At 38.4% G+C, this 57,671-nt stretch carries 51 protein-coding genes and 1 other annotated feature; of the genes, 44 read left to right on the forward strand and 7 right to left on the reverse strand.

The genetic code is table 11. The features are described from left to right. The 14 genes from dnaA (at position 1) to IGK72_RS00070 (ending at position 17,269) form a co-directional block, all read left to right on the forward strand. On the forward strand, positions 1–1,344 hold the full coding sequence (dnaA, locus tag IGK72_RS00005; protein WP_002356013.1) for a chromosomal replication initiator protein DnaA: 1,344 nt from the start codon (positions 1–3) through the stop codon (positions 1,342–1,344). 201 nt (positions 1,345–1,545) lie between these two features. Then, on the forward strand, positions 1,546–2,676 hold the full coding sequence (gene dnaN / locus IGK72_RS00010; RefSeq protein ID WP_002356014.1) for a DNA polymerase III subunit beta: 1,131 nt from the start codon (positions 1,546–1,548) through the stop codon (positions 2,674–2,676). 578 nt (positions 2,677–3,254) lie between these two features. Continuing rightward, on the forward strand, positions 3,255–3,500 hold the full coding sequence (gene yaaA, locus IGK72_RS00015) for a S4 domain-containing protein YaaA (protein WP_002356015.1): 246 nt from the start codon (positions 3,255–3,257) through the stop codon (positions 3,498–3,500). Next, positions 3,487–4,614 carry a DNA replication/repair protein RecF gene (gene recF / locus IGK72_RS00020; RefSeq protein ID WP_002356016.1) on the forward strand — a complete coding sequence of 376 codons (1,128 nt, stop codon included), beginning with the start codon at positions 3,487–3,489 and terminating at the stop codon, positions 4,612–4,614. Before yaaA ends, recF begins: the two co-directional genes overlap by 14 nt. Continuing rightward, positions 4,611–6,560, forward strand: a complete 1,950-nt coding sequence (gene gyrB, locus IGK72_RS00025) for a DNA topoisomerase (ATP-hydrolyzing) subunit B (RefSeq protein ID WP_002359210.1) — start codon at positions 4,611–4,613, stop codon at positions 6,558–6,560. The genes recF and gyrB overlap by 4 nt, the downstream gene beginning before the upstream one ends. Positions 6,561–6,615: 55 nt before the next feature. Continuing rightward, positions 6,616–9,117 carry a DNA gyrase subunit A gene (gene gyrA / locus IGK72_RS00030; protein WP_002361457.1) on the forward strand — a complete coding sequence of 834 codons (2,502 nt, stop codon included), beginning with the start codon at positions 6,616–6,618 and terminating at the stop codon, positions 9,115–9,117. Between the two features lie 174 nt (positions 9,118–9,291). Beyond that, positions 9,292–9,594: a 30S ribosomal protein S6 gene (rpsF, locus tag IGK72_RS00035; protein ID WP_002356019.1), complete on the forward strand. Its 303-nt coding sequence runs from the start codon at positions 9,292–9,294 to the stop codon at positions 9,592–9,594. A gap of 44 nt (positions 9,595–9,638) precedes the next feature. Further along, positions 9,639–10,202 (forward strand): single-stranded DNA-binding protein, encoded by a 564-nt coding sequence (ssb, locus tag IGK72_RS00040; protein WP_002363544.1) that lies wholly within the window; start codon positions 9,639–9,641, stop codon positions 10,200–10,202. Positions 10,203–10,227: 25 nt separating this feature from the next. Then, positions 10,228–10,467, forward strand: a complete 240-nt coding sequence (gene rpsR / locus IGK72_RS00045; protein ID WP_002356021.1) for a 30S ribosomal protein S18 — start codon at positions 10,228–10,230, stop codon at positions 10,465–10,467. A gap of 156 nt (positions 10,468–10,623) precedes the next feature. Beyond that, positions 10,624–12,648 (forward strand): DHH family phosphoesterase, encoded by a 2,025-nt coding sequence (locus IGK72_RS00050; protein WP_002363542.1) that lies wholly within the window; start codon positions 10,624–10,626, stop codon positions 12,646–12,648. Positions 12,649–12,653: 5 nt separating this feature from the next. After that, complete coding sequence (rplI, locus tag IGK72_RS00055; RefSeq protein WP_002356023.1) at positions 12,654–13,106, forward strand: 50S ribosomal protein L9; 453 nt, start codon at positions 12,654–12,656, stop codon at positions 13,104–13,106. Between the two features lie 272 nt (positions 13,107–13,378). After that, positions 13,379–14,746: a replicative DNA helicase gene (gene dnaB / locus IGK72_RS00060; RefSeq protein ID WP_002381331.1), complete on the forward strand. Its 1,368-nt coding sequence runs from the start codon at positions 13,379–13,381 to the stop codon at positions 14,744–14,746. Between the two features lie 236 nt (positions 14,747–14,982). After that, a complete protein-coding gene (locus IGK72_RS00065) occupies positions 14,983–16,275 on the forward strand; it encodes an adenylosuccinate synthase (RefSeq protein WP_002359213.1) in 1,293 nt (430 codons plus the stop codon). A 124-nt stretch (positions 16,276–16,399) separates the two neighbouring features. Next, a complete protein-coding gene (locus IGK72_RS00070) occupies positions 16,400–17,269 on the forward strand; it encodes a DegV family protein (protein ID WP_002359214.1) in 870 nt (289 codons plus the stop codon). A 395-nt stretch (positions 17,270–17,664) separates the two neighbouring features. Here the strand turns inward: IGK72_RS00070 and IGK72_RS00075 are convergent, their stop codons facing one another. Beyond that, the gene (locus IGK72_RS00075) at positions 17,665–19,296 is read right to left on the reverse strand and encodes an ABC-F family ATP-binding cassette domain-containing protein (RefSeq protein WP_002356027.1); all 1,632 of its coding nucleotides are present in this window, start codon (positions 19,294–19,296) and stop codon (positions 17,665–17,667) included. 252 nt (positions 19,297–19,548) lie between these two features. Between IGK72_RS00075 and IGK72_RS00080 the strand changes: the two genes are divergently transcribed. The 7 genes from IGK72_RS00080 to IGK72_RS00110 all read left to right on the forward strand — a co-directional run bounded on the left by IGK72_RS00080 (position 19,549) and on the right by IGK72_RS00110 (position 27,460). Continuing rightward, entirely contained in the window at positions 19,549–22,434 is a 2,886-nt protein-coding gene (locus tag IGK72_RS00080) for a sigma 54-interacting transcriptional regulator (RefSeq protein WP_002387433.1), read from the forward strand. Positions 22,435–22,634: 200 nt separating this feature from the next. Further along, positions 22,635–23,147: a mannose/fructose/sorbose PTS transporter subunit IIB gene (locus IGK72_RS00085; RefSeq protein WP_002385473.1), complete on the forward strand. Its 513-nt coding sequence runs from the start codon at positions 22,635–22,637 to the stop codon at positions 23,145–23,147. 234 nt (positions 23,148–23,381) lie between these two features. Further along, the gene (locus tag IGK72_RS00090) at positions 23,382–24,374 is read left to right on the forward strand and encodes a mannose/fructose/sorbose PTS transporter subunit IIA (protein WP_002356030.1); all 993 of its coding nucleotides are present in this window, start codon (positions 23,382–23,384) and stop codon (positions 24,372–24,374) included. 34 nt (positions 24,375–24,408) lie between these two features. After that, positions 24,409–25,212, forward strand: a complete 804-nt coding sequence (locus tag IGK72_RS00095; protein WP_002356031.1) for a PTS mannose/fructose/sorbose transporter subunit IIC — start codon at positions 24,409–24,411, stop codon at positions 25,210–25,212. Positions 25,213–25,234: 22 nt separating this feature from the next. Continuing rightward, positions 25,235–26,146: a PTS system mannose/fructose/sorbose family transporter subunit IID gene (locus IGK72_RS00100; RefSeq protein WP_002356032.1), complete on the forward strand. Its 912-nt coding sequence runs from the start codon at positions 25,235–25,237 to the stop codon at positions 26,144–26,146. Positions 26,147–26,307: 161 nt separating this feature from the next. Then, positions 26,308–26,685: a DUF956 family protein gene (locus tag IGK72_RS00105; RefSeq protein WP_002356033.1), complete on the forward strand. Its 378-nt coding sequence runs from the start codon at positions 26,308–26,310 to the stop codon at positions 26,683–26,685. A 247-nt stretch (positions 26,686–26,932) separates the two neighbouring features. Then, positions 26,933–27,460 carry an HdeD family acid-resistance protein gene (locus tag IGK72_RS00110; RefSeq protein WP_002356034.1) on the forward strand — a complete coding sequence of 176 codons (528 nt, stop codon included), beginning with the start codon at positions 26,933–26,935 and terminating at the stop codon, positions 27,458–27,460. 46 nt (positions 27,461–27,506) lie between these two features. Here IGK72_RS00110 and IGK72_RS00115 read toward each other — a convergent pair whose 3' ends face one another. Then, positions 27,507–27,710 carry a hypothetical protein gene (locus tag IGK72_RS00115; protein WP_002383512.1) on the reverse strand — a complete coding sequence of 68 codons (204 nt, stop codon included), beginning with the start codon at positions 27,708–27,710 and terminating at the stop codon, positions 27,507–27,509. A gap of 197 nt (positions 27,711–27,907) precedes the next feature. On the opposite strand from IGK72_RS00115, the gene IGK72_RS00120 reads away from it, so the two are divergent. From IGK72_RS00120 to mprF, 5 genes are all read left to right on the forward strand, one after another. Then, positions 27,908–28,678 (forward strand): MurR/RpiR family transcriptional regulator, encoded by a 771-nt coding sequence (locus IGK72_RS00120; RefSeq protein WP_002387434.1) that lies wholly within the window; start codon positions 27,908–27,910, stop codon positions 28,676–28,678. 148 nt (positions 28,679–28,826) lie between these two features. Continuing rightward, a complete protein-coding gene (malX, locus tag IGK72_RS00125; RefSeq protein ID WP_002387436.1) occupies positions 28,827–30,395 on the forward strand; it encodes a maltose/glucose-specific PTS transporter subunit IIBC in 1,569 nt (522 codons plus the stop codon). 14 nt (positions 30,396–30,409) lie between these two features. Next, positions 30,410–31,624 (forward strand): MalY/PatB family protein, encoded by a 1,215-nt coding sequence (locus IGK72_RS00130; RefSeq protein ID WP_016635155.1) that lies wholly within the window; start codon positions 30,410–30,412, stop codon positions 31,622–31,624. Positions 31,625–31,723: 99 nt separating this feature from the next. Next, entirely contained in the window at positions 31,724–32,104 is a 381-nt protein-coding gene (locus IGK72_RS00135) for a RidA family protein (RefSeq protein WP_002356039.1), read from the forward strand. Positions 32,105–32,295: 191 nt separating this feature from the next. After that, positions 32,296–34,887, forward strand: a complete 2,592-nt coding sequence (gene mprF / locus IGK72_RS00140) for a bifunctional lysylphosphatidylglycerol flippase/synthetase MprF (protein WP_070415761.1) — start codon at positions 32,296–32,298, stop codon at positions 34,885–34,887. 36 nt (positions 34,888–34,923) lie between these two features. On the opposite strand, the gene IGK72_RS00145 is transcribed toward mprF, so the two are convergent. The 3 genes from IGK72_RS00145 to IGK72_RS00155 form a co-directional block, all read right to left on the reverse strand. Beyond that, the gene (locus IGK72_RS00145; protein ID WP_023895208.1) at positions 34,924–37,539 is read right to left on the reverse strand and encodes a YfhO family protein; all 2,616 of its coding nucleotides are present in this window, start codon (positions 37,537–37,539) and stop codon (positions 34,924–34,926) included. 544 nt (positions 37,540–38,083) lie between these two features. Beyond that, positions 38,084–38,593 (reverse strand): ClbS/DfsB family four-helix bundle protein, encoded by a 510-nt coding sequence (locus IGK72_RS00150; protein ID WP_002356044.1) that lies wholly within the window; start codon positions 38,591–38,593, stop codon positions 38,084–38,086. A gap of 7 nt (positions 38,594–38,600) precedes the next feature. Beyond that, on the reverse strand, positions 38,601–39,068 hold the full coding sequence (locus tag IGK72_RS00155) for a VOC family protein (protein ID WP_002370604.1): 468 nt from the start codon (positions 39,066–39,068) through the stop codon (positions 38,601–38,603). A 64-nt stretch (positions 39,069–39,132) separates the two neighbouring features. Between IGK72_RS00155 and IGK72_RS00160 the strand changes: the two genes are divergently transcribed. Beyond that, the gene (locus tag IGK72_RS00160; protein ID WP_002389777.1) at positions 39,133–40,080 is read left to right on the forward strand and encodes a helix-turn-helix transcriptional regulator; all 948 of its coding nucleotides are present in this window, start codon (positions 39,133–39,135) and stop codon (positions 40,078–40,080) included. Between the two features lie 91 nt (positions 40,081–40,171). Here IGK72_RS00160 and IGK72_RS00165 read toward each other — a convergent pair whose 3' ends face one another. Beyond that, entirely contained in the window at positions 40,172–41,425 is a 1,254-nt protein-coding gene (locus tag IGK72_RS00165; protein WP_016622167.1) for a glutamate-5-semialdehyde dehydrogenase, read from the reverse strand. Further along, on the reverse strand, positions 41,412–42,227 hold the full coding sequence (gene proB, locus IGK72_RS00170; protein ID WP_002389550.1) for a glutamate 5-kinase: 816 nt from the start codon (positions 42,225–42,227) through the stop codon (positions 41,412–41,414). The genes IGK72_RS00165 and proB overlap by 14 nt, the downstream gene beginning before the upstream one ends. Positions 42,228–42,546: 319 nt before the next feature. On the opposite strand from proB, the gene IGK72_RS00175 reads away from it, so the two are divergent. The 17 genes from IGK72_RS00175 (at position 42,547) to purR (ending at position 57,582) form a co-directional block, all read left to right on the forward strand. Further along, on the forward strand, positions 42,547–43,032 hold the full coding sequence (locus IGK72_RS00175; RefSeq protein WP_002361472.1) for a dUTP diphosphatase: 486 nt from the start codon (positions 42,547–42,549) through the stop codon (positions 43,030–43,032). 78 nt (positions 43,033–43,110) lie between these two features. After that, a complete protein-coding gene (gene radA, locus IGK72_RS00180) occupies positions 43,111–44,481 on the forward strand; it encodes a DNA repair protein RadA (protein ID WP_002356050.1) in 1,371 nt (456 codons plus the stop codon). Between the two features lie 103 nt (positions 44,482–44,584). Beyond that, positions 44,585–45,730, forward strand: a complete 1,146-nt coding sequence (locus IGK72_RS00185; protein ID WP_002368622.1) for a PIN/TRAM domain-containing protein — start codon at positions 44,585–44,587, stop codon at positions 45,728–45,730. An 18-nt stretch (positions 45,731–45,748) separates the two neighbouring features. Continuing rightward, complete coding sequence (gene ispF, locus IGK72_RS00190) at positions 45,749–46,222, forward strand: 2-C-methyl-D-erythritol 2,4-cyclodiphosphate synthase (RefSeq protein WP_002359233.1); 474 nt, start codon at positions 45,749–45,751, stop codon at positions 46,220–46,222. Positions 46,223–46,274: 52 nt separating this feature from the next. Then, on the forward strand, positions 46,275–47,732 hold the full coding sequence (gene gltX, locus IGK72_RS00195) for a glutamate--tRNA ligase (RefSeq protein WP_002381335.1): 1,458 nt from the start codon (positions 46,275–46,277) through the stop codon (positions 47,730–47,732). After that, positions 47,731–47,937, forward strand: a binding site (T-box leader). It overlaps the preceding gene by 2 nt. Before the next feature lie 64 nt (positions 47,938–48,001). Then, the gene (gene epsC, locus IGK72_RS00200; RefSeq protein WP_002356054.1) at positions 48,002–48,541 is read left to right on the forward strand and encodes a serine O-acetyltransferase EpsC; all 540 of its coding nucleotides are present in this window, start codon (positions 48,002–48,004) and stop codon (positions 48,539–48,541) included. After that, complete coding sequence (gene cysS / locus IGK72_RS00205) at positions 48,534–49,946, forward strand: cysteine--tRNA ligase (protein ID WP_002359235.1); 1,413 nt, start codon at positions 48,534–48,536, stop codon at positions 49,944–49,946. The genes epsC and cysS overlap by 8 nt, the downstream gene beginning before the upstream one ends. Then, the gene (locus tag IGK72_RS00210; RefSeq protein ID WP_002356056.1) at positions 49,943–50,341 is read left to right on the forward strand and encodes a Mini-ribonuclease 3; all 399 of its coding nucleotides are present in this window, start codon (positions 49,943–49,945) and stop codon (positions 50,339–50,341) included. The genes cysS and IGK72_RS00210 overlap by 4 nt, the downstream gene beginning before the upstream one ends. Next, the gene (gene rlmB / locus IGK72_RS00215; RefSeq protein ID WP_002378685.1) at positions 50,331–51,188 is read left to right on the forward strand and encodes a 23S rRNA (guanosine(2251)-2'-O)-methyltransferase RlmB; all 858 of its coding nucleotides are present in this window, start codon (positions 50,331–50,333) and stop codon (positions 51,186–51,188) included. Before IGK72_RS00210 ends, rlmB begins: the two co-directional genes overlap by 11 nt. Positions 51,189–51,202: 14 nt before the next feature. Further along, positions 51,203–51,733: an NYN domain-containing protein gene (locus tag IGK72_RS00220; protein WP_002356058.1), complete on the forward strand. Its 531-nt coding sequence runs from the start codon at positions 51,203–51,205 to the stop codon at positions 51,731–51,733. Between the two features lie 85 nt (positions 51,734–51,818). Next, positions 51,819–52,385: a sigma-70 family RNA polymerase sigma factor gene (locus tag IGK72_RS00225; RefSeq protein ID WP_002356059.1), complete on the forward strand. Its 567-nt coding sequence runs from the start codon at positions 51,819–51,821 to the stop codon at positions 52,383–52,385. A gap of 57 nt (positions 52,386–52,442) precedes the next feature. After that, positions 52,443–52,745: a Veg family protein gene (locus IGK72_RS00230; RefSeq protein WP_002383497.1), complete on the forward strand. Its 303-nt coding sequence runs from the start codon at positions 52,443–52,445 to the stop codon at positions 52,743–52,745. 180 nt (positions 52,746–52,925) lie between these two features. Further along, positions 52,926–53,777, forward strand: coding sequence for a 4-(cytidine 5'-diphospho)-2-C-methyl-D-erythritol kinase (gene ispE / locus IGK72_RS00235; protein WP_002356061.1), 852 nt, complete (start codon positions 52,926–52,928; stop codon positions 53,775–53,777). A gap of 166 nt (positions 53,778–53,943) precedes the next feature. Next, positions 53,944–54,897: a metal ABC transporter substrate-binding protein gene (locus IGK72_RS00240; RefSeq protein WP_023895205.1), complete on the forward strand. Its 954-nt coding sequence runs from the start codon at positions 53,944–53,946 to the stop codon at positions 54,895–54,897. Between the two features lie 25 nt (positions 54,898–54,922). Continuing rightward, positions 54,923–55,615, forward strand: coding sequence for a metal ABC transporter ATP-binding protein (locus IGK72_RS00245; RefSeq protein ID WP_010710960.1), 693 nt, complete (start codon positions 54,923–54,925; stop codon positions 55,613–55,615). Between the two features lie 162 nt (positions 55,616–55,777). Next, entirely contained in the window at positions 55,778–56,617 is an 840-nt protein-coding gene (locus IGK72_RS00250; RefSeq protein ID WP_002383493.1) for a metal ABC transporter permease, read from the forward strand. Between the two features lie 143 nt (positions 56,618–56,760). After that, positions 56,761–57,582: a pur operon repressor gene (purR, locus tag IGK72_RS00255; RefSeq protein ID WP_002381336.1), complete on the forward strand. Its 822-nt coding sequence runs from the start codon at positions 56,761–56,763 to the stop codon at positions 57,580–57,582. Positions 57,583–57,671 lie beyond the last annotated feature (89 nt).

Genomic DNA, 57,671 nt, shown 5'->3' on the forward strand with positions numbered 1-57,671 from the left:
ATGCCCGACGTGGAAAGTTTTTGGCATAGCCTTGAAGAAGCCTATCAAGCGATTTTGTCGGCGCCAAGTTTTGATGCTTGGATTAAAACCACACGCCCTTTGAAATTAGACAACAATCAATTGTGGCTAGAAGTCCCTTCTGCAGTTCATCGTGATTACTGGGAAAAAAATCTTTCGGCAAAAATTGTCGAAACTGGATTTAAATTGACCGGTGCAGAAGTGATGCCCCATTTTGTTGTTGCCGATGAAAAAGACGCAGCACTGGCACAAGAACTCGAAGAACCTGCCGAAGAAGAAGTTGTTTTTAGTGAACAAAGTAAAAAAGCGATGCTTAATCCTAAGTACACTTTCGACACCTTCGTTATTGGTAAAGGAAACCAAATGGCGCACGCTGCAGCGCTTGTTGTTGCCGAGGATCCTGGTTCGATTTACAATCCCCTTTTCTTCTATGGTGGTGTAGGGTTAGGGAAAACCCATTTGATGCATGCTATTGGTCATCAAATGTTAGTGAATCAACCAGATGCCAAAGTCAAATATGTTAGTAGCGAAACGTTTACGAATGAATTTATCAACTCAATTCAAACAAAGACATCCGAACAATTTCGGAAAGAATATCGCAATGTTGACTTATTATTAGTCGATGATATTCAATTTTTGGCGGAAAAAGAAGCAACATTGGAAGAATTTTTCCATACCTTCAACGATCTTTACAATGAAAATAAACAAATTGTTTTAACAAGTGATCGCCCGCCGAATGATATTCCAAAATTACCTGAACGATTAGTTTCTCGCTTTGCTTGGGGTTTGTCTGTCGATATCACCCCGCCTGATTTAGAAACACGGATTGCAATTTTGCGCAAAAAAGCAGATGCCGAGCGTTTAGAAATTCCGGATGATACACTAAGTTATATCGCTGGTCAAATCGATTCCAACATCCGTGAATTAGAGGGTGCTTTGGTCCGCGTTCAAGCCTTTGCAACTATTAATGGAGAAGATATTACCACTAGTTTAGCGGCGGACGCCTTGAAATCTCTAAAATCAGTTGGTAGTAAAAATCAATTGTCCATCTTACAAATTCAAGAAGAAGTATCCAAATATTATCATGTGCCTCTTAAAGATTTAAAAGGGAAAAAACGGGTGAAAACAATTGTGGTTCCTCGTCAAATCTCAATGTATCTTGCTAGAGAAATGACCGACAATTCCTTGCCAAAAATTGGTGCCGAATTTGGCGGCAAAGATCATACCACGGTGATTCATGCGCACGAAAAGATTCAGCAATTATTGGAAAAAGATCCAGCGATTCAAAAAGAAGTCAGTGAAATTAAAAATTTATTGAACTCTTAGGATGTGGAAAACTAAACAAAAAAGAACAAAGTTATCCACAACTTATACACAAGTGGATAACTTAGTAAAATCAATGCTCTTTTGACTTTTCCACAGAATCAACATGCCCTATTACTTTTATTATTTATTTATATATAATATACAAAACAGTGGCGTACAAAATTAGAACGTATTGAAAATACTTAAAAAGGAGTTTACATTATGAAATTAACGGTCAAACGAAGTGTCTTTTTACAAGAATTACAAACTGTTCAACGAGCAATTTCTTCTAAAACAACGATTCCAATCTTAACAGGTGTTAAAATTGTGTTATCAGAAGATGGCTTATCACTTACTGGGAGTAACGCGGATATTTCAATTGAAAGTTTTTTAAGTAAAGATGATGAAAAAGCTCAAATGACCATTGAACGCACAGGTAGCATCGTTTTACAATCTCGTTTCTTTGGCGAAATTATTCGTAAATTACCAGAAGATATGTTCACAATGGAAGTTCTAGATAACAATCAAGTTGCAATTACTTCAGGAAAAGCTGATTTTACGGTTAATGGATTAGATGCTGATAATTATCCGCACTTACCAGTAATTGATACTCAAAACCAAATGAAATTACCTGTTCATTTATTGACAAAAATTATTAGTGAAACAGGTTTTGCTGTATCGATGCACGAAAGTCGTCCAATTTTAACTGGGGTTCACTTTATTTTAGAAAATCAAAAATTACTTGCCGTTGCGACAGATTCACATCGTTTAAGTCAACGTGTGATCCCGACAGAACAAGCAGTAGAAGACTTTAACATTGTAATTCCAGGAAAAAGTTTAACTGAACTTTCTCGTTCATTAACCAATGAAGAAGAAATGGTTGAAATCAGCATTATGGAAAACCAAGTGCTATTTAAAACAGAAACAATGTACTTCTATTCTCGTTTGTTAGAAGGAAATTATCCTGATACCAACCGTTTAATTCCAACTAGCCATAACACGCAAATTGAATTTTATGTACCAGAATTGCTTTCAGCAATCGAACGTGCCTCTTTACTTTCTCATGAAGGACGTAACAATATTGTTCGCCTTTCAATTTCACCAGACTCTGTTGTTTTATATGGAAATTCACCTGAAATTGGAAAAGTCGAAGAAGCTTTAAACTATGAAAATGTTTCTGGTGAAGCGTTGGATATTTCTTTCAACCCAGATTATATGAAAGATGCGTTGCGAGCGTTTGGCGATATGAATATTACCGTGAAATTCCTTTCTCCAATTCGTCCGTTTACATTGGAGCCAACCGAAACAGAACTAGATTTCATTCAACTAATTACACCGGTTCGTACAAATTAATCATGTTTAAAAAAGACCTTCGGAAAATCACTATGATCGCCGAAGGTTCTTTTTTGTCGTCTGTTTAAAGACGATAAACGCTGCTAGATAAGCTTTTTATAACTAGAATAGCTTTTACGCTAATATAATTGTGAATGTTTGAACTATCGTTTGACGAATAAATTCTGCCTTTTTTTTCATGGATAAAGAAAAAAGCCCTTTAATTTTTCGTTTAAGGGCTGTTCATTTTTTATGAATATTTCCTAGTGAAAGAAGTTTACGTTGCTTAAAACGACGCTCAGACCTCTACAAGCTACTTTTCTTCATTGCGCGCCCTCTTCGTTTGTCTTTGAGTTACCCCTAATTGTTTTTTAGTTAAACGCTACTCGTCATTTCTGCCAAATCAGGCCCCTTTTTTCTCAAGAAAATATCAATTTCCGTTTTAAAATGCTTTTTAAGAGTTTTTTTATCCTAATAATATTTTCGGTCATTTAGAATTAAAATTGCTTAGAATGAAAATTAGACAGATAAATTTGTTTTCTCTTATGAAAAAGGGTATAATATATATGAGAACGTATTAGAAAAAAGAGGGATGCACATTGAAAAAAACGTTTGTTTTAGCAACTGAGTATATAACGCTTGGTCAGTTTCTTAAAGAAATCAACGTCATTGGTAGTGGCGGCCAAGCCAAATGGTATTTGGCAGATAATAGCGTGTTTGTTGATGGCGAGTTGGAAAATCGTCGCGGACGGAAACTTTATGCGGGCATGATGATTGAGATACCTGAAGAAGGTACTTTTTTTATGGTGAAAAACGGAAACGAGTCCGACGATGCGGCTGAATGAGCTGACACTTCAGCATTATCGTAATTATGAAACAGTCAGCTTAGATTTTCCAAAAACGTTAAATCTTTTTTTAGGCGAAAACGCCCAAGGAAAAACCAACTTGTTAGAAAGCATTTATGTTCTAGCAATGACACGAAGTCATCGAACCAGCAATGAAAAAGAATTAATTGGCTGGGAACAAGCAGCAGCTAAAATTAGCGGTGTGGTTGAAAAAAAGACAGGCACCGTGCCGTTGGAAATTTTAATTTCCAACAAAGGACGTAAAACCAAGGTTAATCACATTGAGCAAAAAAGGCTCAGTGCGTACATTGGGCAACTGAATGTTATTTTATTTGCCCCAGAAGATTTATCTTTGGTGAAAGGCTCACCTCAAGTCCGCCGGAAATTTATTGACATGGAACTCGGACAAGTGAGTCCTATTTATCTTTATGATCTTGTCCAATATCAGTCTGTTTTAAAGCAACGGAACCAATACCTAAAACAACTAGCTGAAAAAAAACAAACAGATACTGTTTATCTGGATATTTTGACAGAGCAGCTAGCTGAATTTGGCGGGAAAGTTCTATACGCTCGGTTAGGTTTTCTTAAAAAATTAGAACACTGGGCAAACTTACTCCATCAAAAAATTAGTCATGGACGCGAAACGCTCACCATTGACTACGCATCAAGCATCCCAATTGACAACACGGATCTTTCCTTAGAAGCACTTCAAAATCAATTGCTCCAACAATTAATGAACAATCGTAAGCGTGAATTGTTTAAAGCGAATACTTTTTTAGGCCCTCATCGTGACGATTTGCTATTTATTGTCAATGGTCAAAATGTTCAAACGTATGGCTCACAAGGTCAACAGCGAACGACAGCTTTAAGTATTAAATTGGCAGAGATTGATTTGATGCATTCAGAAACAGGAGAATATCCTGTGTTATTACTAGATGATGTCATGAGTGAATTAGATAATGAACGTCAAATTCACTTGTTAGAAACGATTGAAGGCAAAGTTCAAACGTTCTTAACGACAACTAGTTTAGATCACATAAAAGACAAGCTAACAGTTGAACCAGATATTTTTTATGTTCAACAAGGCAAGATAGAAAGGAATTCAGCGACATGACAGAAGAAGAAAAAAACATGAGAGAACGTGCGCAAGAATATGACGCTAGTCAGATTCAAGTTTTGGAGGGCTTAGAAGCTGTCCGGAAACGTCCTGGTATGTACATAGGTTCTACTAGTGGCGAAGGGTTACACCACTTAGTATGGGAAATCGTTGACAACTCTATCGACGAAGCCTTAGCAGGATTTGCTAAATCAATTCAAGTAATTATCGAACCAGACGATAGTATTACTGTTATCGATGATGGTCGTGGAATTCCAGTCGGGATTCAAGCCAAAACAGGTCGCCCAGCTGTGGAAACAGTGTTTACAGTGCTACATGCCGGCGGGAAATTTGGCGGTGGCGGCTATAAAGTATCAGGTGGCTTGCACGGTGTTGGTTCCTCTGTTGTTAATGCTTTATCGACCAGTTTAGATGTTCGTGTTTATAAAGATGGCAAAGTGTATTACCAAGAATATCGTCGTGGTGCGGTTGTTGATGACCTAAAAGTTATCGAAGAAACGGATCGTCACGGAACTACTGTTCACTTTATTCCAGATCCTGAAATTTTTACAGAAACAACCGTTTATGATTTTGATAAATTAGCAACACGGGTTCGTGAATTAGCCTTTTTAAATCGAGGCTTACACATTTCAATTGAAGACCGTCGTGAAGGACAAGAAGATAAAAAAGAGTATCACTATGAAGGCGGGATTAAGAGTTATGTTGAGCATTTAAATGCCAATAAAGACGTTATTTTCCCAGAGCCAATCTTCATTGAAGGAGAGCAACAAGATATTACAGTGGAAGTGTCAATGCAGTATACAGATGGCTACCACTCAAATATTTTAAGTTTTGCCAACAATATTCATACTTATGAAGGCGGAACGCATGAATCTGGTTTTAAAACTTCTTTAACACGTGTGATTAATGACTATGCACGTAAACAAAAATTGATGAAAGAAAACGATGAAAAATTAACTGGGGAAGATGTTCGTGAAGGTTTAACCGCAGTGGTTTCCATCAAACATCCAGATCCTCAATTTGAAGGACAAACCAAAACGAAATTAGGGAACTCAGAAGTACGGACCGTTACGGATCGTTTATTCTCAGAATACTTTACAAAATTCTTAATGGAAAATCCAACAGTCGGCAAACAAATTGTCGAAAAAGGTATGTTGGCCTCAAAAGCTCGTTTAGCCGCTAAAAGAGCCCGTGAAGTCACCCGTCGTAAAGGCGCGTTAGAAATTAGCAACTTGCCAGGGAAGCTGGCTGATTGCTCAAGTAAAGATCCGGAAAAATGCGAATTATTTATCGTCGAAGGAGACTCGGCCGGCGGTTCAGCAAAACAAGGACGTAGCCGTGAATTCCAAGCCATTTTACCAATTCGTGGGAAAATCTTGAATGTTGAGAAAGCCAGCATGGATAAAATTTTAGCCAATGAAGAAATTCGGTCATTATTTACAGCTATGGGAACAGGCTTCGGCGAAGATTTCGATGTTTCTAAAGCACGTTATCACAAACTAGTGATTATGACCGATGCCGATGTCGATGGTGCGCATATTCGAACGTTGTTATTAACCTTGTTCTATCGCTTCATGCGTCCAATTGTTGAAGCTGGTTATGTGTATATTGCCCAACCACCACTATATGGTGTGAAACAAGGGAAAAACATCACCTACGTTCAACCGGGCAAACATGCTGAAGAGGAACTAGCAAAAGTGTTAGAAGAATTACCTGCTTCACCAAAACCAAGTGTTCAACGTTACAAAGGTTTGGGTGAAATGGATGATCACCAACTTTGGGAAACAACAATGGACCCAGAAAAACGATTAATGGCGCGAGTGAGTGTCGATGATGCCATTGAAGCTGACCAAATTTTTGAAATGCTAATGGGCGATCGTGTGGAACCACGTCGTGCGTTTATCGAAGAAAATGCCCATTACGTGAAAAACTTGGATATTTAATGTGTCGCAACGTTGTAAGAGACGCTAGAACATATATTTAGAGGGGAAAAAATTCATGAGTGAAGAAATTAAAGAAAACATTCAAGACGTCAATCTGACCAGCGAAATGAAAGAATCTTTCATTGACTACGCAATGAGTGTTATCGTAGCCCGCGCGTTACCTGACGTTCGTGACGGTTTAAAACCTGTTCATCGCCGAATCTTATATGGAATGAACGAATTAGGGGTAACCCCTGATAAACCACACAAAAAATCAGCCCGGATTGTTGGGGATGTTATGGGTAAATATCACCCCCATGGGGACAGTGCGATTTACGAATCAATGGTGCGGATGGCACAACCTTTTAGTTATCGGGCTATGTTAGTTGACGGCCACGGAAACTTCGGTTCTGTCGATGGTGACGGCGCTGCCGCTATGCGTTATACCGAAGCACGTATGAGTAAAATTGCTTTAGAAATGCTACGAGATATTAACAAAAATACAGTCGATTTCCAAGGAAACTATGATGATTCAGAACAAGAACCAGTAGTCTTACCTGCTCGTTTTCCAAACTTACTAGTTAACGGAACAACGGGGATTGCGGTGGGGATGGCAACAAATATTCCACCACACAATTTAAGTGAAGTGATTGATGCAACAAGTTTATTGATGGACAATCCTGATGTAACGACGAATGAATTGATGGAAGTGTTACCTGGACCAGATTTTCCAACAGGCGGTTTAGTGATGGGGAAATCAGGGATTCGCCGAGCATATGAAACAGGGAAAGGTTCGATTACTGTTCGTGCAAAAGTTGAATTGACTGAAATGCCGAATGGAAAAGAACGTATTTTAGTAACTGAATTGCCTTATATGGTGAATAAAGCCAAATTAATCGAACGAATTTCTGAATTACACAGAGATAAACGAATTGAAGGAATTACTGATTTGCGGGATGAATCTTCTCGTGAAGGCATGCGGATCGTCATCGATGTTCGTCGAGATGTGAGTGCCTCTGTTGTGTTAAACAACTTGTACAAAATGACTGCCTTACAAACATCTTTTGGTTTTAACATGTTAGCCATCGAAAAAGGCGTACCGAAAATTTTAAGCTTGAAACGTATTTTAGAAAACTACGTCGAACACCAAAAAGAAGTCATTACTCGCCGGACGATTTTTGACAAAAACAAAGCAGAAGCACGGGCGCATATTTTAGAAGGTCTACGAATTGCCTTAGATCATATCGATGAAATCATTGCCATTATCCGTGGGTCACAATCAGATGACGAAGCAAAAGCAACGTTAATTGAACGCTTTGAATTTTCAGATCGTCAAGCGCAAGCGATTTTAGATATGCGTTTACGCCGTTTAACAGGCTTAGAACGCGACAAAATTGAAAATGAATATCAAGAGCTATTGAAATTCATTGCGGACTTAGAGGACATTTTAGCCCGCCCAGAACGTGTCATTGAAATCATTAAAACAGAGTTAAATGACGTTCGCACAAAATTTGGTGATGCACGACGCACAGAATTATTAGTAGGTGAAGTCCTAAGTCTTGAAGATGAAGATTTAATCGAAGAAGAAGAAGTCGTGATTACGTTAACCAATAACGGCTACATTAAGCGGATGGCAAACTCCGAATTCCGGGCGCAACGCCGTGGCGGACGTGGTGTCCAAGGGATGGGCGTTCACGATGATGATTTCGTGAAAAACCTAGTTTCTTGTTCAACACACGACACGTTATTATTCTTTACGAACACTGGGAAAGTTTACCGAGCAAAAGGTTACGAAATCCCTGAATACGGTAGAACAGCAAAAGGAATTCCAGTGATTAACTTACTGGGAATTGATTCTGCAGAAAAAATTCAAGCGATTATTTCTGTTGAGGGCAAAGCGGAAGCAGGTAAATACTTATTCTTCACAACCTTAAAAGGAACCGTCAAACGGACAGCCGTAACAGCCTTTTCTAATATCCGTAGTAATGGATTAATCGCCATTAGCTTAAAAGAAGATGATGAGTTAGTTAACGTGGTAACGACTAATGGCAATCAGAAGATGATTATCGGAACACATGCAGGATACTCTGTCACATTTGATGAAAATACTGTACGTGATATGGGCCGGACAGCATCAGGCGTTCGGGGAATCCGTCTCCGCGAAAATGATTATGTGGTCGGCGCAGCGATTCTGGATGAAAACAAAGAAGTCCTAGTCATTACTGAAAATGGTTATGGTAAGCGTACAAAAGCTTCTGAATATCCAGTTAAAGGACGTGGCGGTAAAGGGATTAAGACAGCAAATATCACTGAGAAAAATGGTCCATTAGCTGGTTTAACCACGGTCAATGGTGATGAAGATATCTTATTGATTACGAACAAAGGCGTCATTATCCGCTTTAACGTTGATTCTGTTTCTCAAACAGGACGCGCAACATTAGGGGTTCGTTTAATGAGAATGGAAGATGGTGCCAAAGTGGTAACAATGGCTGTTGTAGAACCAGAAGAAGTGGAAGAAGAAATCGTTGAAGTTGTAGAAACAACAGAAAACGAAACAACATCAGAAACAGAAGAATAACATAAAAAAGTTTCGCCAGTTGGCGAAACTTTTTTATTGGGGCTTTTCAAAACTATTTCTTGCTTTTGTCCATCAATTAGCATATAATTAGAGATTGTGAACTACCTTTTTAGGTATGTTCTCCTTGCTCTTAGCCAACTAAGAGCCTTGAAGTCCATAGGGAGGTGAAAATCAATGAGTCAAGATACGAAGTACGAAATCATGTACATTATTCGTCCGAACATTGATGAAGAAGCAAAAACTGCTTTAGTAGAACGTTTCGACACAATCTTAAAAGATAACGGAGCAGAAGTTATCGAATCTAAAGATTGGGAAAAACGCCGCTTAGCATATGAAATGAACGGATTCCGTGAAGGCATCTATCATATCGTTAATGTTACTTCTCCATCAACAGCTGGCGCAATCAACGAGTTTGATCGTTTAGCAAAAATCAATGACGATATTATCCGTCATATGATCGTGAAGGTAGAAGCATAATTTGTTTCACATGAAACATTTATTGACGAAAGGAGATGTTTTGAATGATTAATAACGTTGTATTAGTCGGAAGATTGACAAAAGATCCTGACTTACGTTACACCGCTAGTGGTTCAGCTGTTGCGACCTTTACACTTGCTGTAAACCGTAACTTTACGAATCAAAATGGTGACCGTGAAGCAGACTTTATCAACTGTGTGATTTGGCGTAAACCCGCAGAAACAATGGCTAATTATGCCCGTAAAGGTACATTATTAGGTGTTGTCGGAAGAATTCAAACTCGTAACTACGAGAACCAACAAGGTCAACGTGTCTACGTAACTGAAGTGGTTTGTGAAAACTTCCAATTGTTAGAATCTCGTTCTGCTTCAGAACAAAGAGGAACTGGCGGCGGTAGCTTTAATAACAACGAAAATGGTTATCAATCACAAAATCGTAGCTTTGGTAATAACAATGCCGGTTCTGGATTTAATAACAACAATAGTTTCAATCCATCATCTTCTCAGTCGCAAAACAATAACGGTATGCCTGATTTCGATAAAGATTCTGATCCATTTGGTGGCTCAGGTTCATCTATCGACATTTCAGATGATGATTTACCATTCTAAACGAATTTGATAGGAGGGAACAAGAATGGCACAACAAAGAAGAGGCGGACGTAAACGTCGGAAAGTCGACTACATCGCAGCAAACCACATCGAATACATCGACTATAAAGATACTGAATTGTTAAAACGATTCATTTCAGAACGTGGCAAAATTTTACCACGTCGTGTTACAGGTACTGGCGCTAAAAACCAACGTAAATTAACGATTGCTATTAAACGCGCACGTATCATGGGATTATTACCATTCGTTAGTGACGAACAATAATTTTATGACAATTTCCAGAACCAAAGAGCTTGCTCTTTGGTTCTTTTTTATCTTGACTAGTGTTTCACATGAAACATAACAAGGTTCGCAGAATGAAGTGTTTTGTGATAAAATAAGGGATGAAATAACTAGTGAATCACCAGAGCAATATGCTCGTTGGAACAAGTCGCCTCAAAGGTCTGCAGAAAGATTGGAGGCAAAAAAATGCAAAAGAAGAGAATTCAAAAAAACGGTTTCTTAATTGTTGTGGGTCTTCTCTTAGTAGAATTTCTCCTCTATTTCTTACTAACAAATAAATGGCTGCTATTGGCGGTAATTATCGCATTAGATATCTTTCTCTTAGTGGTTATTCGGCTGTTGATTAGAGATGTAGAAATTACGAACGTAGAAAAGATTCAAGAAGCAAGTTCCATTGCTGAACAATCGTTGGATTATGTTGTAAATGAAGTACCTGTGGGAATTATTACGTATAACGGGGAAACACGCGCGGTAGAATGGCTTAATCCTTATGCTGCTTCTATTTTTAATAAAGACAATCAGCTAACGTTAACCGCTAGCCAAGTGACGTCTTATTTAGAATTAGCAGAACGAAACCAAGATATTTTTACGATTGACGAAAATACCTATCGCTTTAGCGTCAATAAAGAACAACATACAATTACTTTTGAAGATATCACTAAAGAAAGTAATTTGTATCAAGAAAAAGTCGAAATGCAAACGGCTATTGGCATTGTGTCTGTCGATAATTATGATGATGTCACCGATACAATGGACGAGAAAGAAATTTCTTATTTGAATAGTTTCATTACGACGATGGTTTCTGATTGGATGGACCAATACAAAGTTTTTTATAAGCGAATCAACGCAGAACGTTATTTTTTCATAGCCCAATGGGAAGATATTCAAAAAATGATGGACGAAAAATTTTCTATTTTGGATACGATCCGTAAGGAATCAGCTAACCATGAAGTAGCTATTACGTTAAGCATGGGGATTGCTTATGGGGGGCCAACCTTAGATCAAACCGGGACCACGGCTCAAACAAACCTAGATACAGCTTTAGTACGTGGCGGCGATCAAGTGGTTGTAAAAGAAGCCAAAGATGAAGCGAAGCCGTTATTTTTTGGTGGAAAAACGGCAGTAACGACGAAACGTTCCCAAGTACGTTCTCGCGCGATGAGCATGGCAATTAAGGGAATTATTGCGGAATCTGCTGACATCTATATTATGGGCCATCGTTATCCAGATATGGATGCGTTAGGTTCAGCATTTGGTGTTGCTCGTTTAGCCTCGTTTAATAATCGAAAAGCGTGGATTGTTTTAGATGAAAATGAAATCATTCCCGATGTCAAAAGAGTGTTAGAGGCGATTAAAGAGTACCCAGAATTAGAAGAGCGCATTATTAGTCCTAAAGAGGCCATGAAGCGCAAGAAAGAAAGTAGCTTATTAGTTATGGTAGATTACCATAAACCGTCTCTATCGATCTCACAAGAGCTCTATGAGCGTTTTGATAAAGTAGTAATCATTGATCACCATCGACGAGGAGACGAATTTCCAGCAAAACCCTTGCTTTCTTATATTGAATCTTCTGCCTCTTCTGCTTCAGAATTAGTCACAGAATTGATCGAATACCAAAGTAATAGCGCAAATAAACTGCAGGCCTTTGAAGCAACCATGATGTTGGCGGGAATTGTGGTTGATACGAAAAGTTTCAATACACGAACGACGGCGCGAACATTTGATGTGGCTAGTTATTTACGAACTTGTGGAGCAGACTCATCTTTAGTACAATATCTATTAAGTTCTGATCTTACAAGCTATCTGGAAATGAACAACTTAATCTCTAAAAGCGAATATGTCACAAAAGATACCGTCGTTGTTGCAGGGAGTGAAGACAAAGAATATGATAGTGTCACAGCTGCCAAAACAGCGGACACATTACTTTCTATGGCAGGGATTAATGCAGCATTTGTCATTACCAAGCGGACGGATCAACAGATTGGCATTAGTGCTCGGAGTAATGGTTCAATTAATGTCCAAATTATTATGGAAAATTTAGGTGGTGGCGGTCACTTTACTAATGCGGCAGTACAATTATCAAACGTAACAGTAGCAGAAGTAAAAGAGCAACTACTTGATGTAATTCGTCAAAATATTAATGAAATGTATGAACAGGAGTGAAGGAAATGAAAGTCATTTTTTTACAAGACGTTAAAGGAAAAGGAAAAAAAGGGGACGTAAAAGAAGTGCCAACTGGTTACGCCCAAAACTTTTTAATTAAAAATGGTTATGCGAAAGAAGCCAATAAAGGGAGCATGAGTGCGTTAGCGGGTCAAAAGAAAGCCCAAGAAAAACATGAAGCAGAAGTTTTAGCACAAGCAAAAGAAATGCAAGCCTTTTTAGAAGATGAAAAGACTGTCGTAGAGATCAAGGCAAAAGCTGGAGAAGACAGCCGTTTATTTGGCTCAATTCCTTCAAAACAAATTGCAGAAGCCTTAAACAAACAATACAATGTAAAATTGGATAAACGCAAAATCGAATTAGCCAACCCAATTCGTTCTTTAGGTTACACTAACGTACCAGTCAAACTACATCATGAAGTTACAGCGAAAATTAAGGTTCATGTCGTAGCGGAATAATACAATCGATAAAAAAGAAGCCGATTTCTCCGGCTTCTTTTTTATGCAAAATAAATTACTCGAATTATTTTTATAATATTTAAAAATCAAATAAACAACACTTTAAATTAACAAAAGTATTATATTTTTATTATTTGTATATTTTTTAGAATTGGAAAGTGAACTAAAAATAGAGAAATCAGCAGAGAAAAAATGTACTTTTTTTAATGAAATTGTGTTAAAATGGATAGACTAAATGAACCAGAAAGTAAGACATCGTGGGAGAGAACAAAATGAATGAATTATTGCAAGATAGGGTACCACCGCAAAATATTGAAGCGGAACAAGCCGTTTTAGGTTCTATTTTCTTAGATGCAGATGTGCTAATAGAAGCGATGGAATATGTGGAACCTAAAGATTTCTATCGTCGTAGTCATCAGTTGATTTTCCAAACGATGATGACCTTAAGCGACCGAAATGAAGCGATTGATGTGGTAACAATCAAAGATCGCCTAGAACAAGAGAATTTGTTAGAAGATGTTGGTGGACTAAGTTATCTGTCAGATTTAGCTTTAGCTGTGCCGACAGCTGCCAATGTCATTTATTATGCAAAAATTGTTGAACAAAAATCGTTGCTGCGCAACTTAATCCAAACCGCTACAGAGATTGTAACTAAAGGCTTTGAGCAAGGTGAAGATGTTGAATCTATTTTGGATGATGCAGAACGAAGCATTTTAGAAGTCTCCGAAAAGCGGAATCGTAGTGGCTTTTTATCAATTTCAGATGTTCTAAATACAACTATTGCGAATATTGACCAATTATACCAAAATGATGAAGAGATTACTGGTTTACCTACAGGCTATCAAGCATTGGATAAAATGACTGCCGGCTTGCAAGCGGAAGAGCTAATTATTTTAGCGGCCCGTCCAGCGGTAGGGAAAACCGCTTTTGCATTAAATATTGCCCAAAATGTCGGCACCAAAACAGATAAAGCTGTCGCTATTTTTAGTTTAGAAATGGGGGCAGAATCATTAGTGAACCGGATGCTTTGTGCAGAAGGATCCATTGAGGCCAGCCATTTAAGAACAGGGCAATTATCTGAAGAAGAATGGCAAAACTTAATTATTGCGATGGGTAGTTTGTCCCGTGCGAATATCTATATTGATGACACACCAGGGATTAAAATTACCGAAATTCGTGCGAAATGTCGTAAATTAGCACAAGAAAAAGGCAACTTAGGTCTAATTTTGATCGACTACCTACAATTGATTGAAGGAACTGGAAAAGAGAACCGCCAACAGGAGGTTTCTGATATTTCACGTCAATTAAAAAAATTAGCGAAAGAATTAAAAGTCCCGGTTATCGCTTTGTCACAGCTTTCTCGTGGCGTGGAACAACGTCAAGATAAACGTCCTGTGTTAAGTGATATTCGTGAATCAGGTTCCATTGAGCAAGATGCCGATATCGTTGCCTTTCTTTATCGTGATGATTACTACGATCGTGGTGAAGGAGAAGACGGTGATCATGAGCCACCAGAAGTTGACAATGTTGTAGAAGTCATCATTGAGAAAAACCGTAGTGGTGCGCGTGGAACGGTCGAATTACTTTTCATTAAAGAATATAATAAATTTTCTTCGCTTTCGCCGAGGACAGAATTTTAAAAAACGAACTCATTTTTTGAATTCGTTTTTTTGCTTATTAAGGGATTAAAATCAGAGAGTAAAACACGAACAATATTCGTATATTTTATTATTTTACAAAAACATAACTAAAAATGTTCGTATTTTTGACAGAAACGCTTTTGATTGTGAAAGAATATTCGATTTTTACCCTTGAAAGGGACTGGTTTTACTGGTACAATGATTCAGGACAAAAAAATTATGAACGAGGTGTTCGAATGTCATCAGTAGTAGTTGTTGGAACGCAATGGGGCGACGAAGGTAAAGGAAAAATTACAGACTTTCTAAGTGAAAACGCAGAAGTGATCGCTCGTTACCAAGGCGGAGATAACGCCGGACATACCATTAAATTCGACGGCGTAACGTATAAATTACATTTAATTCCTTCAGGGATTTTCTATAAAGAAAAAATTAGTGTAATTGGTAACGGCGTAGTTGTGAATCCAAAATCTTTAGTAAAAGAATTAGCTTATTTAAAAGAAAATAATGTTGCCACTGATAATTTACGTATTTCAGATCGTGCCCATGTCATCTTGCCGTATCATATTAAATTGGATCAATTGCAAGAAGATGCGAAAGGTGAAAACAAGATTGGGACAACGATTAAAGGAATTGGCCCAGCCTACATGGATAAAGCAGCACGGGTGGGAATCCGTATCGCTGATTTATTGGATAAAGAAATTTTTGCGGAACGTTTGCAAATTAACTTAGAAGAAAAAAATCGTCAATTCGTTAAAATGTTTGATAGCGAAGCCATTGAATTTGATGATATTTTTGAAGAATACTATGAATACGGACAACAAATTAAACAATATGTTACAGATACTTCGGTTATTTTAAACGATGCATTAGATGCTGGGAAACGGGTTTTATTTGAAGGGGCACAAGGTGTCATGTTGGATATCGATCAAGGAACCTATCCATTTGTTACTTCCTCTAATCCAGTAGCTGGTGGCGTAACTATCGGTAGTGGCGTTGGTCCATCAAAAATTAATAAAGTGGTTGGTGTCTGCAAAGCGTACACTTCACGTGTCGGTGACGGCCCATTCCCAACAGAATTATTTGATGAAACAGGAGAAACCATTCGTCGTGTCGGTAAAGAATACGGAACAACAACAGGACGTCCGCGTCGTGTCGGTTGGTTTGATTCAGTAGTTATGCGTCATTCAAAACGTGTATCAGGGATTACAAACTTGTCATTAAACTCGATTGACGTGTTAAGTGGTTTAGAAACGGTGAAAATTTGTACAGCTTATGAACTTGATGGTGAATTAATTTATCATTATCCAGCAAGCTTGAAAGAATTAAGCCGCTGTAAACCAGTTTATGAAGAATTACCAGGTTGGTCTGAAGATATCACTGGTTGCAAAACTTTAGCTGATTTACCAGCTAATGCTCGTAACTATGTGCATCGGATTTCAGAATTAGTTGGTGTGCGCATTTCAACATTCTCTGTAGGTCCAGACCGTAACCAAACGAACGTTTTAGAAAGCGTTTGGGCACAAATTTAAGCAGATTTTTAAGGGAACGTAAAGGATGGCTTATGCCAATTCAGCCTTTACGTTCTTTTTTAATTTTATATAAAAATGAAAAACTATGGTAAAATAAAAGAAAACATGAAGGGGGCAATTGTCCGTGAATTATCAATTAGTGACAGATTCTTGTTGTGACTTGCCGTATACATACTTAAAAGAAAACCAAGTACCTTTTATTAGCATGAATATTCAAATTGACGGGAAAGAATATCGCGATGATTTAGGTGAAACGTTTGATTATCAGAACTTCTTAACGGCTATTAAAAATGGAAGTATGCCCACTACCTCTCAAGTTAATGTAGGACGCTACAATGAATTTTTCCGTCCTTTTGTGGAGCAAGGGTTACCGGTGATTTATTTAGCTTTTTCATCTGGGTTAAGTGGCTCTTATCAAAGTGCGTTGCAATCAGTAGAGATGTTAAAAGAAGAGTATGATAATGTAGAAATTCATATTATTGACACAAAAGCAGCTAGCTTAGGTCAAGGGATGTTAGTCCGAGAAGCCATTCGATTACAAACAGATGGTCATTCATTAGGAGAAGTTGTTGCCTATCTTGAAGAGCAAAAAATGAAACTTCACTCGTGGGTAACGGTAGATGATTTAAAACATTTAGAACGTGGCGGACGGATTTCTAAAACAGCGGCAGCACTTGGTGGCTTAATGAACATTAAACCAATTATTCGCGTGGATGCGGCAGGCAAACTAGCATCCGTTGGTAAAACTCGTGGACGAAACAAGTCCTTGCAAAAGATTGCGCAAGAAACGATTCAAGGCATTGTAGAGCCAATGAAACAAACACTATTGATTGCATATGCGGGAACGAAAGATGACGCGGAAAAAGTCAAAGAATTAATTGAAAAAGAAATAGAAGTTAATGAGATACTGATTTATCCTCTAGGACCCACCATTACTAGTCATACCGGAATAGGTTGTATTGCTGTGTTTTCTTTTGGTGAAAAAAGAAAATAAAAAATGAGCCTGGGACAAAAATCACTTTGGATTTTTGTCCCAGGCTTAAAAATTGATAAACGGCGGGAACAGAAGCAACACTACGCGTTGCTCCGATCTCAACAACTTCTAAGAGCTAAAGCTCTAAGAGTTGAAGGTCCTTCGGAAATAAGCCGAAATTGTTGAGAATCACGAAGAACGTAGTGATTCGATGATGAACAATACCTACTTGGTCTCCAAAAATTATAGAACACCGGGTAGGTATCATGCAACATCAACTCGTTCCTCGTTGTGTTTTATGACAATTTTCGGAAATTCCTTCTTATTGCTGAGAAACACTATTTGCAAAGTAAATAGATGTTGAACAGTACCTACTTGGTTCTCGGAGTTAAACGCTTCTGTCCCGACCTCATTTTTTAATAATCTGAACTGAATAAAATGTCCATTTGTTTTTGAATTTCTGGGTTTTCCAAGAATTCATCATAGGTTGTTTCTGCCCGATCAATGACCCCTTTATCAGAAACAGCAATAATTCGGTTCGCTAATGTTTGGATAAATTGGTGGTCATGTGAAGCAAAAAGAATTGAACCAGTGAAAGCCATCAACCCATCATTTAATGCAGTGATTGATTCTAAGTCTAAGTGGTTCGTTGGATCATCTAAAACTAAGACATTGGCTTTGGAAAGCATTAATTTTGAAAGCATGACACGCACTTTTTCGCCTCCGGAAAGAACATTGACTGGTTTTAGTACCTCTTCACCAGAGAATAACATCCGACCTAAGAAACTACGTAAGAACGTATTGTCATCTTCTTCTTTACCAGCAAATTGACGTAACCAATCTAAAATGGTTAATGGCTCTTCAAAGTCTTTGCTGTTGTCTTTTGGTAAATAAGCTTGGCTAGTTGTAACGCCCCAACGAACAGAACCTGTATCGGGAGTAATTTCGCCCATAATCACTTTGAATAACGTAGTCGTTGTAATATCTGAGTCAGCGATGAATGCCACTTTATCATCTTTTGTTAAGTTGAACGAGATATTATCTAAGATTTTTTTGCCATCAATCGTTACAGAGACATTTTCAACTTGTAATAAGTCATTGCCGATTTCACGTTCTGGTGTAAAACCAACGAATGGATAACGACGAGAGGAAGGTTGAATGTCATCTAAGGTAATTTTATCTAACATTTTTTTACGAGACGTTGCTTGTTTTGATTTTGAGGCATTGGCGCTAAAACGAGCGATAAAGTCTTGTAATTCTTTGATTTGTTCTTCTTTTTTGGCATTAGATTGTGCTTGCAATTTTGTCGCTAGTTGGCTTGATTCCAACCAGAAATCATAGTTACCAACGTAAAGTTTGATTTTACTAAAGTCTAAATCTGCCATGTGAGTGCAGACTTTGTTTAGGAAATGACGGTCATGGGAAACCACGATAACGGTATTTTCAAAGTTGATTAAAAATTCTTCTAACCAATTGATTGAGCGGGTGTCTAAACCATTTGTCGGCTCGTCTAATAGTAAGACATCTGGTTTACCAAAAAGAGATTGAGCTAATAATACTTTGACTTTTTGACCAGCTGTTAATTCGCTCATTTTTTGATCATGTAATTCTTCTGGAATGTTTAGCCCTTGGAGTAAAACAGCTGCTTCAGGTTCTGCTTCCCAACCGTCAAGTTCAGCAAATTCGCCTTCTAGTTCTGCGGCACGAATCCCATCTTCATCTGAAAAATCTTCTTTCATATAGATAGCATCTTTTTCTTTCATTACTTCGTAAAGACGTTTATGTCCCATAATTACAGTTTCTAAAACAGTGTAGTCTTCGTAGTCAAAGTGATTTTGTTTCAGCGTTGCTAGTCGCTCATTAGGACCCATTGAAACCACGCCAGTTGTCGGTTGAATCTCACCTGATAAAATTTTAAGAAACGTTGATTTTCCTGCACCGTTTGCGCCGATTAAGCCGTAACAGTTGCCAGGAGTAAATTTAATATTCACTTCTTCAAAAAGTTTACGATCTGGAAATTGTAAACTTACATCATTAACAGTAATCAATTGTTTTCCTCGCTTTTAATATATTCTTGAACCTCTCTGCATTATATCGGCTACAGAACCTTTTTTCAAGGAGTTTCAATCTTTTTACAGAAACGAATAAAAAGGTGGGTTTTTTATAGAAAAAAGGCGCTTTTTTAAAATGTTTCATGTGAAACAGAAATTTTTTTCATGAAAGGGTTTTTAGTGTATTTTTTTAATGATACACTGTATCATGTAAATTAATTAGTGTATCGATTAAAGGAGCCATCAAAAATGAAGCGGATTGAAAAAATCTATCAATATGTTAAAGAGCAAACGAAGAATTTAACGCCAATGACCTTAACAAGTGATGCGGGAGTCACGACACAAGAAATTTCAGAACGTTTAAACATTCAGCGGACCAATGCTAGTAAAGATTTGAATCAACTGGTTCGTGAAGGGCGCTTGAAAAAATTATCTGGTCGACCAGTAAAATATGTCGCGCAGGTGGCGTTTCAGCATCGACCATTAACCAAGCCAGTTAAAAGTTATCGGGAAAAATCAATGGATCACTCCACAAAAACTTTTATCGAACCATTGGTTGAACCAGTAGTCACGACAAGTAAAACCCCAGAAGTTGAAGATATTTTCAAAAAAATTATCGGTTCAGCTGGAAGCATGAAAACGCCGGTGGAACAAGCCAAAGCAGCGATTTTATATCCGCCAAAAGGCTTGAATTGTTTAATTACTGGACCAACAGGTTCTGGGAAAACTTATTTTGCTCATGCCATGTTTCAATTTGCGAAGCTGAACCAAATTGTGGCCAAAGAAAAAGAGTTTGTGGTGTTTAACTGTGCAGACTATGCGCATAATCCAGAACTTTTGATGTCGCATTTATTTGGGTATGTAGAAGGGGCCTTCACAGGCGCTACGAAAGCGAAAGAAGGGATTATTGATGAAGCAGATGGCAGCATTCTGTTTTTAGATGAAGTACATCGGTTACCACCCGAAGGACAAGAAATGATTTTTTATTTTATGGATCACGGCGTGTACGCGCGTTTAGGTGAAACAGTGAAATCACATCATGCGGATGTTCGGATTATTTGTGCTACGACGGAGAATCCTACTTCTTCTTTATTGAATACTTTTGTGCGACGCATTCCGATTATCATTCAATTACCGAACTTTAGTGACCGTCCTGCGAAAGAAAAAATTGACCTCCTAAAAGTGATGGTTTCAATGGAAGCAGCGCGGATTCAACGGCGAATCTCTTTGTCAGAAGATGTGGTCAAAGCGTTAATTGGAAGTGTTTCTTATGGAAATGTCGGTCAGCTAAAATCGAATGTGCAACTTGTGACTGCGCGAGGGTTCCTTAATCAGATGGAACAAGAGGAATTAATGATTACGATGGACGAATTAACGGACAATATCAAAGAAGGCATTATGCAACTTGCCAGTAATCGAGAAGTATTGTCGGAGTTATCGAAATATCTGGAACCGCAATTAGTGGTATCACCAAATGAATCTTTAGTAGCTATTCAGTCAGATGCCTATGAATTGCCTTACAATCTATATGAGATTATTGGAGATAAAGCGGCTCTCTTAAAAGCAGACGGCTTGGACCAAGAACTAATTAATAATTTTATTACAACGGATATCAATGTTCATTTAAAATCTTTCTACAAAGATTATGGGTTCACCTTTGATACAGAAAATAAATTGGCTGAAATTGTTGACCAACGAATTATTGATGTCACTAAGAAAATTTATAATTTTGCAGCGAAGCGGTTATCGTATTCGTTTCAACCCAACTTTATTTATGCAATGAGTTTACACATTAGTTCTTTCTTGAAACGCATCCAATTAGGCAAAGATCCTAAGCATCCTTTAAATGAAAGTATTCGAAATATGGTTTTAGATTATCCAACAGAGTTTGAAACAGCAAAAGAAATTAAAAATATTATTGAAAGTAGTTATCAGATGGAGATTCCTGAATCTGAAAGTTACTATTTAGCTGTTTTGCTCATTTCTTTAAGAGAAAATCCTGAGGCTGGCCGGATTGGCATTGTCGTGGCTGCGCACGGAAATAGTACCGCTAGCAGTATGGTACAAGTGGTTTCTCAATTGTTAAATGTTGATAATTTGAAGGCTGTGGATATGCCGTTAGATATGCCACCGAAAGAAGCTTTGCGTAAAATCGTTGAAGCAGTTGGTGAAGTGAATGAAGAGAATGGCGTACTATTATTGGTGGATATGGGTTCATTAAGTACTTTTTCAGAAGAAATTGTACGCCAGACAGGCATTGATGTGCGGACAGTAGACATGGTGACCACGCCAATTGTTCTTGAAGCGGCCCGCAAAACCGCATTAATTGATACGCAATTGGAAACACTTCACGAGTCTTTAAAAAACTTTCATGGCTATGCCGATATTCGCCAAAGTGAAACGAAACAAATCATTGAAAATTGGAAAACAAGAGCAATTATTGCTATCTGCGCTTCTGGAGAAGGAACTGCGCGCCGAATGAAAGAGCTTATTGAGGAAGCTGTCTTGCCACAAATAGACTGGCATTTAGAAGTGATTCCTTTGTCCATTGTAAATATGAAAGAAGTCTTGCCTAAAATTCAAGAAGACTATGAAATTATTGCGACAACTGGGATTACCAATCCCAAAATTGGTGTTCCTTATATTTCCATGGAAAATTTCTTTTCCGGTGAAGCAGAAAAAATTATTCAGCAATTACTAGCAGAGCGGAAAGAAGAAGTAATGAATAAGCCGTTGGACGAAGCGGCAGCAAAAGAAATTTGTCTAAAATATATGGAGCAAAGTTTCACTTTCATTAATGGAAAAAAAATCATTGATCTGTTGTGGTCATTCGCTAAAAATATCCAAACCCAATTAGCGATGCCAGAAGAGTACACATTTTACATCAATTTGATTATGCACACATCGGGCATGTTGGAGCGTATTTTACGGAATGATACACTGACGGTTTCAGAAAAGGAACTTGGTCGATTGGTTCAAGAACCAATTTATCCAGTGATTGTGTCCTCAATTGAGACTATGGAAGAAGCTCTTAATATGGATGTTCCAGCAGAAGAAGTTTATTTTATCGCACAGTTAGTCAAAAATGCTCAGTGTATCGAAGATAAAATCACCGAAATTGATACACTAGATTAATACAGAAAAACGATACACTATTTATTAGTGTATCGTTTTTTTATTTTCTTAAAAAAACCTATAATTTTCTAGGTTTCGAACCGATACACTAAAGTTGGCACGAAACTTGCTTATAATAAGGTGTCCCTTTTTACCTAAAATTTTTAAGTAAAAAGACAAAGGTCCTAACCTTTAAAAATGAATTTAAAGGAGCATTCCCGATGGTAATGGATATTCGTTTAGCTCGAATTGATGATCGATTAATTCATGGCCAAGTAGCAACTGTTTGGGCAAAATTGACGAACATTAATCGCATTTTAGTGGTTAGTGATTCCGTTGCTCATGACAATTTGAGAAAAGCCTTGTTGGTTCAAGCTGCTCCACCTGGTGTCAAAGTAAATGTCATCACTGTTCAAAAAATGATTGATGTTTACCCTGATCCTCGTTTTGATTCGTTTCGAGCTATGTTGTTATTCACTAATCCTTTGGACGTGAAACGAGTGGTCGAAGGCGGTGTACAACTAACTTCTGTGAATATTGGCGGAATGAGTTTCAGCACAGGCAAGCGAATGATTACGAATGCAGTCGCAGTGGATGCCAACGATTTAAAAGCATTTCTGTTTTTAAATGAACAAGGTATTGAATTGGAAATTCGAAAAGTCGCAGCAGACAGCCAAGTGAATTTGATGGATTTACTGAAAAAAGAGCGTAGCAAAGAAAATAACGCCAGCTGACGTTAATTTTTACAGACGAAAGACATTGAAAGGATGTGGTGGCCTAGGACCAACATCATTGCTTCATGAACTGTATTGATAAAGGCAAGTGCTGATGTTGAAAAAAATCAAGAACTATTGAAATTTTTTCATTTATTTTTGTCAGAATCTGATTTATCTGATTTTTTTCAAAAAGTGAAAGCGTTTAGCAGTACAACCATGAAAAAAAACATCAATTATACAGGAGGTATAAAAATGGTAGGAATTATCCTAGCAAGTCACGGTGAATTTGCTGAAGGGATCTTGCAATCTGGTGCAATGATCTTTGGCGAACAAGAAAATGTAAAAGCAGTTACGTTAATGCCTAGCGAAGGTCCCGATGATGTAAAAGCAAAAATGCAAGAAGCCATTGCATCGTTTGACAATCAAGACGAAGTACTATTTTTAGTTGACCTATGGGGAGGAACACCATTTAACCAAGCGAACTCATTGTTAGAAGATCATAAAGACAAATGGGCAATCGTTGCAGGTATGAACTTACCAATGGTTATTGAAGCATATGCTTCTCGTTTCTCTATGGAATCAGCACAAGAAATTGCGACACACATTCTTGAAACAGCAAAAGATGGTGTCAAAGTTAAACCAGAAGAGTTACAACCAGCAGAAGCACCAAAAGCTGCTGCGACAGAAGATGCACAGCCAAAAGGTTCGTTACCACCAGGTACAGTTGTTGGCGATGGCAAAATTAAATTTGTGCTAGCACGTATTGATTCACGTTTATTACATGGTCAAGTAGCAACAGCTTGGACAAAAGCAACACAACCAAACAGAATTATTGTTGTTTCTGATGCCGTTGCAAAAGATGACTTACGTAAGAAATTAATCGAACAAGCAGCTCCTCCAGGAGTAAAAGCCAATGTTATTCCAATCAGTAAAATGATTGAAGTAGCGAAAGATCCACGTTTTGGCAATACAAAAGCATTATTATTATTTGAAAATCCTGAAGACGTCTTAAAAGTGGTTGAAGGCGGCGTAGAAATCCCAGAAGTAAACGTTGGTTCAATGGCTCACTCTGTTGGAAAAGTCGTTGTAAGCAAAGTATTATCAATGGGTCAAGAAGACGTTGATACGTTTGATGAATTAAAAGCCAAAGGCATCAAATTTGATGTGCGTAAAGTGCCAAATGATTCAAAAGCGAATATGGACGAAATTTTGAAAAAAGCAAAAAATGAGTTAGCAAACGCGTAACTCGTCAAATACAAATCAAAATAGGAGGCTTATCATGTCTGTTATATCAATTATTTTAGTTTTACTCGTTGCCTTTCTAGCTGGTATGGAAGGGATTTTGGATGAGTTCCAATTCCACCAACCGTTAGTAGCATGTACATTAATCGGATTAGTTACTGGTAATTTAGAAGCCGGAATTGTTTTAGGTGGTACTTTACAAATGATCGCGTTAGGTTGGGCGAACATCGGGGCTGCCGTTGCACCGGATGCCGCTTTAGCATCTGTTGCCTCAGCAATTATTTTAGTTTTAGGTGGCCAAGGTGTTAAAGGTGTTCCTTCAGCGATTGCCATCGCAGTTCCTTTAGCGGTTGCAGGTTTGTTCTTAACAATGATCGTTCGGACAGTTGCGGTTCCAATCGTTCACATGATGGATGCGGCTGCTGAAAAAGGCAACATTAAACAAGTTGAAATGTTACACATTTTCGCTGTATGTTTACAAGGTATTCGTATTGCGATTCCAGCAGGTGCGTTACTATTCATTCCTGCTGACACTGTTCGTAATTTCTTAGAATCAATGCCAGCTTGGTTAACTGATGGTATGGCTATCGGTGGTGGTATGGTCGTTGCCGTAGGTTATGCATTAGTAATCAACATGATGGCAACAAAAGAAGTATGGCCATTCTTCATTATCGGTTTCGTAGTCGCAGCGATTTCTCAATTAACATTAATCGCATTAGGTGCTTTAGGTGTCGCTTTAGCTCTTATTTACTTGAACTTATCTAAAATGGGCGGTTCTTCTAACTCAAATGGCGGAGGCAACTCTGGCGACCCATTAGGCGATATTTTAAACGACTACTAATTCTGAAGGAGGAGCAAAGAAAATGGCAGAAAAAATTCAATTAACTAAAAAAGATCGTTTAGCTGTAGCTTGGCGTTCAACATTTATCCAAGGTTCTTGGAACTATGAACGTATGCAAAACGGCGGCTGGGCATTCTCAATGATTCCAGCAATCAAAAAATTATATAAAACGAAAGAAGAACGTTCAGCGGCGTTAAAACGTCACTTAGAGTTCTTTAATACACACCCATACATTGCCTCACCAATTCTTGGTGTAACATTAGCTTTGGAAGAAGAACGTGCCAATGGCGCACCAGTTGATGACGTAGCGATTCAAGGGGTTAAAGTTGGGATGATGGGTCCTTTAGCCGGTGTCGGTGACCCAGTTTTCTGGTTTACTGTTCGTCCAATGTTAGGCGCTTTAGGTGCTTCCTTAGCAATGGGTGGTAACATCTTAGGCCCAATCTTATTCTTCGTTGCTTGGAACTTAATTCGTTGGTCATTCATGTGGTATACACAAGAGTTTGGTTACAAAGCAGGTTCTAAAATTACTGATGACCTTTCAGGTGGTTTACTACAAGATATTACAAAAGGTGCTTCTATTTTAGGGATGTTCGTACTGGCCGCATTAGTTCAACGTTGGGTATCGATTAAGTTCTTACCAATTGTCTCACAAGTTAAGTTAGACAAAGGTGCTTATATCGAGTGGGATAAACTTCCTGCTGGCGGTGAAGGAATGCATAAAGCCTTTGAACAAGTGAACCAAGGCTTGGCGCTTTCACCAACGAAAGTTACTACTTTACAAGATAACTTAGATCAATTGATTCCAGGTCTAGCACCATTACTACTTACATTCTTATGTATGTGGTTATTGAAGAAAAAAGTTAGCCCAATCGTTATCATTCTTGGTTTATTCGTAGTCGGCGTTGTCGGCCACTTAATCGGCTTATTATAAGAATGACGAGGTAAGTTTATTACTTCTAATCAAAAAAAGCGGAAGAGAAGTCGAGAAACTTTTCTTCCGCTTTTTTAAACAAAGATGTAATTTTGTTTGTTTCGATCAGGAAAGAAACGTATAATAAAGAGGAATTAGTTGAATGAAATGGAGCAGATAACATGGTACAATCATTAAACACAAAAGTTGATTTAGTTATAGATGCGACGGCATTTACAGGATTAACAGATTATGGACAAATTATGATAGGTGACCGCGGGTTTGAATTTTACCATGCCAAAGATCCACGTAAGTTTATCCAAATTCCGTGGGAAGAAGTCGATTACGTGTTGGCTTCAGTAATGTTCAAAGGAAAATGGATTCCTCGTTATGCGATTCAAACCAAGAAAAATGGGACGTATACGTTTGCTTCAAAAGAGCCGAAGCGAGTGTTACGAGCTATTCGTGAATATGTTGACCCAGATCATATGGTCCAATCTTTGAGTTTCTTTGATGTCATAAAAAGAGGGATTCTCTCGATTGGGAAAAAGAAAAAATAATTTATAACTGTTACTTTTTTATAAACTAGATGAAAAAGTAGCGGTTTTTTTGTGGGAAAACGAGGGACTTATTTATACAAAAAAGGCACAATTTTGCACCAAAAAAGAGACAATCAAGTGATACGTTGTTTTTAATGGAGTTATCATTGAAATGGTTTTCAGAAAGCACGATGAAAATATTTGACACCTTGTAAAATAGTAGTAACATAATAAGTGTAATAAATTATTTTATAGAGGAGTGAGTGTCATGGAACAACGACAACATCATGGAATGGACTGGGGTTCATTAGTATTAGGAATTCTATTTGTTCTGACTGCATTAATTTCTTTCCAAAATCCTGCCGGTAATTTAATTGCCATTGTGATGGTTTTTGCGATTTTTGCTATTATTAAAGGGATTTTCGAAATTTTTGTACGTAATCGTATGAAAGAATTGCTAGGCTACAAAGCTTATGCACCAATCATCTTAGGGATTATTGATATCCTCATTGGTGTTTACTTATTGTTTAACTTAAATATTGGTGTCGCTGTGTTACCATTTGTTTTTGCAATTTGGTTTTTATTCGACTCAATTTTCGGCTTATTTACTTTAGATTTTGCTAAACGAGTAAGCACAGGTTACTTCTGGTTCACATTAATTGTTGACGTTTTAGGGATTATCTTAGGTGTAATGTTATTATTTAATCCATTGTCTTCAGCACTAACTTTAAGCTTCTTAGTTGGCTTCTACTTTATGATGTTTGGTATTAGTAATATTGTATATGCTTTTAGATAAAAGAAGTAAAAAAACAGGTTTTCCGAAAAGGAAAACCTGTTTTTTTTTAATAACGACGGTGGCAGTTGCCATTATTTCCCGAAATTGTTCGAACAAGCCACACGATAATCGCTACGGGAACTAAAATTTTTACTGCTAGCCACAATAAGCTTCCCACGATACCGACAACGGCACTAAAGAGTGAACCGACAACTAAAAATAAAAGGACCACTAAAAGAATATTTATAAACATTGGTCGTTGATTATTCATACGTACTACCTCCAAATTTTTCCTGTTTTCTATATACAGAGTATAGCAAGAACGCGCAACAAGCACCTCCATCGGAAGGCTGATTTTTTTCTCTGGCGAATGATGGAGCCGCTGTTGGTTATTTTGGACTTTCTTATTGAAATAATCAGAATATTCTGGTGTATAATTATAAAAAATGATTTAAAGTGAGGGATTGGATGTCGACTGAGGGATTAATCGCTTTGTTAGAAAAGAAACGAAATCATTTAAGTAAAATTGAAAATCAAGTACTGGATTATATTTTGACGCATATGACGGAAATTAGTTCACAAACCATTTATGAGGTGGCGCAGGCGTTGTTTGTCTCAACAGCCACTATTTCTCGGACAGCAAAACACTTAGGTTATCGAGGCTTCCAAGAATTAAAATACGCAATCGTCCAATCGGTGCAGAGCGAGAGCACAGAAAGCGATAGTCGTAGTTTTCAAGCTATTACGCAACAGTTGATTGCCAATGTGCAAGATAGTTTTCAACAAATGGATGAAGCCAAAGTCGCGGAAATGCTTAAAATGATTGAGCGTGCGAATACGATTGAAGTGTTCGGTGTTGGTGGCAGTTTTCCTATTTGTACTGATTTTGCACGAAAGCTAACATTTTTAGGAAAAAAAGCCTATGCACGATCTGATTGGGATGAACAAGCGGCAGCAGTTAAGAATCTGGATGGACAGGATTTAGCCATTTTTGTCAGTTATACAGGAGAAACTAAGGGGATTTTAGCGTATGCACGTGTAGCGCAGGAACAGCAAGTGCCGATGATTAGTTTGATTTCGACTAAAGGAAGCACCTTGGAAAAATTGTCGACGACGACGTTATTTGCCAAAGGGACGACACGTTATCATCAGCGCGTGGATTTAAGTTCAAGAATTGCTGTCATTTGTTTGTTCGATACGGTTTTATTAATGTACGCAGAGGCAAAGCAACCGCGGTAATTTTATGCAACACCATACTAAATGATGTAAGGGGATACAGAAAGAGTGTAGCCTCTTTTTTCTTTGTTTTGGGCTAGTTATAATGAGGGCAATGAATGTAAACGCAATCATTTTTAGTTTTGTAAAGAATGAATGGAGGAGTTAAGAAATGGCAGTAAAGAAAAAGAAAGCGACTTTCTGGGAGTTTTTCCAAGGATTAGGTAAAACGTTTATGTTGCCAGTGGCTTTATTAGCTTTTATGGGGATTTTGTTGGGATTAGGAAGTTCTTTTTCCAGTGAATCCATGATTGAAACGATCCCGTTTTTAGGAAAGCCCGCAGTGAAAATTATTTTCCAATTTATGTCGACAATTGGTGGTTTTGCGTTTGCCTATTTACCTGTCATGTTTGCAATGGCCATTCCGTTGGGGTTAGTTCGGAAAGAAAAAGGAATTGCTGCGTTTTCAGGTTTCGTAGGCTATACGGTGATGAATTTAGCGATTAATTTCTATTTAGTGCAGACGAATCGCCTCGTGGATCCTGAGCAGTTGCGGGAAGCCGGCCAAGGAATGGTTTTTGGGATTCAAACGATTGAAATGGGTGTTCTTGGTGGAATTATCGCTGGGCTTATTGTCTATAAGTTGCATAATCGATTTTATACGGTGCAACTACCAGATAGTTTTGCCTTCTTTTCTGGCGCACGGTTTGTGCCAATTATTACTTCATTAGTAATGGCATTCGTGGGCTTAGTAATTCCGTTAGTTTGGCCACTTTTCGCGCTAATGATTATGGCGATTGGCCAACTTATCCAACGTTCTGGTATTTTTGGGCCTTTTCTGTTTGGTTCAGGGGAACGTCTACTGTTACCGTTTGGGTTGCATCATATTTTGGTTTCCATGATTCGTTTTACTGAAGCAGGGGGTTCAGCGGTGGTGGCTGGCAAAGAAGTGTTTGGCGCGTTAAATATTTTCTATGCAGAATTGCAAAATAATTTACCGATTTCACCAAGCGCAACAGCTTTCTTGTCACAAGGGAAAATGCCGACCTTTATTTTTGGCTTACCAGCGGCGTCACTTGCGATGTATCATACTGCAGCTCCGGCGAATCGACATAAGATTAAAGGCTTACTCCTTTCGGGTGTAATTGCTACGGCTATCACTGGCATTACAGAACCAATTGAATTTTTATTCTTATTTATTAGTCCATTATTATGGCTGTTTCATGTCATTATGACTGGTCTAGGTTTCATGGTAATGGCTTTATTAGGTGTTGTGATTGGGAACACTGATGGCGGGCTACTGGACTTTGTTATTTTTGGCTTGTTACAAGGAACTTATACAAAATGGTGGTGGGTTCTCATTGTCGGCGCTATCTGGTTTGTTGTTTATTATTTCGTCTTTAAAACAGTCATTGTAACCTTTGATTTAAAAACACCTGGACGAGACAAGGTCTTAGATGAGACTGAATATACCGATCAAGAAGTTCAATATAAGAAAACGGGTGGCTATGATGCGCCTGGGATTTTAGCGGCTTTGGGTGGGCAAGAGAATATTCAAGCTATTGATAATTGCATTACGCGTTTACGTTTAGTGTTAGCAGATGCTAATAAAGTAGATGATGACAAATTAAAGCAATTAGGGGCTTTAGGCGTTGTACATTTAGATGCGCAGAATGTACAAGTGATTATCGGAACCAAAGTGACAACGGTCCGTAATCAATTAGAGATGATTTTAGGTTAGAAAAAAGACAGAAGGTGAAGAGTGTGTCGTTTGATAAAGCAATTGATCGACGAGGAACGTATTGTACACAGTGGGATTTTGTAGAAGACCGATTTGGGGAAGCGGACTTGCTTCCCTTCACTATTTCCGATACGGATTTTGCTGTGCCAGAGGCAGTTCTGGCAACATTACAGGAGCGTTTGAACCATCCAGTATTTGGCTATACGAGGTGGAACCATCCGCAATTAAAAGAAGCAATTCAAACGTGGTACCAGACAAGATTCCAGACGAAGATTGAAGAACACTGGATTATGTATACCCCGACCGTTATCTATGGTATTTCTGCTTTGATTCAATTATTGACTAACGAAGGGGAGGGCATTATTTTACAAACACCTGCCTATGATGCATTTTTTAAAGTTATTCAGGAAAATAAGCGGCAAGTAGTGGCGAATGAACTGCTTTATCAAGAGAAGCGCTACAGCATTGATTTTATTGATTTAGAAAAAAAACTAGCGCAACCAGAAAATCGCTGTTTGCTTTTATGTTCCCCGCATAATCCAACAGGACGTGTTTGGGAGCAATGGGAATTAGAGCGAATAGTTTCATTGTGCCAACAGTATGATGTGTTTTTACTTTCTGATGAAATTCATATGGATATCGTTAATAAAGGCCATGTTCATCGACCAATTACGCAATTTGATTATAAAAAATCTGCCATTATTACCAGTGGCACGAAAACCTTTAATTTTCCAGGGCTGATTTTTGCTTACGCCTTAATTCCAGATAACGAATTGCGTGACGCTTTTCAGCTCAAATTAAAAAACGCCGATGGTTTATCATCAACAAGTATTTTGGGAATGCTAGCAACCATGACGGCCTATCAAAAATGTGGTACTTGGGTTGACGAGTTGAATGATTATTTAGCGGAGAACCAACGTTACGTGAAAGATTTTTTACAGACATATTTGCCAAAAATTAAAGTGACGGAGCTGGAAGCCACTTACTTAATGTGGTTGGATGTATCAGCGGCAGTTCCAGATGTGGCCCGCTTACAAGAGGCTTTAGTTTCTGTGGGGAAAGTCGCTATTATGGACGGCTCGATATATGGTGGTAATGGGCAACGATTTTTACGGTTAAATATTGGCTGTTCGCAAGCAAAACTACACGAAGGACTTGAAAGGATGCGTCAAGGTTTTGAAGCTGTTTTACAAAAGGATGGCACAGCATCAGCGCTTGGGAATAATTGAGAAAAGATAGCATTCCGAAAATGGTTGCAGTACAATGGAAAAATAGAAACAAATAAAATAACAAAAAGTAACAACTTGTCATTTACTGGGGGAAAAGAAATGAAAACAATTAAAACAAAGCAAGCACCACAAGCAATTGGGCCATATTCACAAGCAAAAATTGTGAATGGTTTATTGATTACTTCTGGTCAGATTCCACTGGATCCTGAAACAGGCAAGGTGGTTGGTACAACGATTAAAGAACAAACCAATCAAGTACTGAAAAATATTCAAGGGATTTTAACAGAAGCTGGTAGTGATTTTGCTCATGTAGTCAAAACGACATGCTATTTACAAAATATGGCGGATTTCACGGCATTCAATGAAGTCTATGCTGAGTATTTTAGTGCGGAATATCCTGCACGCACAACGATTGAAATCTCTAAATTACCGATGGATGTGTTGGTGGAGATTGAGATTATCGCAGAAGTAGTGGCGTAAAAAATACAGATAAAAGAGTGAGAAAAAAATCTAAGACGATTTTTTTCTCACTCTTTTTTTCAATAAAACAATACGATTCAGCCAAAATGTCTAGCCGTGCTGGAAAATTTTCAGCAAATAGGCTACCATGGAAGAAAATCGATAAAACGAAAGTTAAATGAATAGAAAAGAGATATGAAAGAGGCTATAAGATGAAAAAAAATATTAGCCAACTAACGCAGTGGTTGAAAGAACACAGTTTATTATTGAAACTAATTTTTCTTGGTTCTGTATTAGTTTTCGTGGCTAACCAAGTGACACATATCGCTCAAGGCATGACCTGGGCGGATATTTTTTCCACGATGGAACAACAAAGTACGGGGCGTTTAATTGGTATGGTCTTGGCAGGACTGTTAGGGGTTATTCCAATGCTCCTTTATGACTATGTAGTCGTTAAGTTATTGGAAAAAGAAGGTAAGCCACCAATGAAACGAATGGATTGGTTAACTTCGGCTTGGGTCACTAATACCATTAATAACTTAGCGGGTTTTGGCGGCGTGGTTGGGGCAACGCTACGGATTAATTTTTACGGAAAAGATGTACCACGGGGCAAGGTTGTAGCAACGGTCTCAAAAGTTGCTCTGTTCTTGATTTCAGGGTTATCTATTTTATCTTTTGTGGCGTTTGTTGATTTATTTTTTATTCGAACCCAAAATGTTTTTCGTGAATATTGGCTTTGGTTATTATTGGGCAGTCTGATTGCGCCAGCGCTCTGGTTTTTCACGTATTTAAAACGGCGAACATTGTTTAAAACATTTTTTCCAAAAGCGGTGCTCCTATTATTCGGCGCTTCATTAGGTCAATGGCTAGGTGGGATGTTTGCTTTCTTAATGATAGGTCGCTTGATGCAGGTGCCAGTTTCGATGGTTTCTGTTTACCCAATGTTTGTTATCGCTACGTTAATCGGGATGTTAACTATGGTTCCTGGTGGTATGGGAACGTTTGATGTCTTAATGATATTGGGTTTATCACAATTAGGGATTGATCGATCACAAGCGGTCGTCTGGTTGTTGTATTATCGTTTGTTCTATTATGTGACGCCTTTTATGACAGGAGTTATTTTGTTCTTGCAACAAGCAGGCATGAAAGTTAATCAATTTTTTGATAATTTACCTCGGTTATTTTCACAAAAAGTGGCGCATTTTATTTTGGTGGCGGCGTTATATTTTGCAGGAATTATGATGGTTCTATTGTCGACTGTGACGAATTTGTCGAATGTCAGTCGTTTATTCCAAGTGTTACTTCCCTTTTCTTTTAATTTTTTAGATCAAACATTGAATTTATTTGTAGGATTCTTGTTATTAGGTTTAGCTCGAGGCATTTCTATGAAAGTGAAAAAAGCTTATTGGCCTACAATTATTTTACTAGGATTTTGTATTGTAAATACGGTGGCACGAACGACTTCGTGGCAGTTGATTGCTGTTTATGCTGTTATTTTATTGGCGGTTATTTTGGCTCGTAAAGAATTTTATCGTGAAAAGTTTGTTTATTCATGGGGCGCTTTAACGGTAGATAGTATTTTGTTTGGCTGCTTGTTTATCGGTTATGCGGTTGCTGGCTATTACGCCGCACGACCAGCTGGTGGCAATCAAGTTATCAATCACTTTTTGTTGTTTCCGTCAGATGATGTTTGGTTTAACGGATTGATTGGATTAAGTATTTCCTTGATTGGTTTATTCTTTTTGTATCAATATTTAGCCGAAACAACTGTTACTTTAGGTGAGGGATTTGAGGAAGCGCGGTTGACACGCTTTTTGGAAAAATTTGGTGGCAACGAAGGCAGTCAATTTTTGTATTTAAAGGATTATGGTCATTTTTATTACCAAGAAGAAGGCGAAGATCAAGTACTTTTTGGGTTTCAAATGAAGTTTAATAAATGCTTTGTCTTGGCGGATCCAATTGGGCAACGAGAGAAATGGACAGCGGCGACACTGGCGTTTATGGATCAAGCTGATTTGTTAGGCTATCAATTAGTTTTTTATCGTATTTCGGAAGAATATGTTATGAATCTTCACGATTGCGGCTTTGAATTTATGAAAGTTGGGGAAGAAGGCTTGATTCAATTTGATGAGCTGTCAACAGTGAATCAAACAGCCTGGACGGAAACAGTGACTGAAAAAATAGCAGCAGAAGCAGCGGATTTTCAGTTTGAATTTTATCCCGAAACGATTAGTGATGCCTTATATCAAGAGTTAGAACGAGTTTCTGCGGACTGGTCACGGAATCAAAAAGAGCGCTACTTTATTGGTGGACGGTTGGATCCCGAGTACTTGAAATGCAGTAGCGTGGGCTTGGTGAGACAGAAACAAACGGTCATTGGTTTTATTACGGGAAAAGAAATGGAAAAAGGCAAAAGTATTTCTTATGATTTGTTACGTATTCGTTCAGACGCACCTGCTTTTACTAGAGAATATTTGTTCACTCATTTTATTGAAACCTATCAACAGCAGGGCTATCAATTAATTGATATTGGGATGGCGCCGTTGGCTAACGTAGGGGAGAGCAAGTACTCTTTCTTAAAAGAACGCTTTGTTAATATTTTTTACAAGTATAGTTATCAAATTTATGCGTTTCAAGATACACGCAAGCGCAAAGAACAATATGTCACTAGTTGGCAACCACGTTATTTTGCTTATCCTAAGCGGACCAGTGTCCTCTTTGCTTTTGTGCAACTTTCCTTGTTGATTACGAAAGGAAGACATCAAAGTGTTTCGCTTGTGGAAGAAGCAATGACTGAAATTTAAAAAAATCACGCGATGACTTAGCCATCGCGTGATTTTTTATTTGTCTTCTTTTTTACGGTTTCGTCTAGCAGGAATCAAGGTTACGTAGGCAACGAAACCACCAGTACATAGAACGAATAACACGATGCCAGGAATCAATCCTTCTGGTAAATAAGAGAACTGAATAGTATGGGTTCCAGCGCTGACAGGAACGCTTAGAAAGGCATCTTTAAAGGCTTTTGGGGTAACTTTTTTGCCATCAATTTTGACACGCCAACCTTTGTCATAAGGAATTGTAGTGACGAGTACTTGATCTTTGTCGGCGGTAAAGGTACCTGAAGCAGAGCGTTTGCCAGTGGTTAAATCAACGCCTTTTTCTTGCACGGCGGAAATGGCTTTTTCAAATGCATTGGTATTTAAGCCAACTACTTGCGGCTGAACAAAACTTACTGCTTTGGTTCCATAAAAACTTACTTTGAAGTTAACAGTTGTATCTTTTGGATAGTAGCCTAAATTATAATATTGGCCAGTAATGCCAATTTGTGATTGCTGACTCGAGCCGTTCACGGTGACCGTCGCAGTGGAACTTTCCAATTGAGCAAAATCCGTTGGGAATAAACTCAAATAAGCTTGCGTATTGGCGGGCACATTGACTGTATAAGAAATCTCTTTGGCTACGTTATGTTGTTTCTCCGTAAAAGTTACGCCAGCTGTATTTTGCGTAATTGTCACGTTATTTTGAAGCGTCATCGTTGGTTGATAAAAGGTAAAATACCGTTCATTGGTATTGGCTAAAGCATTTAGTAAATTTGTTTGACTACCTAAATTATCATTGAGAGGTTGCCGGACATTGTAAATCTCTTTGTCTGCTAAAAATCCTAACGGCAAAGCATTTTCGTTACGATAAAGCTGATATTTACCAGCAGCTGCTTGTCGCTCAAAGCCGAATTTCATTGGATTGTTTTCAGCAATATTGTATTTAATGCCCATCAAAGCATCCATTAACAAGGTATTATTTTGGTAACGAATATTTAAATTCGTGCCTCGCGAGCGGAAACCTAAGGCGTTTAGGTATGTTGAAGAATGTCGGTTCCGCACGGAAGAAAACATGCTAATGCCACTGTAGCCATAGTTAATGCCGTCATTGGCCGAAACACCATTTAAATTTTCCAAGCGGTAAAAGGTATCATTTTCTTTTTTTGTTTGATCGACTAGATTTTTTAAGTCAGGATAAGGTTCAGAATACAAGCTGCGTGATGCGTAGTTCCAATCATCTAAAATACCAGTGACCATCGCCCGTGTATTAATGATTGCTTCACCAGAAACGAGCAGCAATAGTAAAATCACTAAGTATTGCATAGGCGCTTTTTTCAATTGATAAAAAGCAATCCCGAAAAAGTATAATAGTAAAAAAGTTGCCGTTAATACGAAAGAGGTTAAAGTCACATACGTATAACTAGTAGCACCTTTTGTGCCCATTGCAAGAGCAAAAATTGCTAAAAGAATCAAAATCAAGCCGCTTAAGACGCCGAGATCATCCTTTTCAAATTTTTCCCAACCATAACCAGCAAGCAAAATAACTAGGAATGAAAAGAGGAAACTATAGCGGAAAAGAAACATGTTCGGCGCATGCATACCGTGCCAGAATAAATTTAAGGGCGTGATGTAAAAGCTAGCAATCAATAGGACAAACAAACTGCCAAAAAGTAGTTTGTTTTTCAATGGAATTTCTTTCGTAACGAAATAGAAGAGACAAAAAATCAAAGGCAACAACCCAATGTAAATAAAAGGAATGGACCCATATTTGGTTGTATCGTAAACGCCAATCATATTTTTCATAATAATATCTAAAAAGGCAGTCGCTTCTGTTTTAAAGGTTGTAATTTCAGAAAGAGTTTCACCATTGGTTCGTAAATCTAAGACAGCAGGTAAGACCATAATCATAGATGCTCCACCAGCTAAAAGAGAAGTAGTAAAATACGCAACGATTCGAGATTTATATCGTTGCCAGTCTGTAAACGTTCGTGCAAAATAGTACAGGAAGGAAAACAACCCAATCATAAAGCCAAAATAATAATTTGTAATGAAAAGCAAGAAATAACTGACAAACAATAATGTCGGTTTTCGTTGGTCCATTAAACGATGAATTCCTAAAATTACGAGTGGCAGATAAATAAAGGCATCCAGCCACATAATTAATTCTGAATGGGCCACAATGAAGGACATTAGCGCATAAGACACACTTAAAGTCACATGGGACCATTTAGGAATCTTAAAGGTTTGTTTTGCCAAGAACCAAAAACTCAAGCCAGCACTCCCAATTTTCAACAACGTTAGGAAATAGAGCGCATCAGGCATGTTTTGATTGTTAAAGAAAAAGACGAGCGGCGTAAATAAGCCACCAAGATAATAGGAAATTAAGGACAAGTAGTTTAGTCCCAAAGAAGCATTCCACGTATAGAAAAGACTTTGTTTTCCATGAAGAACATTGTTAAAGCTTGCGTGAAAATTTGAAAATTGAGAAAAGGCATCGCTGGCTAAAACACTGCGACTACTTCCTGGATAAATCCCAATACTCAAATAGATAATTGCCATAATTAAAAATGGAATGAAGAAACTGGCTAACATATAAGGCCAGTTGTTTTTTAAAAACTGCCTATTTTTATTTTTCATAAATAACCTCACCTGATTTTTCGAAAGTACCTATAGTTTATCATACTCTTTATTTGATGTACCAATAGAAGAAAAACTTTAAAATTTTATTAGGATCCTAAGGGTGGAGTGAAGAAGAATTAGTAGTAAGAGATTGACATTCAAATGCTAAATCACCAGATTAAAACAACGAATATTCTCCGAAAAATTGCTGAAAACGCCCTGTGGATAACTTTGTGCATAACTCTGTTGAAAACCACAAAAAAGCTTTTTATCTCGGTTTATCCACAAGGATAAGTTTTCGAGTTGCTAAAAAAAATAGACGCAAGTTCAGAAGGCCTGCTTGCTAAAAATAAAGGAATCCCTAAAGTTGAAAGAAGATGAAAACGTTATTAAAACAACGTTTTCATCTTCTTTTTTCTAGAATTTACAAAGATTTAATGTCGAACAAATAAGCATTGTGGAAAAGTTTTTTGGAAAAAATAAGAAATTTCATCCACAAAGTTTTCTGTGGAGAATTTAAAAATGCTTGTCAAGCTTTTTTTGAAAAAATGTGGATAACTTTTTAAAGACACGCTTTTTTCCATTTGCGAATTTGCGTTCGGAAACTAGTAAAAGGGGCAACGCTATTAATGTGAATCCATTTCCAAAGAGGCCATTGTGCTTTGGTGGTCGCCCAAGCCCGTTGTTGAGGTAAAAATAATTCGTCTTCGGAAAGCGAGTCAATCCAATGAAGTAATTTTTCTAAGGTGTCTTGCAACGCAATCAGCTGACTTTCTAAACTCATTTGTCCATAGGTTTGATAAAATGATTGATAGAGAGCACCCAGTTGATTCCATTTATAACCTTCAGCTGGCGTTTGAACGGTCAGACCACGTTGTTCTTGTTCTTCCCAAGAAAGCAGCAAGTTGAGCCAGCCTAATTGATAGGCTAAGTTCTCTGAAGGTGTTTTAGCTACTGTTTCAATTCGGTGATCTTTAAGTGTTTCAGGAATTTCTGCAAATTCAGCTAAATATTTTTGTGAAGCTATTTGAATGGCCTCAATCAAGGCTTCTTTTGATTCATAGGTTCGCATTCTTCGGCTAACTTCCTTTCTTGGTAGGATCTGCTTGTTTTTCTTGAGTAATTTGAGTGACTAAACCAAAAGGATCTTTCACAATCGCATAAAATGTTGCAAATTCATTTTCAATTGGTTCTTGGATAATACAGGATTCGGGATGGCACGTGAGTTTTTCAAAAATTGTTTTGGCAGAGTGACGGCTGTCGACGGTTAAGCTGAGGGTCAATTGTTCTGTGGGCGTGGTATTCATTCCTGCAAACAAAGGATTATCAGCTAGTTGTAATTGAAAAGTGTCCATTTGTAAAATCGAGTGAGAAAGCCAGTGTTCTTCGCCAGCGGGAATGGTCAAAGAAGGATTTAAACGCTCTTTAAATTCTTGATTAGTAATTTTAAAAAGAATATCACCAGCAAAGGCTTCTTGGTAAAACGTCAAGGCTTCCGTTGCTCGTCCGTTTAAGACCATAAAAAGGGCAAATTGTGTGTTTTTCATTGTTTGAACCTCCTAAGATTGATAAGATAAGCATAACAATAAAAGGTGTCAAAAAGTGACACCGATGGAGGGGAAAATGAAAAAATCAGAACGTTTAAATCAGGAACTTTTTTTCTTGAGAACCCATCCTCAGTTTAATTTAAATCAGTTAATGAAAACTTTTGGGATTTCTAAAAGCACAGCTTTGCGGGATATTGAAGCTTTGGAAAATTTAGGCGTGCCGCTATATGTGGAGAATGGTCGTTATGGTGGCTATCGAGTTTTAAACAAACCGTTGTTGCCGCCGATTTATTTTAACGAAAATGAAGTGTTAGCGATCTTTTTTTCGTTACAATTACTGAAATTAGTCGCAGAGTCACCGTTTGGTCATTCCTATCAGCAAATTAAGCAAAAATTATTGCATTCTTTAGATGAACCAACCCAATTTAAAATCAGTCAAATGAGTAAGGTCGTCTATTACGAAGGAATTGAACAAGTAGAAGCACCAGGCAATTTAGAGCAGCTGTTTCATTGTATTTTGGCGCAACAAGTAATTCAGTTTAACTATACCAGATATGAAGCAACAACGAAAAAAATCTTACCAACCCGGTTAACTATTTTAGAAGGGTATTGGTATTGTTCAGGCTATGATGTGACTAAAAAGGCTTGGCGTACTTACCGCTGTGATTTTATGGAGGCTATTCAGCAGTTAAACCAAACACTGGATTTTACGACTGAAGAACTGAAAGAATCGTATCGCCATCAACAAACGACGGCACGTACGATTCCATTTAAAGCAATCATTACAGAAAAAGGCAAAGAATTTTTTTATAAACATCGCTTTGACAATATTCAGTTGGAAGAAACGCCCACGCAGTGTTTTTTAGTTGGACAGATTCATCCAACAGAAACACAATTTTTAGCCAACTATTTTATGGGCTTTGGTGAAGAAGTGACAATTTTAGAGCCAGTCCAAGTGAAACAAGCATATGTAGAAAGTATAATGAGGATTCAAAAAAAATATCAAGAATAGATTGTGGGACTGTGAACAATCCTATGTGTAAAAATGCACATTGGAGAGGAGAAAGAAAAACCCTTGATTTAAAAATCAAGGGTTTTTCTTTCTAAGAACGTGCTTGCCCATTTCCATAAATAACGTATTTTGTCGAAGTAAGCTCTGCTAAGCCCATAGGTCCACGGGCATGTAATTTTTGCGTACTAATACCGATTTCGGCGCCAAATCCAAATTCAAAACCGTCCGTGAAACGAGTTGAAGCATTCGCATAAACAGCGGCTGCATCCACTTGTTGTAAAAATTGTTGTGTGGCAAAGTAATTATCACTAATAATACTTTCAGAATGTTTTGTATTGTAGCGATTAATATGCTGGATGGCTTCGTCTAAAGAATCAACGACTTTCACTGCTAAGATAAAGTCGAGAAATTCCGTTTCCCAATCTTGTTCAGTCGCTGGAATGGCTTCTTCAAAAATTGCTAACGCACGTTCATCTGCCCGAAGTTCCACGTGAAACTCCTTCAAGGCTTTTTCAATTGTTGGTAAAAAGGCTTCAGCCACTTCTTGATGAATTAATAACGTTTCGGCGGCGTTACAGACAGAAGGACGTTGACATTTAGCATTGACAATAATTTCAGTTGCCATTGTTAACTGGGCGTCTTTGTCCACGTAAATATGACAATTGCCTGTTCCTGTTTCAATAACAGGAACAGTGGCTGTTGTCAAAACAGTTTTGATTAAGTTGGCGCCGCCACGCGGAATGAGGACATCCAAGTAGTCATTTAAGCGCATAAGTTGTTGGGCTGTTTCTCTAGAAGTATCATCAACAAATTGAATGAGATGGGGAGAAACGGCTTCTTGGATTAGCGCTTCTTGTAAAATTGTCACCAATATCTGATTGGAGTGAAACGCTTCTTTTCCGCCTCGAAGAATAACAGCATTTCCTGATTTGAAACAAAGGCTAGCGGCATCTGTTGTCACGTTTGGCCGCGATTCATAAATGATTCCAATAACACCTAAAGGCACGCGTTGTTGCCCAATTAACAGCCCCGCTTCATTGCGCCACATTTTATCTACTTCCCCAATTGGATCGGGTAAAGTAGCGACTTGGCGTATGCCCTCAGCCATCGCTGTGATCCGTTCTTCTGTTAAACGTAAGCGGTCTTGCATTGTTTCAGAAATTCCGTGGGTAGCGGCTTGCTCTAAATCTAATGCGTTTGCTTGTAAAATGCGGGGTGCATGGGCTTCAATGGCTGCGGCCATTTTGTTTAACAAAGTATTTTTTTGACGAGTATCCATCAAGCCTAGCGTATAAGAGGCTTCTTTAGCTTGTTGCCCTAGTTGCTTTAAATCAGTCACTTTCATGCCCTCCTTTAATAAATAACGTACCGATATCTTTTCCTTCTAAAATTTCAAAGATGATTTTTGGCTGCTTTCCGTTTGCTAAAATCATCGCCTGTTGATTAGCTAACACACGTTCAGCAGCTTTTAATTTACTAGACATCCCACCAGTGCCAAAGCGGCTCCCCTTACCACCGGCTAATTGGAACAAGTCTTCATTAATTTCATTGATTTCAGAAAATAACGTGGCTTCTTTGTTGACAGTAGGGTTGTCTGAAAAGAAACCATCAATATCTGATAACATAACTAACAAGTCAGCTTGAACAATTTGGCAGACAATGGCAGACAATTGATCGTTATCCCCGAACTTGGTTAAGTGATCCAATTCTTCAATTGCGACAGTATCATTTTCATTGACGATAGGAATAATATTCATTTTTAACAGTTGTTCAAAAGTATTGGTAACATTATTGCGACTTTCAGGATATTCAATAACATCACGTGTTAATAAAACTTGTGCCATTTGTTGGCTATAGGTTGAAAACCGCTGATTATAAATGTTCATTAATTCTGCTTGGCCGACTGCAGCGACTGCCTGTTGTTCGGGAATTGTCGTTGGACGCACAGATAGATTTAATTTATTCAGTCCGACACCAATTGCGCCAGAAGAAACTAAAATAATTTCTTTGCCTTGGTTGCTTAAATCACTCAAAGTAAATGCTAATTGATCAATTGCTTTTAAGTTAATATTGCCATTGGGATAAATCAGAGAACTGGTTCCGACTTTGATCACAATTCGTTTGGCCTGTTGGAGTTTGTTTCTCATAAGTGCCTCGTTTCTTTTTACAGTAAAATTTGACACTCATTATAACAAAATCAGCGGCTACTAGAAAGTGCTAAATAATGAATAGTAAAGAAAGTTTAATGAAAGTGTGAACTTTTTGAGGGAATCTTGGGACTTTTTGGGATTTGGTCTGTTTATTTTAAGAGAAGATGATAGACTAAAAGAAGGAAAATAAACAAAAATTCTCCTCTTTTTTGCGTAGTCTAGATTAACTGGGCTTTTAGAAATGAGAAACTTACTAAAAACAACCAGAGTATCAGAGATTATGGTAAAATAGGAGTAGTTTAGACAGTAGGGGAGAATGAATATGAAACAACGTGGTTTTGAGATTATTTCTAAGTATCAAGAAGAGGGCTTGAGTGTCCCACAACGAGCAACAAAAGGTGCCGCGGGGTATGATTTTCAAGCAGCCGAAACGGTCGTTGTACCAAGTCTTTGGAAGTTACAACAAGCTGGAGAAAATCCCAAACCAATTTTAGTTAAAACAGGAATTAAGGCGTATATGCCTGATTCTGAATATTTAGAATTGGTAAGTCGTTCTTCGAACCCGCTAAAACGATTCCTACTTTTAGCGAATGGTGTCGGAGTCATTGACAGTGATTATTATAATAACGAGAATAACGAAGGACATATCATGTTCCAATTTTTAAACTTTGGATATGAAGATGTTGTCATTGAAAAAGGTGAACGAATTGGCCAAGGGATTTTTAAGCCGTTTTTATTAGCGGATGATGACCAAGTCGAGGCAGAAAGAACGGGCGGTTTTGGTTCGTCTGGACAAAAATAAAGCCCATTTTTTCAGTAGGCAACGTTATTCAAACCATTTAATAAATGTTAAAATAAACAACAGATAAGGAGATTCTACATGGCAAAAAAAGCAAAAGTTCAATTTGAATGTCAAAGCTGTGGGTATGTGTCTCCAAAATATCTCGGCCGCTGTCCTAATTGTGGACAATGGAATTCGATGGTGGAAGAGGTTATTCAAGATACTTCTGATCGTCGTGCTAGAGTAAGTTTGACTGGTAAAAAGACACAACCACAACGGCTATCTGAAGTCGTACCTAAAAAAGAGCCGCGTGTAAAAACTGAATTAGTGGAGCTGAATCGGGTTTTAGGTGGTGGCGTTGTTCCAGGTTCGTTAGTTTTAATCGGTGGCGATCCCGGAATAGGTAAGTCAACATTGCTCTTACAAGTATCGCAACAATTAGCAGCCACAGGTGGCACGGTTTTATATGTTTCTGGTGAAGAAAGTGCTGAGCAAATTAAATTACGAGCGGAGCGTCTAGGCACCGTCAACGAGACATTTTACTTATACGCAGAAACAGATATGCACGAAATATCACGAGCCATTGAAAAATTAGAACCAGACTATGTCATTATTGACTCGATTCAAACAATGACGCAGCCAGATGTTACCAGCGTTGCTGGTAGTGTCAGTCAAGTCCGAGAAACAACTGCTGAATTATTGAAACTGGCAAAAACGAATGGGATTGCCATTTTTATTGTCGGACACGTAACGAAGGAAGGGTCTATCGCAGGGCCACGGATGTTGGAACATATGGTAGATACGGTTCTTTATTTTGAAGGAGATAAGCATCACACCTTTAGAATTTTACGGGCTGTCAAAAATCGGTTTGGCTCAACGAATGAGATTGGTATTTTTGAAATGCAGACACATGGATTGGTTGAAGTTATGAATCCTTCTCAGGTCTTTTTAGAAGAACGTTTAGAAGGAGCCACCGGATCTTCAATTGTGGTAGCAATGGAAGGTTCACGCCCTATTTTGGTGGAAATCCAAGCGTTAGTTACCCCAACGATGTTTGGCAATGCCAAGCGAACGACCACCGGGTTGGACTTTAATCGCGTTTCTTTAATCATGGCGGTTTTAGAAAAACGGGCAGGCCTTTTGTTACAAAACCAGGATGCGTATCTAAAAGCGGCTGGTGGAGTCAAAATTAATGAACCAGCTATTGATTTAGCGTTAGCAATCAGTATTGCTTCTAGCTATAAAGAAAAAGGAACCTCATCTTCGGAATGTTTCATTGGTGAGATTGGTTTAACTGGTGAAATTCGCCGCGTGAATAGTATTGAACAACGAGTGCGTGAAGCGCAAAAACTAGGCTTTACAAAAGTCTATGTCCCTAAAAATAACCTTGGTGGCTGGGAAGCGCCTGAAGGGATTGAAATTATTGGCGTTTCAACAATTGGTGAAACGTTAAGAAAAGTTTTTAAATAATGAAAAAAGTAGAAATAATCCGTTTAGGTTGTTAGTGGCGTATGATTTTTGTACGCCCTACAACACTAGACGTCTTTATTAAATAAACGAGGAGGATGGCTATATGCAAAAACGAATCATCACGTTGCTGATGATCATTGCTGGTGCAAGTTTAGGAATTTCTCTTTTCCCAATGGCTTGGGAAATGGCTAAGCAAGGCAATAACAGTTGGTTAAACAATAACTTTACGAACGGATTAATCGGTGCAATTATTTTCTTTATTTTATCTTTAGGGTTAGCAAAGTATATTGTTTCCGCTGTCAAAAAAATCGAAGCAGCTTTAAATGAAATGAGTTTAACCTATTTATTATTTGGAAGTATTGGTGCCATCATTGGTTTAACAATTGGCGTCATTATCTCCATTCCAATGTACAACTTACAAATTCCTGTCGTGAATAGTTTACTGCCAATTCTAGTTATGATTATTCTGGGTTACTTAGGTTTCCGAATGGGAACAACACGGATTGAGGAGTGGAAAAAAGTTTTTACACCTCGCCAAAAGAAAGCAAATACGGAAGACACCGAAGGACAAATGTTGGAACGTAAAGTGGAAGACAACTTCCATAAATACAAAATTTTAGACACCAGTGTCATCATTGATGGCAGAATCTACGATATCGCTAAAACAGGCTTTTTAGAAGGTGTTTTGCTCATCCCTAACTTTGTTTTATATGAATTACAATACATTGCTGATTCTGGAGACAGTTTAAAACGGGTGAGAGGTCGTCGTGGCTTAGATATTTTAAATGCTTTACAAAAAGAAGAAGGTATCTCCGTTGAGATGTATGACGGAGATTTCGAGGATATTTCTGAAGTAGACAGTAAATTAATCAAATTAGCAAAATTATTAGATGGCGTGGTTGTGACCAATGACTACAACTTAAATAAAGTCTCTGAATTTCAAAATGTGCCTGTTTTAAACATTAATGCTTTAGCTAATGCTGTGAAACCAGTGGTGATTCCAGGTGAAACGATGAATGTGATGGTTGTAAAAGCCGGAACAGAGCGTCAACAAGGGGTCGCTTACTTAGATGATGGCACAATGGTTGTGGTAGAAGATGGCCAGCATTACATGAATGAGCAAATCGAAGTGGTCGTCACAAGTGCTTTACAAACCGCAGCTGGGCGTATGATTTTTGCCAAACCGGCACACGCGGGTCGCGGGATTAATGATCGCAAGGATAACCATCCTAAAAACGATAAAAATTAAGCAAAGTGAGGACTTAGTATGATTCGAATCGGTCAAGGTTTTGATGTTCATCAATTAGTTCCGCAACGACCTTTAATTATTGGTGGGGTTACTCTTCCTTATGAAAAAGGTCTGTTAGGTCACTCAGATGCCGATGTTTTAACACATGCAATTATTGATGCAATCCTTGGTGCCGCTGGTCTGGGTGATATTGGGCAACTGTTTCCCGAAACCGATCCGCAGTTCAAAAATGCGAATTCTGTAAACTTATTAACAAAAGTAAATGAAAAAGTTGGGCGGTCGGGCTTTACTATTGGCAATATTGATTGTACAATTTTAGCGGAAGAGCCAAAGATGAGCCCATACTTGGCAGAGATGAAAAAGAATCTAGCCGCGAGTTGCCACTTAGCGGTCACACAAGTGAACATTAAGGCAACGACCATGGAAACGATGGGCTTTGTTGGTAAAAAAGAAGGAATCGGCGCAATTGCCGTTGCTTTATTGGAAAAATAACTGAAAACGACGTTAAACCGTCTGTTTTTAAAAAATGGAAAGAGGAATGAACATGACGAAAGTTCGTGTGCGTTACGCACCAAGTCCAACTGGACACTTGCACATTGGGAATGCAAGAACAGCATTATTTAACTACTTATTTGCCCGCCACAATGACGGAGAATTTATCATTCGTATCGAGGATACCGACCAAAAACGGAACATCGAAGACGGCGAGAAAAGTCAGTTGGAAAACTTAGCATGGTTAGGGATGGAATGGGATGAATCACCTGCTCATCCGGGAGAATATGGTCCATATCGTCAATCAGAACGTAAAGAAATTTACCAACCATTGATTGATCAATTATTAAGCAGCAATCGTGCGTATAAGTGTTATTGTACGCCAGAAGAATTAGAAGCAGAACGTGAAGCACAACAAGCTCGTGGGGAAATGCCTCACTACGCAGGCACTTGTGCGAATTTAACACCTTCTGAACAAGCAGCCAAAGAAGCGGCTGGTCTAGAACCAGTGATTCGTTTCCGTGTGCCACGTAATACAGAATACAAATTTGATGACATCGTGAAAGGTGAAATTACTTTTGAGTCAGATAACATTGGTGGCGATTTTGTCATCCAAAAACGCGATGGGATGCCAACGTATAACTTTGCCGTTGCAGTAGATGATCACTTAATGAAAATTTCTCACGTTTTACGTGGCGATGATCACATTGCGAACACACCAAAACAATTAATGATTTACGAAGCGTTTGAATGGACACCACCTGTCTTTGGCCATATGACCTTAATCATTAATTCAGAAACTGGCAAAAAATTGAGCAAACGTGATGAAACAATTTTACAATTTATTGAACAATACCGTGAATTAGGTTACTTACCAGAAGCCATGTTCAACTTTATTGCTTTACTAGGATGGTCTCCTGTTGGCGAAGAAGAAATCTTCTCACAAGAAGACTTGATTAAATTGTTTGATGAACAACGCTTAAGCAAGTCACCAGCGGCCTTTGATGCGAAAAAATTAGAATGGATTAACAATCAATACATGAAACAAATGGACTTAGGTGAACTAACAGATATGTGTATTCCTTATTTAGTCGCTGACGGTCGTGTTGAAGAAAATCCATCTCCTGAAAAAATCGAATGGTTAAAACAATTAGTTAGCTTGTATCAACCACAAATGAGTTATGCAGCTGAAATTGTGGAACTATCAAACTTGTTCTTTAATGAACATCCAGTTTTAGATGATGCTGCGAAAGAATTCTTGCAAGGAGAAACAGTGCCAACTGTGTTACATGCGTTTAAAGAACAATTAGAAGCCTTGGACGTTTTCGATGTCCCAAGTATTAAAGCAGCGATTAAAGCCGTCCAAAAAGAAACCGGCGTTAAAGGCAAAAACTTGTTTATGCCAATTCGAATTGCTGTTTCTGGACAAATGCATGGCCCTGAATTAGGCGAAACCATCGAATTATTAGGCAAAGAAAAAGCATTAGATCATTTAAATAAAGTGTTATAAAAACACAAAGAATAGAAGAAGTAGACAATCAGATGGATTTCAGAGACGCTGTGGGTGGTGAGAACAGCGAGCATCTTTTGTCGAAATGCATCTATGAGTGGCTTTGGTGAAAAAAGTAACCGAAGACGTCGGCAGGCGTTAACTGTATCGAGGCAAGAGCTAGTTCTTGTGAAGAAAAGTGGAACCACGCATGGGCGTCTTTTAAGCAACGTTTTTTTGTTGCTTAAAAGACGTTTTTTATTTTTGTATAATAGAAAGGAGTTCACCATATGAGTTGGTTGAAACGTAGCGTCGCAGCTGTTAAAAGAAACGATCCTGCAGCGCGGACCACACTAGAAGTTCTTTTAACGTATCCTGGCTTGCACGCCCTGTTTTGGCATCGCTTGTCTCATTTCTTATATAGGCATCAGTTGTTTTTGTTGGCGAAGATTCATGCACAATTTTGGCGTTTCATAACGGGCGTAGAAATTCATCCCGGAGCCACAATTGGAGCGGGGGTTTTTATCGATCACGGCATGGGCATTGTGATTGGGGAAACCGCGGAAATAGAAGAAGATGTTGTTTTGTTTCACGGAGTGACGTTAGGTGGGACCGGTCGTGATACGGGTAAACGCCATCCAACAGTGAAAAAAGGAGCGATGATTTCGGCACGAGCTCAAATTTTAGGGCCAGTGGTGATTGGTGAACGTTCAAAAATTGGTGCGGGTGCTGTTGTTATTTCAGACATCCCAGCAGATGCCACAGCTGTGGGTGTTCCTGCGAAAGTCGTTCGTCTAAATGGAAGAAAGGTGGAAAAAGGGCATGATTAAAATTTATAATACATTGACCAGAGAAAAAGAAGTATTTACGCCAATTGAGGCGCATAAAGTTCGGATGTATGTCTGCGGACCAACCGTGTATAACTATATCCATATCGGTAATGCGCGCAGTGCGATCGCCTTTGATACGATTCGTCGTTATTTTGAATATCGTGGGTATGAAGTGAATTATGTCTCGAACTTTACAGATGTCGATGATAAAATTATCAAGGCAGCTAAAGAATTGAAAATTACTGCGCCGGAAGTGGCGGAGCGTTTTATCAAAGCCTTTGAAGAAGACACGCAAGCATTGAATGTCCAACCAGCAACGTTACATCCTCGGGTGATGGACCACATGCCTGATATCTTAGCTTTCATCGAAGTTTTAATTGAAAAAGGTTTTGCTTATGAGGTCGCAGGTGATGTGTATTATCGCACCCGTAAATTTCCTAATTATGGTAAATTAAGCCATCAATCGATTGATGAATTAGAAGTGGGGGCAAGTCAACGAACTGGCGTTGAACAACAATTAAAAGAAGACCCATTGGATTTTGCTCTTTGGAAAAGTGCCAAAGAAGATGAAATTTCTTGGGATTCTCCTTGGGGGAAAGGACGTCCCGGCTGGCATATTGAATGCTCTGTCATGGCGACAAAACACTTGGGAGAGACGATTGATATTCACGGTGGTGGACAAGATTTAGAATTTCCACATCATGAGAATGAAATTGCACAGAGCGAAGCCAAAACAGGCCATACCTTTGCCAATTACTGGATGCATAACGGCTATGTCACAATTGGTGAAGACGATGAAAAAATGAGCAAATCCCTAGGTAACTTCATTACTGTTCATGAAATGATTCAAAAAGTGGATCCGCAAATTTTACGTTTCTTTATGTCCACCACCCAGTACCGTCGCCCGATTCGTTATAGCGAAAGCACTCTAAAAGAGGCAGCAGCCAATTATCAAAAATTGAAAAATGCGTTTGAAAATTTACGTTTTAGACAAGCAGATGCGGTCGCAAGTTTGCCAGAGGATGAACACTATTTGGCTCAATTAAACGAATTAGAACAACGTTTTATTACGGAAATGGACGATGATTTCAATGCAGCTAACGGGATTACGGTCGTTTATGAATTAGCGAAGATGATGAATCAGTACAGTGAACAAGCGACAGTTTCGGAACCAGTTCTAGTGGCGATGGATAAGCTTTTCAGTGGCTGGTTAGCTATTTTTGGTTTATTCTTTAAAAACGAAGAATTAGTGGACGCACAAGTCGATGCGTTAATTGAAGAACGGAACCAAGCACGGAAAGACCGTGATTTTGCCCGAAGTGATGAAATCCGCGATTTATTAAAAGAACAAGGCATTGTTTTAGAAGATACTCCGCAAGGAACGAGATGGAGAAGAAGTGAATGAGAGATTACAAACAATTAAACGGTTTAGCTTTGGCCTATGTTGGCGATGCGATTTATGAAATTTACATTCGTGATTATTTAGTTTCCTTGGGACAAACGAAACCGAATGTTTTGCATCGCATGGCGACACATTACGTGTCAGCAAAAGCCCAAGCAAGCTTAATGCAAGCGATGTTAGCGGGAGAAATGCTAACGGAGGAAGAAGAAGTGATGTACAAACGCGGTCGGAATGCTAAAAGTCACACCTTTGCCAAAAATGCTGATGTGACGACCTATCGGGTAGCGACCGGTTTCGAATCCTTGATGGGTTATTTACATTTGACACAACAAAAAGAACGTTTAGAAGAATTAATTAACTGGTGTATCAAGAAAGTAGGTGAAACCAATGAAAAATGAAAAATCTCGTCCTTTTAAAAAAGGTAAGAAACGTCCAGAACGTTCAGATAAGCGTTCAAAAGAACGGAACCCACGACCAGCGACAGCAGGTGCTGATGGAACCTCAGAAGAGCTAGCAGATAACTTTGTCTTTGGTTTCCATGCCACTGTTGAGGCGTTGCAGCAAGGACGCGGGAATAAATTGTTTTTACAAGAAGATGCTCGTGGCGAGAAAATTGAGCAATTAAAACAAGCAGCGAAAGAACAGGCTGTTCCAGTTAAATGGGTGCCTAAAGCAAAATTAGATACGATGAGTGATCACGGCGTGCATCAAGGCATGGTTTTAGCAATCACGGCGTATCAATATTTAACTTTAGAAGAATTATTGGAACAAACAAAAGAAAAGACAGCAACACCATTTTTCCTAATTTTAGACAGTCTAGAGGACCCACATAACTTTGGCTCAATTTTGCGAACAGCTGATGCGACAGGCGTGGACGGTATTATCATTCCGAAACATCGTGCAGTGGGAATTACACCAACCGTAACCAAAGCGTCAACAGGGGCCGTGGAACATATTCCAGTGGCTCGTGTAACGAATCTAGCGCAAAGTATTGCAACGCTAAAAGAGAATCAATTTTGGATTTTTGGTACAGATATGTCTGGGACGGATTATCGTCGCTGGAATACACAAGGCGCAATTGCCTTAATCATCGGAAATGAAGGTCGTGGCATGAGTCAAGGTCTTCATAAAGAAGTGGATGAATTATTAACGATTCCAATGACTGGACACGTTCAAAGCTTAAACGCTGGTGTGGCTGCAGGCTTGCTAATGTATGAAGTCTATCGTGGCCGCAACCCATTATAGAAGAAGGCGAATGTATGAAAAAACAATTGTTAATCGTTGATGGCTATAATATGATTGGTGCTTGGCCAGAATTGGTCCAGTTGAAAAAGCAAGAGCGTTTAGAGGATGCGCGTGAACTGCTTCTTAGTCGTCTGTCCAATTACGCCAAATATGAAGGGTTGGAAATCATTGTGGTCTTTGATGCCCAATTAGTCCCAGGTATTCAGCAAACGTACAAAAAGTACCTTTTGACCGTGGTTTTCACCAAAGAAGATGAAACAGCAGATAGTTATATTGAACGTCTAGCTGGTGAAAAAAATGATCGTTTAACGCAAGTAACAGTCGCAACGAGTGATTTGGCTGAACAATGGGTGGTCTTTTCACAAGGTGCATTGCGGACTTCGGCCAATGAACTTTACAAAGCTGTCCAGAAAACAGAAAAGACGATTGCCATTCATGCAACGGATATCCATTTCCAGCAATTTCGTCGAAATTCTCCATGGAACGTGGAGCAGTTATCAAAACTTTCTGAGAAGCTAGAAGAATTGTCTCAAAAAAAAGATTAAACAAATGTTCGCTTAAGTCATAAATTTCTAACATGCTATGCTCTCCTAAATCATTCGATACGTTTATCGAAAAGGAGGGCTTTTTATGTTAGAACAGATTCAACAAGCATTAGCAGGAGACCAAGAACAATTTCAAGCCTTATATGGGCAATATCAGCCAGTGATTTATAAGTGCATGAAAAAATACTATTTAAAAGATTATGATACTGAAGACTGGCTTCAAGAAGGACGAATTGTCTTCTTTCGGACGTTAGAACGATTTGATTCAGAAAAACAAGCATCATTAGGAAAGTTTTTTAAACGAAATTTTGAAAATCACGTACATAGCTTAATTCGCCATCAATGCGCCTATAAGCGGCGAACAGATACCTTGTCTATTTCTCTGGAACAACGATTAGAAAGCGCTGGTGAAGAGTTAGTGGACTATTTAGGGACAGCGGCTACCGACCCATTAGGTCAATTAATGATTCAAGAAAAATTGGCAGCTTTTCCGACACGTCTTTCCTCGTTGGAACAACAAATTTTAAACGCATACTTAAAAGGCTACACGTTAGAAGAAATCGCTAAAGTGCGTGGGGGAACTTTTTCAGCTGTCCGAAGTGCCTATGATCGTGCCAAAGCAAAAATGAAATATACATTAGAAAATGAATAAAAATTCGACAAAACAGCCGGTTTGTCGAGCAAAAGTAGTTGCAAACAGACTTCTAGTATGATAAACTTGAAATTTTTTAAAAAAAGTGATATAATGTTTCTCGAGGTGAATGCAATGCCAACAACGTTATCGTCAATTAAGAAAGATTTGGAAGGCCGTATCGGCAGTGAAATTATGTTAGTTGCTCAGACTGGAAGAAAGCGCCAAACAGAACGTAAAGGAATCTTAACGGAGACTTATCCATCTGTTTTTGTTGTTGACTTGGATCCAGACGAGAACTCATTTGAACGTGTATCTTATAGCTATTCAGATGTTTTAACACGCACCGTTGAAATCGAATTCATCGGTCAAGCCGTATAATTTAGAAAGTCCGCTTAGGAGTGAAGGAAGAGCCCTTCGTTCCTAAGCTCTTTTTAATTTCAGCCATCTGTCGTCAGAGAAAGAGCAATCTTCGGTGTACTTCTTCATGGACATATGATAGAATCTAAAAGATTAAAATGTTGGTAGACAAAAGATTAAGGAAGGTGAATCAGGGAACCGATGGAAATAATCGAACGAGCTCCTGCGAAAATTAATCTTGGGTTAGATGTTCTGCATAAACGTGTGGATGGCTATCATGAAGTTGAATCTATTTTTGCAAGTGTAGATTTAGCCGATCATTTAACTTTTGAAAATCTAGAAGAAGACATCATTCGTATTGAAACGGACAGCTCTTTTTTACCCGTGGATCGACGGAATCATGTCTATCAAGCAGTTGACTTATTAAAGCGTACCTATAATATTCATAAAGGAATTAAAATATATATTGAAAAACGTATCCCCGTGGCAGCTGGTTTAGCAGGGGGGAGCAGTGACTGTGCCGCAGCATTACGAGGCTTAAACAAGCTGTGGAATCTGGGGTTGACGATGGACGAACTCTGTGAAATTGGTAGCCAAATTGGTATGGATGTTCCTTATTGTTTAAGGGGCGGAACAGCCTTTGCAAACGGACGTGGGGAGAAAATTGAAGCATTACCGACCATGCCTCAATGTTGGATTGTGTTAGTTAAACCAAGAATTAGTGTATCCACTAGTACCGTTTTTAATGATTTAGCGGTAGATGAATTGCACCATCCAGATATTGCTGGACTAAGAATAGCTATTGAAAATGGTGATTATACTGGGATGACCCAAACGGTCGGCAATGCGTTGGAAAGTGTCACGATTGCCAGACATCCGATCGTGCAACAAATCAAGGATCGCATGCTGAAGTACGGCGCTGATGCAGCGTTGATGAGCGGCAGTGGACCGACAGTCTTTGCTTTATGTGAAAAGAAAACACGAGCACAACGGATTTATAATGGACTTAAAGGCTTTTGTGAAGAAGTTTATTTGGTTCGGACATTGAAATAAATAAAAACAACAGAGCGTGGAGCAAAAACCCAAAGTGATTTTTGTCCCACGCTCTGTTGTTTTTTTAAATTTATTCCTTGACGTCCCGTGATCCATTTGGTACATTATTCCTGGCAAATCGTAAATATTACGGTTTATAACAGGTAAATCGAAAAGAGGACAGAACATGACGAAAATCTACCGCCGTTTGATAATCGGCGTTACTTTAGCAATCAGTGCTTTTCTTTTAGCTAGCTGTGGGCAAACCACACAATCGCCAAAAGAGAAGAAAGAGCTCACGGTAATGACTACTTTTTATCCGATGTACGACTTCGCAAAACAAGTCGTTGGTGATGAGGGAGAGGTTGAGCTGTTGATTCCAGCTGGAACGGAACCACACGATTATGAACCAAGCGCAAAAGACTTAGCGAAAATTACTGATGCGGATGTCTTTGTTTATAATAGTAAAGAGCTAGAAACTTGGGTTCCGAATGTTATTGAAAACTTGGACACGAAAAAAGTTTCAATCGTGGAAGCCAGTCAATCCATTCAATTGATGCAAGGAACAGAAGAGGAAGAATCTGGCGAAGAAGGTCATGAAGGCCATAACCATTCCCACGAACTGGATCCGCATGTCTGGTTAGATCCCGTGTTAGCGCAAAAAGAAGTAACAGCGATTCGGGATGCGCTTATCAAAAAATATCCTGAGAAAAAAGCCGTATTTGAAAAAAATACCGCTGCTTATTTGGAAAAATTGACTGCGCTAGATAAGGAATACCAAGCTGCATTTGCAGACGCTAAAAATCGGACCTTTGTGACGCAACATGCTGCATTTGGCTATTTGGCAAAACAATATGACTTGACCCAAGAACCGATTGCTGGGATTTCTCCAGACCAAGAACCTTCGCCAAGTCGTTTAGCCGAATTAAAAAAATATATTAAAACAAACAATGTTTCTGTGATCTATTTTGAAGCATCGGCTTCTACAAAAGTAGCCAAAACATTGGCAGATGAGACAGGCGTCGAATTAGCCGTATTGAATCCTTTAGAGAGTTTAACTCAAAAAGAACAAGAAGCAGGCGAGAACTACGTGTCTGTCATGAAAGAAAACCTCGCTGCTTTACAAAAAAGCATTCATTAATCTGGCAACAGAAAGGAGCCAACTTATGCATTATATTGAAGTCGAAAATTTAACCTTCTATTATGATGATGAACCTGTTTTAGAAGATGTTTCTTATTATGTTGATCCAGGGGAATTCGTTATTTTAACAGGAGAAAATGGCGCTGCCAAGTCAACGCTGATCAAAAGTACCTTAGGGTTATTAAAACCAACAAGTGGCAAAATTACGGTCGCTAAAAAAAATAGTGCTGGTGAAAAAATCAGCATTGGCTACATTCCACAACAAGTCGCTTCTTTCAATGTGGGCTTTCCTAGCACCGTCATTGAATTAGTACGTTCAGGTCGTTTTCCCAGAAATCGTTGGTTCAAACCGTTGACGAAAAAAGATCATCTTCATGTGGAAAAAGCTTTGAAATCAGTGGACATGTGGGAAATGCGCCACAAACGAATTGGCGAGCTTTCTGGCGGGCAAAAGCAACGAATTAGTTTAGCACGAGTGTTTGCGACTGATCCAGATTTGTTTATTTTAGATGAGCCAACAACAGGTATGGATGAACAATCGCGAAACGAATTTTATCAATTGTTGCAACACAGTGCGCATGAACATGGAAAAGCTATTTTGATGATTACGCATGATCATGAAGATATCAAAACCTATGTGGATCGTCAAATTCGTCTTGTCCGCAAAGAAGATTCGAAATGGCGTTGCTTCCATATGAGTGAAGAATCGTATACGTAAATTTTCCAATAAAACGTTATCTGGCTCGATAATAACGAAAGCCTAGGAACGGCTTAAAGAAATGTGGGAAAAATTTAAAAAATAAGCAGGAATTAAAAAATTTAATTCGCTTAAACGTCGCTACAATGGTAGTGTTCATTTTAGCGGTAAGGAGTGAATCGTATGGCAGAAATGCTTTCTTATGCATTTATGCAAAAGGCCTTTTTAGCAGCACTGTTTATCTCAGTGATTGCCCCAATGCTCGGCGTCTTTCTAGTTATTCGCCGACAATCTTTAATGGCAGATACCCTTTCACATGTGTCATTAGCCGGTGTGGCTCTAGGCTTCTTTTTTAATTGGAATCCTAATTTAATGACCTTAATTGTCGTGATTGTGGCTGCAATCATTCTAGAATATTTACGAATGATTTATAGCACCTATTCAGAAATTTCGATTGCTATTTTAATGTCAGGCGGTTTGGCTTTGGCGTTAGTTTTGATGAATTTAACAGGAGGCAATTCAGCTGCTAGTATTCAATCGTATTTATTTGGTTCCATCGTCACGATTACGTGGGATCAAGTGGTTATGTTGGCAATTTTATTCGTAGTTTTAGTTCTATTGTTTATGTTATTTAAACGTCCAATGTATGTTTTAACATTTGATGAAGATACTGCTCATGTTGATGGGCTACCTATTCATTGGATGTCGATGCTTTTTAATGTAATTACTGGTGTGGCGATTGCTGTGATGATTCCGATCGCGGGAGCCTTGTTAATTTCAGCAATTATGGTCTTACCAGCTGCAATAGGTATGCGAATTGGTAAAGGCTTTAACACGGTGATTATTATCAGTGTGTTTATGGGCTTGATTGGCATGCTAACAGGGTTGACTAGCTCGTATTATTTGGAAACACCACCGAGTGCAAGTATTACCCTAATTTTTATTGGTTTATTCTTATTAGTCAATATTTATCGCCGAGTGGTTGTCATGGTCCAACGAAAACAAAAAATGCAAAGAAACTAAGGAGAAAAACGAAAGTTTTTCTCCTTTATTTCTTTTTTTTAAAAGAAATGGCGAACTATTTTCAGTTATTTGAAAAAAATCCTCGAATTTTTCGGTTAAACCCCTTATAATAAGGAACGATAGAATGAAAAGGAGTGACGAATTTGAAAATTCGGAGAAGTGAACGATTAATCGATATGACCCAATATCTTTTAGATCATCCCCATACATTGGTTTCTTTGACATATTTTGCTGACCGATACCAATCTGCCAAGTCTTCCATTAGTGAAGATTTAGCAATTGTTAAAAAAACATTTAAAGAACGTGGAACAGGTATTTTAGAAACGATTCCAGGCGCTGCAGGCGGTGTCCGCTTTATCCCTGAAATTCCTTATGAGGAAGCGGAGCAGTTGATTATGGATTTGTGTGATCGTTTGTCAGAACAAGATCGCTTATTACCTGGGGGTTATGTTTATCTTTCAGATTTACTTGGGGAACCGAATTTATTAAGACAAGTGGGCCGGATTATTGCTTCTAAATATTTAGGCAAACAAATTGATGCGGTAATGACCGTTGCGACTAAAGGAGTGCCAATTGCGCAAGCTGTGTCTTATTACTTAAATGTTCCGTTTGTGATTGTTCGTCGCGATTCTAAGATTACTGAAGGTTCAACGGTGAGCGTGAACTATGTATCAGGGTCTTCAGAACGTATCGAAAAAATGGAACTTTCAAAACGCAGCTTAAAACGCGGATCAAAAGTTTTAGTCGTGGATGACTTCATGAAAGGCGGCGGCACCGTCAATGGTATGAAGAGTATGATTGAAGAATTTGAAGCAGAACTTGTGGGCATTACCGTTTTTGCTGAGTCAAAATTCAATGGCCGTCGTGCAATCGATGACTATACTTCGCTATTGTACGTGGAAGATGTGGATACACAAACAAAAACGATTAGCGTAGTCCCAGGAAACTATTTCACAGAGAAATAATTTGAAAAAGAACCTGAAAATGGTCCATTCCATTTTCAGGTTCTTTTTTTCTGTTTTATTCCTTTAAAAAAAGATGAGAAAATAAATTG

The organism is Enterococcus sp. DIV0183 (genome assembly GCF_050541505.1).
GTDB classification, from domain to species: Bacteria; Bacillota; Bacilli; order Lactobacillales; family Enterococcaceae; genus Enterococcus; species Enterococcus faecalis.

What these genes read in the sequence shown, in the direction of transcription:
- IGK72_RS00150 (WP_002356044.1), bottom strand. Translation starts at nt 38,593, where the DNA reads ATGCGAACCTATGAATCAAAAGAAGCCTTGATTGAGGCCATTCAAATA.
- rlmB (WP_002378685.1), top strand. Translation starts at nt 50,331, where the DNA reads ATGAAAAATGAAAAATCTCGTCCTTTTAAAAAAGGTAAGAAACGTCCA.
- cysS (WP_002359235.1), top strand. Translation starts at nt 48,534, where the DNA reads ATGATTAAAATTTATAATACATTGACCAGAGAAAAAGAAGTATTTACG.
- IGK72_RS00100 (WP_002356032.1), top strand. Translation starts at nt 25,235, where the DNA reads ATGGCAGAAAAAATTCAATTAACTAAAAAAGATCGTTTAGCTGTAGCT.
- IGK72_RS00245 (WP_010710960.1), top strand. Translation starts at nt 54,923, where the DNA reads ATGCATTATATTGAAGTCGAAAATTTAACCTTCTATTATGATGATGAA.
- gyrB (WP_002359210.1), top strand. Translation starts at nt 4,611, where the DNA reads ATGACAGAAGAAGAAAAAAACATGAGAGAACGTGCGCAAGAATATGAC.
- IGK72_RS00080 (WP_002387433.1), top strand. Translation starts at nt 19,549, where the DNA reads ATGAAGCGGATTGAAAAAATCTATCAATATGTTAAAGAGCAAACGAAG.
- dnaN (WP_002356014.1), top strand. Translation starts at nt 1,546, where the DNA reads ATGAAATTAACGGTCAAACGAAGTGTCTTTTTACAAGAATTACAAACT.
- epsC (WP_002356054.1), top strand. Translation starts at nt 48,002, where the DNA reads ATGAGTTGGTTGAAACGTAGCGTCGCAGCTGTTAAAAGAAACGATCCT.
- dnaB (WP_002381331.1), top strand. Translation starts at nt 13,379, where the DNA reads ATGAATGAATTATTGCAAGATAGGGTACCACCGCAAAATATTGAAGCG.
- IGK72_RS00085 (WP_002385473.1), top strand. Translation starts at nt 22,635, where the DNA reads ATGGTAATGGATATTCGTTTAGCTCGAATTGATGATCGATTAATTCAT.
- IGK72_RS00120 (WP_002387434.1), top strand. Translation starts at nt 27,908, where the DNA reads ATGTCGACTGAGGGATTAATCGCTTTGTTAGAAAAGAAACGAAATCAT.
- IGK72_RS00145 (WP_023895208.1), bottom strand. Translation starts at nt 37,539, where the DNA reads ATGAAAAATAAAAATAGGCAGTTTTTAAAAAACAACTGGCCTTATATG.
- gyrA (WP_002361457.1), top strand. Translation starts at nt 6,616, where the DNA reads ATGAGTGAAGAAATTAAAGAAAACATTCAAGACGTCAATCTGACCAGC.
- recF (WP_002356016.1), top strand. Translation starts at nt 3,487, where the DNA reads ATGCGGCTGAATGAGCTGACACTTCAGCATTATCGTAATTATGAAACA.
- IGK72_RS00155 (WP_002370604.1), bottom strand. Translation starts at nt 39,068, where the DNA reads ATGAAAAACACACAATTTGCCCTTTTTATGGTCTTAAACGGACGAGCA.
- IGK72_RS00105 (WP_002356033.1), top strand. Translation starts at nt 26,308, where the DNA reads ATGGTACAATCATTAAACACAAAAGTTGATTTAGTTATAGATGCGACG.
- malX (WP_002387436.1), top strand. Translation starts at nt 28,827, where the DNA reads ATGGCAGTAAAGAAAAAGAAAGCGACTTTCTGGGAGTTTTTCCAAGGA.
- ispE (WP_002356061.1), top strand. Translation starts at nt 52,926, where the DNA reads ATGGAAATAATCGAACGAGCTCCTGCGAAAATTAATCTTGGGTTAGAT.
- rpsF (WP_002356019.1), top strand. Translation starts at nt 9,292, where the DNA reads ATGAGTCAAGATACGAAGTACGAAATCATGTACATTATTCGTCCGAAC.
- IGK72_RS00115 (WP_002383512.1), bottom strand. Translation starts at nt 27,710, where the DNA reads ATGAATAATCAACGACCAATGTTTATAAATATTCTTTTAGTGGTCCTT.
- proB (WP_002389550.1), bottom strand. Translation starts at nt 42,227, where the DNA reads ATGAGAAACAAACTCCAACAGGCCAAACGAATTGTGATCAAAGTCGGA.
- IGK72_RS00225 (WP_002356059.1), top strand. Translation starts at nt 51,819, where the DNA reads ATGTTAGAACAGATTCAACAAGCATTAGCAGGAGACCAAGAACAATTT.
- dnaA (WP_002356013.1), top strand. Translation starts at nt 1, where the DNA reads ATGCCCGACGTGGAAAGTTTTTGGCATAGCCTTGAAGAAGCCTATCAA.
- mprF (WP_070415761.1), top strand. Translation starts at nt 32,296, where the DNA reads ATGAAAAAAAATATTAGCCAACTAACGCAGTGGTTGAAAGAACACAGT.
- IGK72_RS00220 (WP_002356058.1), top strand. Translation starts at nt 51,203, where the DNA reads ATGAAAAAACAATTGTTAATCGTTGATGGCTATAATATGATTGGTGCT.
- IGK72_RS00095 (WP_002356031.1), top strand. Translation starts at nt 24,409, where the DNA reads ATGTCTGTTATATCAATTATTTTAGTTTTACTCGTTGCCTTTCTAGCT.
- IGK72_RS00240 (WP_023895205.1), top strand. Translation starts at nt 53,944, where the DNA reads ATGACGAAAATCTACCGCCGTTTGATAATCGGCGTTACTTTAGCAATC.
- IGK72_RS00110 (WP_002356034.1), top strand. Translation starts at nt 26,933, where the DNA reads ATGGAACAACGACAACATCATGGAATGGACTGGGGTTCATTAGTATTA.
- IGK72_RS00165 (WP_016622167.1), bottom strand. Translation starts at nt 41,425, where the DNA reads ATGAAAGTGACTGATTTAAAGCAACTAGGGCAACAAGCTAAAGAAGCC.
- IGK72_RS00250 (WP_002383493.1), top strand. Translation starts at nt 55,778, where the DNA reads ATGGCAGAAATGCTTTCTTATGCATTTATGCAAAAGGCCTTTTTAGCA.
- IGK72_RS00175 (WP_002361472.1), top strand. Translation starts at nt 42,547, where the DNA reads ATGAATATGAAACAACGTGGTTTTGAGATTATTTCTAAGTATCAAGAA.
- IGK72_RS00135 (WP_002356039.1), top strand. Translation starts at nt 31,724, where the DNA reads ATGAAAACAATTAAAACAAAGCAAGCACCACAAGCAATTGGGCCATAT.
- IGK72_RS00230 (WP_002383497.1), top strand. Translation starts at nt 52,443, where the DNA reads ATGATAAACTTGAAATTTTTTAAAAAAAGTGATATAATGTTTCTCGAG.
- ssb (WP_002363544.1), top strand. Translation starts at nt 9,639, where the DNA reads ATGATTAATAACGTTGTATTAGTCGGAAGATTGACAAAAGATCCTGAC.
- radA (WP_002356050.1), top strand. Translation starts at nt 43,111, where the DNA reads ATGGCAAAAAAAGCAAAAGTTCAATTTGAATGTCAAAGCTGTGGGTAT.
- IGK72_RS00210 (WP_002356056.1), top strand. Translation starts at nt 49,943, where the DNA reads ATGAGAGATTACAAACAATTAAACGGTTTAGCTTTGGCCTATGTTGGC.
- rpsR (WP_002356021.1), top strand. Translation starts at nt 10,228, where the DNA reads ATGGCACAACAAAGAAGAGGCGGACGTAAACGTCGGAAAGTCGACTAC.
- IGK72_RS00185 (WP_002368622.1), top strand. Translation starts at nt 44,585, where the DNA reads ATGCAAAAACGAATCATCACGTTGCTGATGATCATTGCTGGTGCAAGT.
- IGK72_RS00065 (WP_002359213.1), top strand. Translation starts at nt 14,983, where the DNA reads ATGTCATCAGTAGTAGTTGTTGGAACGCAATGGGGCGACGAAGGTAAA.
- rplI (WP_002356023.1), top strand. Translation starts at nt 12,654, where the DNA reads ATGAAAGTCATTTTTTTACAAGACGTTAAAGGAAAAGGAAAAAAAGGG.
- IGK72_RS00160 (WP_002389777.1), top strand. Translation starts at nt 39,133, where the DNA reads ATGGAGGGGAAAATGAAAAAATCAGAACGTTTAAATCAGGAACTTTTT.
- IGK72_RS00090 (WP_002356030.1), top strand. Translation starts at nt 23,382, where the DNA reads ATGGTAGGAATTATCCTAGCAAGTCACGGTGAATTTGCTGAAGGGATC.
- gltX (WP_002381335.1), top strand. Translation starts at nt 46,275, where the DNA reads ATGACGAAAGTTCGTGTGCGTTACGCACCAAGTCCAACTGGACACTTG.
- ispF (WP_002359233.1), top strand. Translation starts at nt 45,749, where the DNA reads ATGATTCGAATCGGTCAAGGTTTTGATGTTCATCAATTAGTTCCGCAA.